Genomic DNA, 56,014 nt, shown 5'->3' on the forward strand with positions numbered 1-56,014 from the left:
GACCTGCATCAAGCTGGCGAACTCGCTTTGAGACAAGCCGATCTGCTCCCTCACGGCCCTGGCATCCGGTGGCGTGACTTCAAAGCGACGAGATGCCGGCGCCTCGCCCTTGGAAATGGCGCGAGCCTCCTTCAGGCTTTGCACCAGGTCATCGAACAGTGTGGTTTCCATGCTCATAGCTCCTTGACGAAATCGCGCAGGATGGCGGTTTCCTTGTCGGTCAGATCATCCTTCTTCGATTTCGGATAGATCACCAGCAGATAGATCAAATGGTCATCCTTGACCCAGTAGTAAATCACCCGGACCCCGCCACTCTTGCCGCGCCCTTGAACCCCGTGGCGCAGCTTGCGGATGCCGCCCCCGCCTTTGATCAAGTCGCCTTTGGCAGGGTCATCGACGAGTTCATTTTGCAATTCCATGTACTCATCATCGGAGAGAACGCCCGTAATTCTACATTAACAGATTCTAATGGCATTTTTGGGTGCTGGCGGCTGCCTTCGGTAGGCGCTGTCGCGGGCGCTTTGTCGCCGTGCATGACGCTCGGCGATGATTCGCACGAGGTCTTCGCGACCGTGAATCTTCACCGGGAGCTGCGCCACGAGCATGTCGACGACATCGGCACAGGACAGTAACTCGGCGTAGGGTGAGTGTTGCCGCCGCTCCTTGACGAGAAAGAGTAGTGCAACGCAGACGAGCGCCATGTGGTTGTACCAAGCCCGCCACTTGCGTACCTGGTAGTCGGCCATCCCACAGCAACCTTTCGCATTCTCGAAGGCGCGCTCGATGAAGTGGCGCTGTGCCTGCATGCGTGCCAGCTCGCGAAGTGGCGTGTCGGGCGCCGCGTTGGAGAGCATGAACTTCACCTCCTTGCCATCGCGGCGTGCCAGGAGATGCCATTGGCGGGCCTGTGCGCTGTTCGGATGACTGATCCACACGCGGGTATGGGCAAACATCGCGCGCACTTCACCCTTCTCCCCGTCGCGCAGGATCACCGGGTGCCACTCCTTTCGTTTCAGGCGCGCGGCCCATTCGCGGGCTTCCCAGGCCGGTACCCACGCCTTTCCCGGATCGGTAAAGTAAAACTGCTGGTCGCTGTGCACCTCGGTGGCGAATACCTCACCTGCATCGTCCCAATCAAACAGCAGCCAAGTCGCGTGGCCATAGAGGCCGTCGGCACCGATGAAGCCAAAGCGCACCCCGGCGGCTCGTGCCCGCTTGACCATCTCGGCAGCCATCTGCGGCTTAGTCCGAAAGACCCGTGCCGATTCCGGAATCCCCGCTTCCTGGCAACGCTTGGCGTCTTCAACCCAACGCTCTGGAAGGAACAATTCGAAGTCGATGATCGCCGCCTGCGACCCTCGTGCCAAGGCGGCATACACTCCAACCTGCGAGTTCTCGACCTTACCCAGGCGACCGTTGTACTGCCTGGCGACGCCCGCTGAATGGTCGCCCTTCTTTTGGACCCCAGACTCATCGAGCAACAGTCCCGTCTCTGGCCCACCGATCCACTCGTCCGCTTGTCGCGCCGTCTCCCGACGCACATTCTCAAAGTCCCATGCAGCATCGCTCAACAGGTGGTGGAGGCTGTAATACTCGGTCTCCGCCACCGTCTCGCTCATCTGTTCCAGGTTCGCACGAGGGCTTTGAAAAAGGCCCCGCAAGTACTGTTCAGCTTGCTCGGCCGTGCTTCGCGTTTTACTGCGGAAACACTCCCGGAACGACTGAAAATGGCTGGTCAGATTCTCGCAGCAGCTGGCCACCGCACGCCCGATCCCAAATAAATAAATTTGGCGATTTCATCGTCATACTCCTTATGTGGTAGAGCATTAGATATGTAGCTCAATAGCCTGTATTTCAACCATTTTAGAAATGTGGCAAAGTAGAAGTAAGCAGGCGGGTAAAGGTTGGTGTCTCGATGAATTCCATAGGCGAACACTATACGCCAATGGCGGATGTTTCAAGAGCTTTGTTGCCGACCGTGAGTGTGGCATTGTCACGTCATCACCAACCGACGAGGAACGACATGACGATCTGCTATCACCCGAAGCTCAACGATCACGGCCAGAAGGTCAAACTGAGTCACCCGCACGCCGATGGCCCGCCCGAGGCATGGCTGGACGCCGAACACGTTGCTACGGTGACGCCGGACGGCTGGATGCCGAAGGCCATCAACGGGATCCCGTTCTCGCCGTGGAAGGACGCGCCGACCACCACCGCCGGCTGGGCGAACGCACCAGGTCAAGACGACAACCTGATCGAGCCCGCCTTTCACGCCAGCACCGGGATGAAAGCCGCGGCCGGCGTGGTCATCGAAGAGACGGACGGGCGGATATGGGTCATCCATCCGTCGAACGCCTTCGGCGGCTACAAGGCCACGTTCCCGAAGGGCACCACCGAGGGCGGGCTGCCAATGCAGGCGGTCGCCATCAAGGAAGCGTTCGAGGAATCTGGCCTGCAGGTAGCCATCACAGGGTTCCTGATGGACGTGGAGCGCACCACGTCGGTCTGCCGGTACTACCGCGCTCGCCGTGTCGGTGGCACCCCTGCAGCTTGCGGCTGGGAGTCGCAGGCGGTCTCGTTGGTTCCGAAGGCGAAGCTGCTCGGCATCCTCAATCGCACCGTTGATCACCCGCTGGCGAAGATGGTCGGCGCCAAATAACTTGCAGAGGTAACAGCATGTGGATTTTCCTGGCCGATTCATTTCTGAGCGTCGTCGACAAGGGCGATCCGACCGGCAGCACGTTGCTGGTTCGCGCCCGCAGGCAGGGCGACATCGAGCGTGCATTCCCGGACGCCAAGGTCGTTGATGGCGCGGCTTTGAAGGGGCTTCGCGCCCCACAGACCATTGGCTCTTTCTTGATCCAATGGTATGCCGCACCCGCGGGGAACTCCTGGTTAAAACACGCTCTTTGGCGTGATTTTGAAAGTTGCACCCGCACGCGCCGGGAACTCCTACCCGTCCAGGAGAAATATCCTTGACGGTCGGATGGCGCTCACAGGCGCATGGAGCGCCGGCGGTCTGTGAGGCACACTCACGCGCGTTGATCTGGATTGCTCGAATCTGGCTACATGGTGGCTACATGAAGGCCAGAAAGCAAAGAGCCCGACCTTGTGAGCCGGGATAAGTGCTTGATTTTCTGGTGCCGCTGGACGGAATCGAACTGTCGACCTTCGCATTACGAATGCGCTGCTCTACCGACTGAGCTACAGCGGCAAGGGCATCGATGCCACCCCATGCAGCCGTAAAATTATAACAGCGGACTCGTTTCTTGAAAACACCCGTGCGAAATTTTATCTGAGTCATGCTTATAGCATTTGACGATCTTGCCCTTGGTATTGGCGATCGTGGTGGCGAACAGGCACGGGCGGTGCAGATGGAGCCAAGGATTGAAGGTTTCCTGGTAGAAGGTCTTTCCCTCAGGCTCATCCCTGGTTGGAAATACTCGCCTCGTTCAGGCTCATATGCTACGCCATATGCGTCGTGATGATCGCGATGTTCCACCTTGCGGTCGTGTCTGAAGAAGGAAACGTCATGGGTCGTGGGGTGGGGGTATTCATGGCAGAGGACGGGCAGGCGAGCGGACCGCAGCCGCACGAGAGGTCAGCCGCTCTTAGATCAGCCGAATCGGACTCATGCTGTAGGCGGCCACCTGGACGTCATTGGTAAGCAGAGTGATGCCTTCGACTGTCGCCTGGGCAATCAGAAGTCGGTCGAAAGGATCTTTGTGATGACCAGGCAAGTTTGCCACACCTGCGGTGTGCTCGCTGTTGATGGGGTGCGAACGAAAGTGTTGGACGGGGAGTCTCGGTTTTAAGCCGCTCTGCGTAGAGGCTCCGCCCAGCGCTTTTCCCAATAGGTTTCCCACAGCTGGTTATGTCGCATGACACGCAGGTTGATCATGGCTTGAGCCATGTCCGCACGCCACCAAGCCCCTGGGCGCTTGAGGCGGGCCTGCACGAGGTAGCGATGAGAACTCTCGACCTCGCCAGAGCCGACGGGCAGATTCAGCGCAAGTGCGCGGGGGTAGTCCAACTGGTCGAGTCGGTTGGAGAAATAGCGCCAGGCGACGCGCACCGGAGCCTGCGGGTCATCGACCGATGCAGGTTCGAGGTGCAGTTTCATCTCTGCAACCACCTCGCGGGCCTGTCCCAGCAGGAATCGCGCCTTCTGGGAGGCCACCCAATCCTGGGCAGAATCCGGCGCGCAGACCTTGCTGGCTGGGGTCAGATATTCGCAGACGTGGAACAAGTCGACCAGGAAGGTCCCCTGAGTACCGAACAGTTCCTCGATTTGGCTGCTTATCCAAGCCGCCCCGTCGCCAACACAGTGAACCTGGGTCTTGGGGCCAAATCCCAGCGCATCGACCAGCCGCTTCAGGATGGCCCCCGCTTCCCGGGGACCCTCCATCGTCACGCCGGCCTTGGGAACGGCCTCGCCCTGCCGCTGTGCGATACAGACCTTCGCTTCTCGCCAGTGCGTGCGCTTCCCCTTGCGGGCGTCCGCAGCGCCCTCCACGGTCTCGACAAGGGGCACCATTCCGCCGTCCGTCTCCACAATCAGCCTCTTCGCGGTGTTCGATGGGCCCGCCACCGGCAGGCAATCTGCCTCCGTTAATTCACAGGCCACCCGTTCGGTGAGCGTCCGGGGCGCACTGACCGCCAAGTCAACACCGTAGTGCTCCTTGATTTTTGCCGCAACCTGTCCAAAGGGAAGGTCGGCGCCCAAGTCCGTCACGGCGCGCTCCAGTGGCAGAGAATGGCTCCGGCAACGGACACCGGCAGCTTCTGAAAAAGGACGAAGCAGCCGGTTTGTTTCTTTGTGGAGAAAGCATTCCTCCTCCACCATGACCGAGCCGTATGTCGTATACCAGAGAACTTTTTTTTCGCGTGTACCACGACCGGCTCAGCGGCCCGCACCTCGGCTGTCACCGCCTCAGCAACCTGCTCGGCCCATCCCGTCAGAATCTCCTGGCCCGTCCCGCGGAGAATTTCTATCACGCGGCGCTCGGCTTCATCGGCCCGACGCAGATCCCCTTCGGCGTTCTCCACCAACTCCAGCATCTCTAGCACTTTCGCCAGTATCTTTGGATTAGCCTCCAAACGGGCCACCAAGTCTCTGGAATCGCAAGGTTCGATGTGGGAAATCTTAGGCATGGCTTCTCTCCGTGGATGGGTTCCCTACTCTATCGCAACTCTCCGCTAATTTCCTTACGTTTGCTCACGTCGCTGACAATTATCAGAGCGGGACTCGCCCAACACTTTCGTTCGCACCCCTGTTGATGAGCAGCTCGATATAGCCGTTGTCGAGGAGCGCGCGCCGGAACAGGTGCGGGTCAACACGAAAGTCGGCCCTGCCGAGCGCATTCTTGATGGCGACCTCCCAAACGCTGGCGGGGCTGAAATACAAGGCATTCGTCTCGTCCTTGATCAGTGCGGACACCTCCGTCGGCAGAGATCCGTTCGCCGTATCGTTTCCCGACACCCCGGTCCAAAGCAGCAGATGGGTATCGAGCAGGAGCTTCATTCCTCACCGCCGAACATCGCTACGATTTCTTCGCTCCCCAGCGCATTGAATACCCTGGCTTCCGGCACAGTGACCTGACCGGCCAAGAAGCCGATCCGTTTCATTTGAGAGGACTCTGGTGCATTGAGCGCCATCACCTTGACCATAGGCTTACCGGCTTTGGCGATCACGAATGACTCGCCCTTGGCGGCTTGTTCGACCAGGCGCGATAGCTGGGTCTTGGCATCGTGAATGTTGAACGTTTGCATGAACGGCTCCTGCTCCTGTAAATCTAGTCCGCTTAGTATCTGTCCAGAAATAAGTTGTACAAGTTCAAACCGATGGCCGGATGGTGTAGTTCCATTCACCATGAAACTCGGAGCGTTCTATGTGAACTTTATCGAGTTCATCATCAGTCACGTGTATGCCTTTCGCGTAGGTGTTGGTATCCATCTCCGCCTCAATTTTTAGGCCTGCTTGTGTGGTGGTGGCAGCAATCAAATTGACGATGACCTCATGGCTGACCAGAGGCTTTCCTCGCCAATTCATACTGATGTAGCTGAACATCCGATGTTCGATCTTATTCCATTTGCTAGTTCCCGGTGGAAAATGGCAGATCGAGATGCATAGGCCGGTTTGGTCGGCCAGACGCTGTAAAGCGACCTTCCATAACCGTACTCTCGCCCCATTGCTGCCACCACCATCCGCAGTCACCAACAGTTCGGTAGCCCCGGGATAACGAATTCGTCCCATCTTTTCCCACCACCGTCGTAACGTTTCCACCGCAAACTCGGCGGTGTCATGATCGACCCCAACGCTAACCCAACCGGTGTTTGCCGTTGGATCATAGACGCCATAGGGATTCACTTTGCCTAGGGTCTTGTCGATAAAGTCATGAACGCGAACCGGTTCGGGGTTTCCTTTGGGGCGCCACTCTCGGCCTCCATTTTTGAAGTCCCCGACGAGTTCCTTTTTCTTGGTATCGACTGAAACCACAGGCTGTCCCCGTCGTTGGAAATCCTCGACTCGACCGTGAATGTAACGGAATTGAGCATCCCGGTCCGGATGGACGGTGCCTTCCTTGGTCTTTTGATTTCCCTGAAGGCTATAGCCCAACTTATCCAGCAAAACCGCTACGGTCTGACGACCAATCCGGTGGCCTTGTTGTTCAAGGGCCGCCGCCAGTTGACGGGTACTCAGACAGGTCCACCGTAAAGGATTCTCAGGGTCTCCCCGGGTGGTCGGTTCCACCAATCTTTCCAGCGCCGAGAGCAATGTCGGCTCGTGCTCGATCAGCTTCTTGCGTCCACCCCCTGCTTTTCGGACGTGTCTACGAGAACCCGCCGGGTCGTCCTGGGCATGACCGCATTTTTCCGAATACAGCGTCATTCGCGATAGCCCCGTGGCTTTAGCGACGATGCTTTGTCCGCCGTAACCGAGCGCCTCGGCTTCCGCCAACGCCCACACACGACGCCCCCGCTCATCCAAAACCGTGGACACGCGCTCGAACTTCTTACGGATCGTTTCAACTAGCTCGTCATTACTCATGACGAGATCGTCGCCTACTCGTATAAGTTGTACAAGTTATTTCTGGACAGATACTTAGTTTAGTTCATAAATAAAATTATGAGTAGCCGATTCCCGATACCGACGCCCGCTATCGGGGTGCCGACAGTCGGCAGTTGCTGCGCGCGACGCTTGCGCTGCTGGCGCAGGCCGGCTGGCAAATCGGCAATGTCGACGCGACGATCATCACAGAGCAGCCGAAGATGGCGCCAGACCTGCCGCAGATGGCCGCCCACATCGCTGCCTACCTGCAGGTGCCCGCAAGCTGCGGCAAGGCCAAGACCGTCGAACGGCTGGGCTTTGTCAGCCGTGGCGAGGGCATCGCCACCGAGGCGGTGGTGCTGATCTGTCAGGAAGCTGCCAGCTCGCAGGACCGGTGTCGGAAATTTTTACAGTGCTGTGCGATGGTCCTTCAGTCGAAACCGAATTTTTTTCTTTAAACCATAGCAGAAGAAAAGTTGGCACGATTTCTGCTTCAGGATGCGCGGCTGCCGCTCAACTGGTCGGTAGTAAAGGTCCTAATAATGATCAACTTTGCCAAGAGGAGTCTCCCCATGCGTTCTCTACTCTCTATCGCTGTTCTGATGTCTGCTGCCATGCCGGCTTTTGCCCGTGATCTACCCGAACCCACCAGCATTACGCTGATGGGTATTGGCGCCTTGGGGTTGCTTGTGGCGCTTCGCAAGCGGAAGTAATAAGGAAGTGAAGAAACCACCCAGCACACGTTTACAGCATGTGCTGGGTGCGCCGTTGTTGGAGGCTTAAGGTCGCTCAAGTCCAGTAGAAGTCCTGATAAGCTTTTCCCTGCATTTGTTTCCGTACTCTGATTCGAGGCAGTTCAGCAGCCTCGACTACTGCTTGTATTTTCCTTTCGGAATCAATGACCGGCAACGGCTTATGCAAGTGCAAACGCACTCGTTTGTTCTTGATTCTTGGTGAGTGTTTACAAGCCGACTCCTTGCTTAACACATACTGAATCATCTATATTTTGGAGACCAAGCCATGCCCCAGCCTACCATCACGATTAGTTCGCTCTGGAGTTATTGGAGAGAAAGCGCCCAGCAACGGCTCGATCACCTTCCGGCGAGCTATCTGGACTTGACCCTGTCCGGCAATTCTTATTACCAAGGGCTGGGATGGCTGGATGGCTGGTGTCTTAATCCAGACCTCAATATCACCGGCGACGGCTCCTCCTATGCGGCAACCATCTATTCCAGTTATGAGTTGAACTTGCTGCCAGGTGGCCTCGTCCTGACAAAGGGAAATCTGGATCTCGTCAATTGGGTGCTCAATCAGGATTACACGTCCGGCTCAACGTTCAATTACGGTGAGGTCCAGTCGGCAATCTGGGTACTGATGGGATTTCCCAAGTATATCACTGGCCAAGATATCGTGGCTGATGGGCCGGTAAGCTCCGCTGACGTTGACGCGATCGTCCTCGCGGCCAACAGTCACGATGGATTTGTTCCAGACAATAATCAGTATATTGGTGTCGTTCTGGATCTGGGAAGTGCTCGCCAACCAATCATCACGAAAGTTCATCCGGCCAGTCTGGGTGATTATGTCTGGGAAGACAAGAACACCAATGGCATTCAGGATGACGGTAACACCGGCATTAATGGGGTGACAGTCAATCTTTGGCGCGACCTCAATAGCAATGGCATCTTTGATGGTGGAAACGAGTTGCTCGCGACGACCAGCACGCATCAAAATGGCGGTGTTGATGGTTACTACGAATTCAAGGGCCTGACCCCGGGACTCGATTATCAAGTACAGTTCACCGCCCCTGCTGGCATGCTCTTCACCAGTCAGAACGTCGGCGACGACACGCAGGATTCCGACGTCAGCCCGACGGGCCTGAGCCAGATCGTCACGCTGACCGCGGGCGAGCACAACCCGACCATCGATGCCGGCGTCGTCCTGCAGTCCGCCAGCCTGGGCGACCGGCTGTGGGTGGATAGCAACGCCAACGGCCAGCAGGACGACGGCACGACCGGGATCAGCGGCAAGACCGTGACCCTGATCGGCGGCGGTACCGACGGCAAGATCGACGGCGTGGGCGACACCACGGCGACCACCACCACCGGCGCCGACGGTTTCTATCAATTCAAGGGCCTGACGCCGGGCGTCGAATATCAGGTGCAGTTCAGCGACCTGCCGGCCGGCTACCTGTTCACCAGCCAGAACGTCGGCAACGACGCTTCCGACTCCGACGCCGACACCACGACGGGCAAGACGCAGATCGTCACGCTAGCGCCGGGTGAGTACAACCCGACCCTCGATGCGGGCGTGGTGATTCCTCTCGCCAGCCTGGGCGACCGGCTGTGGGTGGATAGCAACGCCAACGGCCAGCAGGACGACGGCACGACCGGGATCAGCGGCAAGACCGTGACCCTGATCGGCGGCGGTACCGACGGCAAGATCGACGGCGTGGGCGACACCACGGCGACCACCACCACCGGCGCCGACGGTTTCTATCAATTCAAGGGCCTGACGCCGGGCGTCGAATATCAGGTGCAGTTCAGCGACCTGCCGGCCGGCTACCTGTTCACCAGCCAGAACGTCGGCAACGACGCTTCCGACTCCGACGCCGACACCACGACGGGCAAGACGCAGATCGTCACGCTAGCGCCGGGTGAGTACAACCCGACCCTCGATGCGGGCGTGGTGATTCCTCTCGCCAGCCTGGGCGACCGGCTGTGGGTGGATAGCAACGCCAACGGCCAGCAGGACGACGGCACGACCGGGATCAGCGGCAAGACCGTGACCCTGATCGGCGGCGGTACCGACGGCAAGATCGACGGCGTGGGCGACACCACGGCGACCACCACCACCGGCGCCGACGGTTTCTATCAATTCAAGGGCCTGACGCCGGGCGTCGAATATCAGGTGCAGTTCAGCGACCTGCCGGCCGGCTACCTGTTCACCAGCCAGAACGTCGGCAACGACGCTTCCGACTCCGACGCCGACACCACGACGGGCAAGACGCAGATCGTCACGCTAGCGCCGGGTGAGTACAACCCGACCCTCGATGCGGGCGTGGTGATCCCCCCCGCCAGCCTGGGCGACCGGCTGTGGGTGGATAGCAACGCCAACGGCCAGCAGGACGACGGCACGACCGGGATCAGCGGCAAGACCGTGACCCTGATCGGCGGCGGTACCGACGGCAAGATCGACGGCGTGGGCGACACCACGGCGACCACCACCACCGGCGCCGACGGTTTCTATCAATTCAAGGGCCTGACGCCGGGCGTCGAATATCAGGTGCAGTTCAGCGACCTGCCGGCCGGCTACCTGTTCACCAGCCAGAACGTCGGCAACGACGCTTCCGACTCCGACGCCGACACCACGACGGGCAAGACGCAGATCGTCACGCTAGCGCCGGGTGAGTACAACCCGACCCTCGATGCGGGCGTGGTGATTCCTCTCGCCAGCCTGGGCGACCGGCTGTGGGTGGATAGCAACGCCAACGGCCAGCAGGACGACGGCACGACCGGGATCAGCGGCAAGACCGTGACCCTGATCGGCGGCGGTACCGACGGCAAGATCGACGGCGTGGGCGACACCACGGCGACCACCACCACCGGCGCCGACGGTTTCTATCAATTCAAGGGCCTGACGCCGGGCGTCGAATATCAGGTGCAGTTCAGCGACCTGCCGGCCGGCTACCTGTTCACCAGCCAGAACGTCGGCAACGACGCTTCCGACTCCGACGCCGACACCACGACGGGCAAGACGCAGATCGTCACGCTAGCGCCGGGTGAGTACAACCCGACCCTCGATGCGGGCGTGGTGATCCCCCCCGCCAGCCTGGGCGACCGGCTGTGGGTGGATAGCAACGCCAACGGCCAGCAGGACGACGGCACGACCGGGATCAGCGGCAAGACCGTGACCCTGATCGGCGGCGGTACCGACGGCAAGATCGACGGCGTGGGCGACACCACGGCGACCACCACCACCGGCGCCGACGGTTTCTATCAATTCAAGGGCCTGACGCCGGGCGTCGAATATCAGGTGCAGTTCAGCGACCTGCCGGCCGGCTACCTGTTCACCAGCCAGAACGTCGGCAACGACGCTTCCGACTCCGACGCCGACACCACGACGGGCAAGACGCAGATCGTCACGCTAGCGCCGGGTGAGTACAACCCGACCCTCGATGCGGGCGTGGTGATCCCCCCCGCCAGCCTGGGCGACCGGCTGTGGGTGGATAGCAACGCCAACGGCCAGCAGGACGACGGCACGACCGGGATCAGCGGCAAGACCGTGACCCTGATCGGCGGCGGTACCGACGGCAAGATCGACGGCGTGGGCGACACCACGGCGACCACCACCACCGGCACGGACGGTTTCTATCAATTCAAGGGCCTGACGCCGGGCGTCGAATATCAGGTGCAGTTCAGCGACCTGCCGGCCGGCTACCTGTTCACCAGCCAGAACGTCGGCAACGACGCTTCCGACTCCGACGCCGACACCACGACGGGCAAGACGCAGATCGTCACGCTAGCGCCGGGTGAGTACAACCCGACCCTCGATGCGGGCGTGGTGATTCCTCTCGCCAGCCTGGGCGACCGGCTGTGGGTGGATAGCAACGGCGATGGCCAGCAGAATGACGGCGCGACCGGCATCACGGGGCAGACCATCACCCTGATCGGCGGCGGTACCGACGGCAAGATCGACGGCGTGGGCGACACCACGGCGACCACCACCACCGGCGCCGACGGTTTCTATCAATTCAAGGGCCTGACGCCGGGCGTCGAATATCAGGTGCAGTTCAGCGACCTGCCGGCCGGCTACCTGTTCACCAGCCAGAACGTCGGCAACGACGCTTCCGACTCCGACGCCGACACCACGACGGGCAAGACGCAGATCGTCACGCTAGCGCCGGGTGAGTACAACCCGACCCTCGATGCGGGCGTGGTGATTCCTCTCGCCAGCCTGGGCGACCGGCTGTGGGTGGATAGCAACGGCGATGGCCAGCAGAATGACGGCGCGACCGGCATCACGGGGCAGACCATCACCCTGATCGGCGGCGGTGCCGACGGCAAGATCGCCACGAGCGGCGACAACACCACGGCGACCACCACCACCGGCGCCGACGGTTTCTACAAATTCACGGGGCTGACCCCGGGCGTCGAATACCAGGTGCAGTTCAGCAAGCCCGCGGGGTACAACTACACCGGCCAGGATCTGGGCGGCGACGACACGAAGGACTCCGACGTCAGCCCGACGGGCCTGAGCCAGATCGTCACGCTGACCGCGGGCGAGCACAACCCGACCATCGATGCGGGTCTGGTAACGCCCAAGATCGACATCGAGAAGACCACCAATGGGCCGAGCAACAGCAATTCGACTGTGCCCGACTACGACAACGAGGACGCGGCCAACGGCGCCGGGGTTCCGATCCTGACACCAGGTACGAACGTCACCTGGACCTACCAGGTGACCAATACGGGCAGCGCAACATTTGAGAAAAACGCTGTGGCGATCGTCGACGACAATGGAACGACCAATACCGCGGACGACCTCTCGGTGGCCAACGGCAAGATTACGTTCCAGAGCGTACAGACCGGTGATGCCGATACTCTCCTGGAGCCTGGCGAGGTGTGGCTATACCAGGCGACCGGTACCGTCCAGAACCTGACGACTGCGGGCGCCGCGACCACCTTCGACTTCTCGGGCAGCAGCGCTACGGACGGGAGCGACGGCAACGTTCGCACCTTCACCTCCGGCGCACTGTCGGTCAAGACCAGCGCCTTCAGCCGCGATCAAAGCACCGGAGCCTGGGCGCAAGCCTACCTCGGCAGCTACGGCGGCGGACTCGGCGTGACCGACAGCAGCGAGAGCGGCAGTGGCGACACGCATACAGTGGACAATATGGGCGGCCGGGACAACTACGTGCTGTTCGAGTTCAATCAGAACGTGGTCGTCGACTCGGCCTTCCTGGGCTATGTCGTCGGCGACAGCGACCTGTCGGTGTGGATCGGCACGCGCAGCGACCCGTTCAACAACCATGACACCCTGCTCAGCGACGCCGATCTCACCGCGCTGGGGTTCACCGAGGTCAATCTGACCGACCTCAGTACGACCCGGCTGGCCGACCTGAACGCCGGTAACTTGTCCGGTAACGTGCTGGTGATTGCCGGCTGGACGGGCGATACCACGCCGGAGGATCGGTTCAAGATCGAGAAACTGACGGTCCAGCCGGTCTCGGGGGTCTATGAGAACAAGGCGACGGTGACGGCTCCGGGTGCACCTTCCGACTCCGACCTCAGCCACTACAAGAACCCCGTAGCGCCGACCCCGACGCCGAAGATCGACATCGAGAAGACCACCAACGGACCGAGCAACAGCAATTCGACTGCGCCGAACTACGACAACGAGGATGCGGCCAACGGCGCCGGGGTGCCGATCCTGACACCCGGTTCGAGCGTCACCTGGACCTACCAGGTGAGCAATACGGGCAACGTGGCCTTTGCGAAAAGCGCTGTGGCGATCGTCGACGACAACGGCACGACCGCAAGTACCGCGGACGACCTCTCGGTGGCCAATGGCAAGATCACCTACCAGTCGGGCGACAGCAACGCCAACAATCAGTTGGACCCGAACGAGGTTTGGCTGTACAAGGCCACCGGCATCGTCCAGGACCTGACGACTGCGGGCGCCGCGACCACCTTCGACTTCTCGGGCAGCAGCGCTACGGACGGGAGCGACGGCAACGTTCGCACCTTCACCTCCGGCGCACTGTCGGTCAAGACCAGCGCCTTCAGCCGCGATCAAAGCACCGGAGCCTGGGCGCAAGCCTACCTCGGCAGCTACGGCGGCGGACTCGGCGTGACCGACAGCAGCGAGAGCGGCAGTGGCGACACGCATACAGTGGACAATATGGGCGGCCGGGACAACTACGTGCTGTTCGAGTTCAATCAGAACGTGGTCGTCGACTCGGCCTTCCTGGGCTATGTCGTCGGCGACAGCGACATGTCGGTGTGGATCGGCACGCGTAACGACCCGTTCAACAACCATGACACGATGCTCAGCGACGCTGAACTCACCGCGCTGGGGTTCACCGAGGTCAATCTGACCGACCTCAGTACGACCCGGCTGGCCGACCTGAACGCCGGTAACTTGTCCGGCAACGTGCTGGTGATTGCCGGCTGGACGGGCGATACCACGCCGGAGGATCGGTTCAAGATCGAGAAACTGACGGTCAGGCAGTCCTCCTCGGGCGTTTATGAGAACAAGGCGACAGTGACGGTTCCGGGTGCCTCTTCCGACTCCGACCTCAGCCATTACAAGAATCCGGCTGCGCAACCCGTTCTCGCATCGCTCGGCGACCGCGTCTGGGAAGACCTCAATGCCAACGGGGTTCAGGATACGGGTGAGAAAGGGATCAGTGGAGTGACCGTCAAGTTGCTCAACTCGTCGGATGGCACCGTCGCTACCACCACCACCGATGCCAACGGCAATTACCTCTTCAGCAATCTCACTCCGGGTGACTACAAGGTGCAGGTGGTGGCGCCTACGGGTTACTACGTTTCGCCGAAGGATCAGAGTGGAAACGATGCGACCGACTCCGACATCGATCCGGCAACCGGGAAGACCGTTCTCACGACGCTGATCAACGGTGAAAACGACCTGAGCTGGGATGCGGGCCTCTACCGCAAGGCTTCGGTCGGCGACAAGGTCTGGGAAGACAAGAACCACAATTTCATCCAGGATAGCGGTGAACCCGGCATCGGCGGGATCAAGGTCAAGTTGATTGGCGCTGGAGCGGATGGGGTTTTCGGCAACGGCGACGACCCGGCGGTGCGCACCACCACCACGAATAGCAGCGGCAACTACAGCTTTACCAATCTCGATCCAGGTAAGTACAAGCTCGAGTTCGACAAGGGCAATATCATGTACAACGGTGTCAACATGAACACCTGGTATTGGGCCGGCAAGGATCAGGGCACGAACGACGCGATCGATAGCGATATTGGCACGTCGGGGGTGAGAACTTTGGTCAACATCAGCCAAACGGACGCCTTTTCGCTGGTTTCAAACCAGTACGACCCGACCCGCGACGCCGGCATCACGCCGATCGTCATCGACCTCGATGGCAACGGCATCCAGACCGTCAGCCGCGCCGCTTCCGGTGGCAGTTTCGACCTCTTCGGCAACGGCAGCGCAGTGGCTTCGGGCTGGATCTCGGGCGGCGATGGTTTCCTGGCGGTCGACAAGAACGGCAACGGCAAGGTCGACAGCATCAGCGAACTGTTCGGCGGCACGGCCAAGGGTGCGGGTTTTGCGCAACTGACCGAATATGACAGCAATGGCGATGGCCTGGTCAATGCTGGCGACACAGCCTTTGCCGATCTGAGGATCTGGCGGGACATCAACGGTAATCACCAGACCGACGACGGCGAACTGATGACACTTGCCGAGGCCGGCGTGAGTCAGTTGGTCACGGCTTACACCGAGTTGCCGTTCCTGGACCGTCAGGGTAACGTGCATCTCGAGCGCAGCAGCGCGACGATGTCCGACGGGCAGACGGTGGACATGACCGACGTGTACTTCAACGTGTCGGCTGAGGACGCTGCTGCTGCTGGCGTCACGCTGACCGGGATCGCCGAATTGCTGAACGCCGCCGGTAGTCAAACGTCGGTCGACGCTGGGTGGCTGTTCGCGTAAGCGGTTCCTGCATCAGTTGCCGGCGCGTACCCATCGCGCTGGCCGGCTGCTGCCTTCAAGCGGACACAAGCGCGGGAGAACACCGCGGGCGTTTTTCCTTCGGCTGAAGTCGATGGGTTGCAAGGGGGACACTGCAAGGTGTCCCCATTTTTTTAGCCGGCCTGGCTCTTGAGCACGTACACCTGCGGCTTGCCTTCGCAGATCTCTCCGATCACCGTGGCGTGGTCGAATCCTTCCTGCAGAAAAATCGCCAGGACTTCGGTGACCACTTCGGGGGCACAGGCGACCAGCAGGCCACCGCTGGTCTGCGGGTCGGTCAGCAGCGCTTGTTCGGGGTCGCCGAATTGTTTCTTCTGGAGACTGACGTGCTCGCCATAACTCGCCCAGTTGCGCCCGGAAGCGCCGGTGATACAGCCTTTTGCTGCGTAATCGAGCGCATTCGGCAGCAAGGGCAGGGCCGTGTAATCGATCTTTGCCGAAACGCCCGAGGCCTTGCAGATTTCAACCAGGTGGCCGAGCAGACCAAAACCGGTGACGTCGGTCATCGCGTGTACGCCGGACAGGCAGGCGAGCGCGCGGCCCGGCGTGTTGAGCTGCGTCGTTGCGGCGATCATCGCTGTGTAGCATGCGTGCGACAACAGCCCTTTCTTCAGCGCCGCGCTGAAGAAACCCACCCCGAGTGCCTTGCCGAGAATCAGCTGGTCGCCGGGGCGGGCGCCGGAATTGCGTTTGAGGTTGTCCGGATGCACCAGGCCGATGGCGACGAGGCCGTAGATCGGCTCGACCGAGTCGATGGTATGTCCGCCGGCAATCGGAATGCCTGCCCTGGTGCAGATGGACTCGCCGCCTTCGAGAATCCGTTTGATGGTGGCCAGCGGCAGCTTGTTGACCGGCATGCCGACGATCGCCAGGGCCAACAGCGGCACGCCTCCCATGGCATAGACATCGGAGAGCGCGTTGGTCGCGGCGATGCAGCCAAAGTCGAAAGGATCATCGACGATCGGCATGAAAAAATCGGTGGTCGCCACCAGCGCCTGCTCGGCGTTGAGTTGATAGACGGCAGCGTCATCGCTGGTCTCGATACCGACCAGCAGTTGTCGAGGCACGATCGCTGACGAGGTCTTGGCGAGGATCTGTTCGAGTACGCCGGGAGCGATCTTGCATCCGCAACCGCCGCCGTGCGAGAACTGCGTCAGTCTGATCGCTGCGGTCGAGGGGGCTTGCGGTGCAACAGCTTCGTTGGTTCCGGTTTTTTTTCTGGACATTTTTCTTGACCAAGCAGGGCGGGTGTGCGGTGTGTGACAGGTGATGGCGAAGATCGCTACGCGGAAACATTCGTGAGTCGCTGACGCGACTTGCACATTAACTGGCGTCGAATCCCGCTTCTTCGACCACCTGCCGCAACTCGGCGGCACTCACCAGTGCTGGGTCACAGGCGACGCTGGCCTGCCCAGAAGCGAGGGATACCTCCACCTGCTCGACACCGGGCAGCGCCCGGAGGGCGGCGGTGACACTCTGCACGCAGCCCTGGCAACTCATCCCGGCTACCGCAATCACGATTCTTTCCATCAGACCTTCCCATCAGAGAGTCTGGCGCCTGGCCTTACTTGCCACCGGCGCGCCAGCGTTTGAGGAGCAGCGAGTTGGACACCACCGAGACCGAACTCATTGCCATTGCGGCGCCTGCGATCACCGGATTGAGCATTCCCAGCGCCGCCAAGGGAATGCCGAGCACATTGTAGATGAACGCGCAGAACAGATTCTGCCTGATTTTCCGTAGCGTCGCACGCGAAAGCAGGATGGCATCGGCGATTCCGTTGAGATCGCCGCGCACCAGCGTCACGTCGGCTGCCGCAATGGCGGCATCGGATCCGGCCCCGATGGCGAAGCTGACGTCGGCGGCCGCCAGTGCCGGCGCATCGTTGATTCCGTCACCGACCATCGCCACCACCGCCTTGCCGGTCTTCAGCGCATTGACCGCCGCCGCCTTGTCCGCGGGCAGGATGCCGGCGTGGAAATCATCGATACCGGTCTCCTGGGCAATCGCCGTGGCGGTTTCGAGATGGTCACCGGTCAGCATCACGACGCGGATTCCCATGCCCTTGAGACGAGCCACGGCGGCACGCGAGGTTTCGCGCAGTGGGTCGGCGATGGCCAGGAGCGCCAGTGCAAGGAAGCCATCGTCTCCGGCAGATGGGGTGATGCGCTTCTCCATCAGGACCACGACGGTCTTGCCGGCGCGCTGCAGGGTATTGACCAACTCCTCCGGCAAGGCCAGGCCGTGGCAGCCGTCCAGCGCGGCCAGCCGCAGCCGGCGCCCGGCGACCCGGCCTTCGACGCCGCGACCGGGAATCGCCTGAAACTCGTCAAGTTCCGGCAAGACCGTCCCGGCGGCCTGTGCGTGCTGCAGGATGGCCCGCCCCAGCGGATGTTCCGATCCCTGTTCCAGGCCAGCAGCCAGCGCCAGCGCTTCCTCGGCCGACGCCGCCAAAGGGACAAGATCGGTGACGAGCGGTTCGCCGCGCGTCAGGGTGCCGGTCTTGTCGATCGCCAGTATGCTGACCTTCTCGGCGCGCTCGAGCGCTTCGGCATTCCTGACCAGGATGCCGGCTGCGGCGCCCTGACCGCTGGCGACCATGATCGCCGTCGGCGTGGCCAGCCCGAGGGCGCAGGGACAGGCAATCACCAGCACCGCCACGGCATTGACCAGCGCGCTGCTGAAAACGCCGGAAAAAGCCCACCAGGCGATCAAGGTAAGCAGGGCGATGGCGCAGACGACCGGTACAAATATTGCCGAAACCCGGTCAGCGAGTCTCTGCACCGGCGCTTTCGACCCCTGCGCTTCGGCCACCATGCAAATGATTCCGGCGAGCAGGGTGTGCTCGCCAACGCTGCTGGCCCGGCAACGCAGCATTCCCTCCCCGTTGGCGGTGGCGGCAAAGACGCGGTCGCCGCGGCGCTTGGCCAGCGGCATGCTTTCACCGGTGAGCATGGCTTCATTGACGTTCGACGAACCGTCGATCACCTCGCCGTCGACCGGCAGGCTTTCGCCGGGACGGACAATGAAGATGTCCCCTGGCACCAGCAGAGCGGCGTCGATGTCGAGCAGTCGTCCGTCGCGTTCGACACGGGCCGTTTTCGGTTGCAGGCGGATCAGCGCCTCGATGGCCTCGCTGGTCTTTGCCTTGGCGCGTGCCTCGAGCAGCTTGCCGAGCAGCACCAGCGTGATCACTGCCGCCGAGGCCTCGAAATAGACATGCAGGTCGGCAGCATGCGACAGGGTGACGACCAGGCTGAAGCCGTAAGCCATGCTGGTACCGAGCGCGACCAGCACGTCCATATTGGCACCGCCAGCGCGCAAGGCTTTCCAGGCGCCATCGTAAAAACGCCAGCCGATCCAGAATTGTACCGGTGTCGCCAGCAGCAGTTGCAGCCAGCGAGGCAGGAAATCCTGGTGAGCGTGAACGTCGGCATCGAACATGCTCAGCATTTGCGCGGTCAGCGGCAGCGTCAGCGCGGCCGAGATCCAGAAACGACGCAATTCGGCCCGCTCGCTGGCGCGTTTTCTTGCCTTTTCGTCCGCCTGAGAACGATCATCGGCCAAACGGCCAGTGAAGCCGGCGCGCTCGACGGTGGCGATCAGTAGCGCTGGCGCGACGACGCCGGGAAGGTAACGAACCGTCGCTCGCTCGGTCGCCAGATTGACTACCGCGTCTACCCCAGGCAGACGGTTGAGCATTTTTTCCAGCCGTGCCGAGCAGGCCGCGCAGCTCATGCCGGCGATGGCCAGCTCAAGAGTCTGCGGCGGCAGGTCGCTGGGCAGCCGAGAATCGGGGCCTGATTCGCTCATCCGCTGCGGAGCACCTGTGGCGCCAGTCCCAGCACCCCGAGCAGTCCCCAGATGCCAAAACCGAGAATCAGCAGGCCGCAAGCCAGCCGGACCCCTGGTTTCATGGCATAGGCCTGGAGGCGGGCGGCGAGCAGACCGGCGAGCAGCAGATTGGGCAGGGTGCCGACGCCGAAGGCCAGCATCAGGCCGGCCCCATGCACCGTAGAACCGCTGGTGAGGGCGGTTGCCAGGGCACTATAGACCAGCCCGCAGGGCAGCCAACCCCACAGCAGACCGAGCGGAAAGGCCTGCGCCACGGTGCGTGCAGGCAGATAGCGGCGGCTCAGCGGTTGCAGATGCCGCCACAGCTTCTGGCCGCAGCGCTCGCTGAATGCCAGCGCCCGGGTGACGCCCATCAGGTAGAGACCCAGCGCGATCAACATCGCGTTGGCGAGCAGGTAAAGGACGGTGCGAACCGGCCATTGACCGGACAGGGCCATGCCGGCTTCTCCGAGCGCACCGGCCATGGCGCCGGCGGTGGCATAGCTGACGATGCGGCCGCTGTTGTACGCCAGATGCAGGGCGATGCTTGCAGGGGCACCCATCGACAGCGCGCCGACGATGCCGCCGCACATCCCGACGCAGTGCGTACCCCCCAGCAGACCGATCAACAACAGGGCAAGATAGCTGGATTCAGGCATCAGTGTGAAAGTCGCGTCAGCGACTCATGACTTTCATGATCGGGGGTGCCCAAATAGGTCATGACCGTTCGTGGCAAGTGGTAGCGCCGGGCAGGCAGTACGCCGATTCTACTCCTTCCGGCTGATCGCCCGTTGTTCGGGTCATCGTTACGAGACTCGGCAGCGGTTCTGCCTGCCGCGTTCAGATCACCTTCGAGTAGCGGGTACGCTGTCGGTCGGCGCGCAGATAGCGGTCGAAGACCATCGAGATCGCTCTGACCAGCATACGGCCGCGCGGCAGCACGCTGATCCATTTGTCGTCGACACGAACCAGGCCGGCGTCGACCATTTCGTGGAGGTCGCCGAGTTCGGTGGCGAAATAGGTCTTGAAGTCGATCAGGTGGGCAATTTCGATCGACTCGATCGACAGTTCGAAATGGCACATCAGCGATTGAATGATCGAACGCCGCAGCAGGTCATCCGCGTTCAGCTCGATGCCGCGGTAGACCGGCAGGGTGCCGCTGTCCAGCCGGTCGTAGTATTCGTCGAGGGTCTTCACGTTCTGACTGTACGTGGGTCCGACCTTGCTGATCGACGAGATGCCGAAGGCCAGCAGATCGCAGTCCGAATGCGTCGAATATCCCTGGAAGTTGCGGTGCAGTCTGCCCTGCCGCTGCGCGACCGCGAGTTCATCGTCGGGTTTCGCGAAGTGGTCCATGCCGATGTAGACATAGCCCGCATCGGTCATCCTGCGAATCGCCAGGGCAAGAATCTGCAGACGCGCGTCGGCGGAGGGCATGTCCGACTCCAGGATGCGGCGTTGCGGCTTGAACAGGCTGGGCAGGTGGGCATAGTTATAGATCGAGACGCGATCCGGACCAAGTTCGATCACGCGCTCGAGGGTGCGGCCGAAGCCCATCACCGTCTGCTTCGGCAGGCCGTAGATCAGGTCGACGCTGATCGACTTGAAGCCGGTGGCGCGTGCTGCGTCGATGACGGCGCAGGTTTCTTCCTCGCTCTGCACACGGTTCACGGCCAACTGGACGCTCGCATCGAAATCCTGCACGCCGACGCTCATGCGATTGAAACCCAGGTCGCCGAGCAGTTCGACGGTGGCGCGATCCACCTTGCGCGGATCGACTTCGATCGAGTACTCGCCACCCTCGATCAGTCTGAAGTGCCTGCGTGTCGCGGCCATCAACTGACGCATCTCGTCGTGTGACAAAAAGGTCGGCGTACCGCCTCCCCAGTGCAACTGTGCCACTTCCTGATCGCCGCCTTCGAGATAGCTGCTCTGCAGTGCCAGTTCGCGTGCCAGGTATTTCAGGTATTTGGCGGAACGGCCGTGGTCCTTGGTGATGATCTTGTTACACGCGCAGTAATAGCAGATGGTGTTGCAGAAGGGAATGTGGAAGTACAATGACAGCTGCCGGCTGATGGCGCCAATATTGCGCTTGCCGAGCCAGAGTCTGGAGGCCTCCGCGCCAAAGGCTTCAACGAAGCGGTCTGCGGTCGGATACGACGTGTAGCGCGGACCGTTGATGTCGAAACGGCGGATGATCTGAGGATCAAAAACCAGGTTGCCTGCGGCAGAGTTCATGTTCCCACGACACTAATTGTTGTCTGCATTATCGGGCCGAGGCGATGCCGTCGGGTTGACGTGGATCAAACGCAGGGTTAATGTGAAAGTCGCGTATGCGACTCACGAAGAGAAAAAAGATCAGATGTCCAAAGATGCCGCGACTGCGAGGCTGGCCTTTGAAATCGTGAAAACCGCCTGTTCGAACTGTAACCTCCGCGAGCTGTGCCTCCCCATCGGCCTCGCTCCGGAGGAACTGAAAAAGCTCGACGAACTGGTTTCCGCGCGCCGGCGACTGAAACGAGGCGATTATCTCTATCGCGCCGGGCAGGTCTTCGAATCGATCTACGCGGTGCGCAGCGGTTTTTTCAAGACCGACGTGCTGATCGAGGATGGCCGTGATCAGGTCACAGGTTTTCAGATGACCGGCGAGTTGCTCGGCCTTGACGGCATCAGCAGCGAAATTCATACCTGTAATGCCATTGCCCTCGAAGACAGTGAAGTCTGCGCGATTCCCTTCTCGCATCTCGAAGGGCTGTCGAGACAAATCCACACCCTGCAGCATCACTTCCACAAGGTGATGAGCCGCGAGATCGTTCGCGACCACGGGGTGATGATGTTGCTCGGGACAATGCGCGCCGAGGAACGTCTGGCGGCATTTCTCCTCAATCTCTCGCAACGTTTCAAGGCCCGCGGCTACTCGCCTGCCGAATTCAATCTGCGCATGTCGCGCGACGAAATCGGCAGCTACCTCGGCCTCAAACTGGAAACCGTCAGTCGCACCTTTTCGCATTTCCAGGAAGAAGGGCTGCTCGCCGTGCATCAAAGAAAAATCCGGATTCTCCATACCGAAGGCCTGAAAAAACTGATGACTCACCAGCGTACTTAGGCAGTAGTCGCTTCAGGCCAGCTAGGCCATGAAGCCATAGGGGCTGCGCGTCAAGGCCACGGCAACGATGTAGGCAAATGCAGTGACTGCGGCGACCAGAAAGACGGCTCTCTGCGCCTTGCTGCGCGCGCGTTTGAGTGCCATCGTCCCACAGCCGATGTAGATCAGCAGACCGGCCAGCTTGGCGGTCAACCAGGCGGCGGCGAAGGGATATTGACCGCTGAGCACGGCCAGGGCGATCGCGCTGGTCAGCAGGACGGTGTCCACCAGATGAGGCAATACCCGTATTCCTGGTCGCTGCAGCCAGGAGGAGTCCGCCAGCATCCACAAACCACGCAGGAGGAAGCCGGCACCGCTGAGCACGACACAGCCAATGTGTAGATGTTTCAGGAACAGGTAGCTCATCGAGGGCCTTGCTCGGCGGGCGTGGACGCAGCTCGGATGGCGATCTTCAAGCGCTGCTGCCGATAACACGCACGGGCGGTCAGCAGGTTGCGCAGCAGCCAGGCGTTGGCGAGCAGCAGCGCGAGTCCGGCCGGATAACTGAAGTACCCGGGCCAGAACGCGGTGGCCAGCAGCAAGGCCAGCGCCAGGAAGTGGGCGTACATCTGCCGGTCGATCTGACGCGCGGCGATCACCTTGTTCATGTTCGGTGCCAGCACCCGTCCACCGCCCAGATTCTGCAGGTGCAACCAGACCAGAAAAGGAACGATCTTGTAGAGCATGCCGATCATCACCGACAGGCCACCGCCAAACAGTGCCAGCACACCGCAGAGCAGCGACCATTCCTGCTCCTCGGCGAGTACCGGCAGATGGTTTGCCGCCAGCGACAGCACGCAGCTGGCCAGCGTGCACCGCATCGCCAGTCGCCAGTAATGCTGGGTCGCGTCGAAGCGGGTGCGCTTGCTGCGGCTCTGGAGTTGCAGCGTCAGCACCGCCAGTGCGGCAACTGTCAGCAGCACTGCGTCTGCCAGCAGCGCTGCCGGCCATTCCCAGCCAGCGCCCGCAGCGATACTCCACAGGCACAACAGCGCCAGCAGGGAGCCGGCGAAGCGGCCCGTGAACCAGGCCGGATAGGGCGGCGTGATCTGGAACATCGGTACGACCACGAAGGCGACGCTCGCCAGCAAGAGGACGCTCCAGCCGACGAAGCCCCAGGCAAGGTGAATCGACGTCAATTGCAGCAGCGGCACGGTCAACGATCCGGCGAGCGCCATTGCCAGCAGCATTCCGAGGCCGACGGTCATGCCCAGACCGGGTAATGCCATTTTCATGCCGCGAATGGTGGGATTGCTCGATGCCACCCCGTACAGAGCATGGCCAGCGGCGCCAAGGAAGAGTGCCACGCCGCTGCCCAGCAGCAGCGCCGCCAGGCGGAATGCAAGTGGCTCGGAAGTCAGAAAGCCTGCGGCCAGCAGCAGCGCACCCGAGGTGAGCGCGACATGCACCAGGGTCGCCAGCAGCAGCGGTTGCGCGATGTTCGCTCCGGCCACTACCGGCAGAATCTGGATCATCGCCCCGAGCATCACCTGCAGCATGAATCCGGCGCTGATCAGATGCGTCAGTGCCAGCGCTGCGGGTGTCCAGCGCGAGGCCCACAGTTCCGGCCCGCTCCACAACAGAAGCATGCCGGCGAGCAGGGCGAACAGCGGAGCAGTGAGAAAAAAGCGGAACGGTGCGGCAAACGGCGGCGCCTGGTCAAACGACAGCAGCGCCTGCATTGAATATTTATGGTTTATGCTGGATCAGGACTTCCACCGTGCCGTCAGGCCGGTACGCCGTCTGCCAGGAGAAGCCATTGATCTCGAGCGCCCGGTAGAGCGGGTAAGGTTCGCGGGGGAGCAGCACCAGGAGTTTCTGGGTGGTGCCCAGTTGATCGAGCGCTTCCATGCTGCGCAGCATCGGCTCGGGCGGTTCGAGGCCGCGCGCGTCGATGACGATGTCGGCATCGATCCTGGTCATGTCGGGACTTTTTCGGATCCGGTGAGCTGCTTCTGCAGTTCCGGCAGCAAGGCTTCGACCTGATCGGCCAGATGTTGATCACACATCGGATAAAGCACGTTCTCTTCCTTGAGGTTATGTTGCTGCATCATGATCAACAGCGTTTCGGCAGTGCCAGTATAATCGTCTGCGTCCTGCTCGGCCAGCGCCGCTGCGGCGGCGGCGAGCAATTGTCGCATCTGCGCATGCTCGCCGCGCATCACCTGCGTAGGCCCCCGGTACATGCCGGTGCTCTGTTCAAAGAGCGGAAAGAGGAGCGATTCTTCGGCCGCGAAATGATCCTGCATCGCCTCCTGAAAACGACCGAATCCGGTCCTCGCCAGTTCCCAGTCGCCGCTGGCGACAGCCTGCTCGACCGCGACCATCAGATGGTCACAAGAGCGATGATCGTTGGCCATGAAATTCGTGATCGTGTGCATGCAGAAACCTCGCTGAATTAACACTATCATTGTCTGGCGGATGCTTGCCGCCAACCATGACCAATATCAACTAAAATGAATTCTCTGTGGAGGAAATGCCATGTTCAAACACATCCTTGTCCCTACCGACGGCTCCGAGCTTTCCCAAGACACTGCCCGTCGGGCAATTTCCTTCGCCAAGGAGACTGGCGCGCGCATTACGGCGTTCTTCGCCAAACCGGAATACCCGGTCACTTATTATGGTGAAGGGGCGCTGATCGACCCGACGACGCCCGAGAAGTTTGCCGAACTTGCTGAGCAACAAGCCCAGCAGACGCTGGATTTCGTCGTCGAACTCGGCGCGGCCGAGGGTGTCCAGGTCGCCAAGCTGTCGCTGACCAGTGACGTTCCCTATCAGGCGATCATCGACGCTGCGACCGAAGCCGGCTGCGACCTGATTTTCATGGCCTCGCATGGTCGTCGCGGTATCACCGCCCTGTTGCTCGGCAGCGAAACCAACAAGGTGCTGACGCACTCGAAGATTCCGGTGCTCGTTTACCGCTGATTCCGCCAGGCTTGCCTGCAGAGTACGTTATGGTCGAGCACTGCATTCGCCGGGGTGGCCGCTGGCGTTGCGGCTGGACGGCGATTCGGCAGATACTCTGCCTGTCATTGTGCACGCTCTACTGGCCTGCACTGGCGGCTGACGTCGGGCTGGCCGGTGTCTTTCCAGGAAAGGCTTTGCTGACCATCAATGGTGGGGCGCCGCGAACCGTGGCCGTCGGCGCGAAAACCGACGAAGGCGTCAAGGTGCTTTCGGTCGATAATGACACCGCCACTATCGAGATCGACGGAAAGAAGCGTATCCTGCGGGTTGGGCAGAACGTCGCGTCGCAACCCTCGGGCGATGGGGGTGGCAAGGCGGTCTTGACGGCTGACGGCAGTGGCCACTTTCTGACCACGGGAAACATCAACGGAACGACCATTCGCTTTCTTGTGGATACCGGTGCCACAATGATCTCGCTCGGTGCCGGCGATGCGCGGCGCATCGGGATTGACGCCAGCAAAGGACAGCGGGGGATCACCAATACGGCCAATGGCCCGGCGTCGGTGATTCATGTCAAGCTGGATACGGTACGGGTTGGCGAGATTGTCCTGAATAATGTCGATGCCCTGGTGCATCAGCAGGATCTGCCGTTTGCCCTGCTGGGCATGAGTTTCCTGAACCGGATGGAAATGCAGCGCGATGGTCAGACCATGACTCTCAGGAAGCGCTACTAGGAGAAGTCGAATATGCCTCACCGCGACGAAAAAGTATCGATGTTGGGCCACGAACTCGAACTCTTGATGGGCGAGCGGCAGAGGCTACTGCAGGTCGTCGGTGCAACTGCCGCACTGGTCGCCTCTCTGGACAGCAGTCTGCTGCCGCAGGGAGCCATCAAGTCCGCGAATCTGGTTTCGAGCTCGCTCAATGCCCTGCCCGAAGAAACCTTGCGCGACGCGCTGGCCGCGGTGCGTGCCGAGATCGAGAAGGAAGTGCGTGTCCGTACCTGAGGCCCTGCTCGAGCCTGCGATCGGGTCAGCGTTCGGGTCAACAGCCGGCAGCGGCGTCGTGGACCTCGACCGAGTACGCCAGGTTCTGCACCGCGAGCCTGCGCTGGCGACGATGGTGCTCGAAGACGGTGTCGGTGATGAGGAATTGCTGCCGGCCGCCGTGCTCTTCCCGATCGTTCGACGCATCGCTGGGCCGACGGTATTGCTGACGCAGCGCACCGCGCATCTGAAGGATCATCCCGGGCAGATCAGTTTCCCGGGCGGGCGGCGCGAGCCGACGGACACTTCGCCGGCGCATACGGCCTTGCGCGAGGCAGCCGAGGAGATCGGTCTGGCCGCCGAGCATGTCGAAGTCGCCGGCTACCTGCCGGAATACCTCACCAGTACCGGCTTTCGGGTCACCCCGGTGGTGGCTCTGGTGAACCCGCCCTTCGAGTTGCAGCTCGACGCGTTCGAGGTGGCCGAGGCATTCGAGGTGCCGCTGGCTTTTCTGCTGGATTCCGCCAACCACCAGCAGCATTCGCTCCACTACCGCGGCAGGCTTCGTCACTACACCGCGATACCATACCGAGAGTACTTCATCTGGGGAGCGACAGCAGGGATCATTCTGTCCCTCTGGAGGGCACTTGCCAAGGGGTGATCAATCGAGCACCAGCGCGAGTTTCACCAGAAACTGCTTCGCCTTGTTCTGGTCGGGTGCAGCGCGCAGCGCTGCACGGAGTTTTCCGACCTTCTTGCGGAGATCGTCGGCGGTCTCTGCCTGCTCGATCTCGGCGATCAGTGTGCCTGCCTGCGAACCCAGCAATTCCTGCAAAGATCGGACGGTGTAGCTTTTGGCGAGGCTGATGTCCTCGTCGGCTGGTGGTGGTGGTCGCCGAACGGCTGCTTTGCTCCCCAGCGCCTGTACCTGCACGAACCCGCCATCCAGCAGGGCAGCCAGTTGCTGTGCGCCCTCGGTGACGGAGGCGCCAAAGGCCAGCAACTGGTTTCCGGTACGCTGCCCATCGACCATGATCAACATGGCGCGCATGCGAAAAGGGAGGTGGCTCGCGCGGGTAGAGATCTCCTCGATGCCTTTGGGAGTTTTGCTGAAGACTGACGACAGATCCATTTCCGCCATTATACTGACATTCGGCTGGCGCTTCGCATGCGCGGAGCGACGCGGGAGTGATTTCCGAAGAGGGCAATTTCAGAAGCTTTGCACGGCGAACCTTTGCTATCATTGACTGGCTGCCGGCGCGGCTTGCTGCTGCGGATTTCGTGATGTCTGGCGTGCGCTGCTGCGGTGCTTGTTTTTGATGAGGCTTGCCAGTCTGGTAGGCGGTTGATCGATTATTTACAGGAGTTTCTTCATGAGCAGAGAAGTAGTTGTACTAAGCGCGGTCCGTTCAGCCATTGGCACCTTCGGTGGTTCGCTCGCCAATATGGAGCCGCATGAGCTGGCCGGCACCGTGATGAAGGAGTCGATCGCCCGTTCCGGTGTCGATCCGCAGCAAATCACTTACGTGACGGTCGGCAATTGCATTCCGACCGATTCGCGCTTTGCCTATGTGGCCCGCGTCGCCTCGATCCAGGCTGGTTTGTCGATGGATTCGGTGGCCATGGCCGTCAACCGTCTGTGCGCATCGGGCCTGCAGGGCATCGTGACGACTGCCCAGAACATCATGCTCGGCGACGCCGACTATGGTATCGGCGGTGGTGTCGAAGTCATGTCACGTGGTTCCTACATGTTGACGGCGATGCGCAGTGGTGCCCGCATGGGCGACACCAAGGCCATCGACATGATGGTCGCCACGCTCAACGACCCGTTCGGTGCGGGTCACATGGGCGTCACTGCAGAGAATCTCGCCAGCAAGTGGCATATCAGCCGTGAAGAGCAGGACGCCTTGTCCGCCGAGTCGCATCGCCGTGCTGCCGCTGCCATCGCCGAGGGCCGCTTCAAGTCGCAGATCGTTCCGATCGTCATGAAAACCCGCAAGGGCGATGTCGTGTTCGATACCGATGAACATGTCAAACCGGCGACGACGATCGAAACCCTGGCCAAGATGAAACCCGCTTTCAGCAAGGACGGGACAGTGACCGCCGGCAATGCCTCCGGAATCAATGACGGTGCCGCCTTTATGGTGCTCACCGCTGCCGACGTCGCCGCCAGTGCTGGTCAGAAGCCGATTGCCCGTCTCGTTGCCTACGCCGTTGCCGGTGTGCCGAACGAACTCATGGGCGAAGGTCCGATCCCGGCGACAAAAGCGGTGCTCAAGAAGGCCGGCCTGACGCTCGATCAGATGGACGTCATCGAGTCCAACGAAGCCTTTGCCGCGCAAGCCATTGCGGTCAACAAGGGGCTCGGCCTCGACCCGGTGAAAACCAATCCGAATGGTGGGGCAATCGCCCTCGGCCACCCGGTCGGCTGCTCGGGCGCTTTCATCGCGACGAAAGCGATCTACGAATTGCAACGTATCGGCGGCAAGTATGCGCTGGTCACCATGTGCATCGGTGGCGGGCAGGGCATTGCGGTGATTTTCGAACGCACCTGATCTTCGCTTTCTGAGTAGGTCGGGTTACGCTGCGCTAACCCGACCTACGTGCCCGGTCTTTAATGTGAAAGTCGCGTCAGCAACTCACGAAACTCCCCTCTCCACTTGCGGGGGAGGGGTCGGGGGAGAGGGAAACGGTCATGATTTTCATGATCGGGGGTGCCTGGAAAAGTCATGACCGTTAGACCGGCGATGGCGGCAAAGGCAGTCCCATAGCCGGTAACCGCAGACTGCGCGCGGCTTCTGCGGGTGTCGTGCCATGTGCGACGACGCCGAGCAGCGGCGCTGCCAGCCGTTGTTGCAGTGCCGCCAGGTTCTCGCTGAAATGGGACATCGCCGGATCGATGCGGTTGGCCACCCAGCCAGCCAGCGGCAGAGCGCAGGCAGCGATCGCCTGCTGGGTCAGCAGCGCATGGTTGATGCACCCGAGGCGCATGCCGACGACGAGAATCACCGGCAAGCGAAGCATGACCGCCAGATCGGCGGTGTCGCAGTCGGTGCCGAGCGGCACACGGAAACCGCCGACCCCCTCGACGAGAACCACGTCGGCGAGGGTCTGCAGCTTAGCAAAAGACGCGGCGATGTGCGGCAGCTCGATGCAACGGCCTTCCTCTGCGGCGGCGATGTGCGGCGCGATCGCAGCGCCGAATCCGTAGGGATTGACCAGCGAACGTGCGGGCTCGATCGACGAAGCCGCGAGCAGGCGTTCGACGTCCTCGTTGCGACCCTGCTCATCGAGACCGGCGGCGACCGGCTTCATCGCCACTGCGCTCAGCCCGGCCTGACGGCAGGCGTGCAGCAGCGCGCAGGCGACAAAAGTCTTGCCGATCTCGGTATCGGTGCCGGTGATGAACCAGCCGCGTGGGTCTGTCATTTTCTGGCGTAGGCAAGAATCACGTCGTAACGTGCCGGCAGACCGGCCGCCGTGCGGTGCGCTTCGTAGGCGGTCTGTACCCGCTGCCAGGCGGCACGCCCGAGCAGGCCGCTGCGCGCACCTTCGCCGACCGAGTTGGCGCCGATGTCCTTGACCGCACGCAACAGGGTTTTCAGGTCGGGGTAGTGCAGGCTGATGGTCTCGCGGTGCAGGCGGATTTCGCAGAAGCCGGCACCCGCCAGCGCTGCTTCGATCGTCGCTGGTTCGCTGAAAGTAAGGGTGTGGCGGTGGCGGTCGATGCCGCTGAAGGCCACGCGCAGTTCGTCGAAGGTGCCGGGACCGAGCGTACTCAGCGCCAGTTGTCCACCTGGGCGAAGGACGCGCCGCGCTTCCCGGAAAACGGGGCCGACAGCGCACCACTGCACGGTCAGGTTCGACCACCAGGTCGTATAACAGTCCGCCTGGCAGGGCAGGGCCTCGATGTCGGCAGCAAGGCAAAGGTCGGCGTCCTGGCGTGCCCGGGCCAGCATCGCTGGCGCGAAGTCTACCGCGGTAATCGTCGCATCTGGCCAGCGGTTGCGCAACAGGCGGGCGCCGTAGCCGGTACCGCAGCCGGCGTCGAGGATGCTGGTCGGTTCCGGAGTCGGTGTAAAACCTGCCAGCAGCGATTCGCAGACCTGTCGCTGCAGCACTGCAGCATCGTCATAGGAGGCTGCGGCGCGATCGAAGGATTCGCGGACACGCTGCCTAGGAGGCGGTTCGGGCATGGCAGAAATCGTCCAGCAGGGCTACGAAGCGATCGGGATCGGCAAGGAAGGGTGCGTGTGCGGCGCCGGCGAACACCTCCAGGCGGGCGTTCGGCATCGCTTTCGCCATGGACTTCGCCGCCGCGAGCGGGTTGAGCGTGTCCTGGTCACCATGGATGAGCAGGCTCGGTGTCGCAATCTTCGGCAGTAGCAAACGCAGGTCGAGGTCCCGAAGCCAGTCGAGGCCGCGGCGCAGCGTTTCCGGGTCAGGCAGTCGGCCGGCGCGCAGGCCGGCGCGCAGCGTGCGGCCAAGCGCCCGCGCCTGCTCGTCGCCCTGGTTCAGCAGCCCGACGAAACGCTGCAGGGTCTGTTCCGGTTGCTGCCGGATATTCTCCGAGAAGCTGTCGAGCAATTCCGGTGCCTGCGCCTGCTGCCAGTTGCCGCGCTGGACGAAACTGGCGCTGGCGCCGACCAGCACCAGGCCGGCGACGCGTTGCGGTGCGAGCAGGGCGGCGCGCATGGCCAGCATGGCACCGAGTGACCAGCCACAGAGGATCACCGAATCAGGGAGCGCATCGATCAGGCTCCGTGCCGTCTCGGTGAAATCTGCATCGCTGGCCGGTGACTGGCCGTAGCCGGGGAGATCGACGGGGTGCACCCGGCAGGATCGCGACAAGGACACGAGCAGCGGCTGCCAGACGGCGCTGCCGAGCCCCCAGCCGTGCACCAGCGCGAGTTCGGGATCCTTGCCGATGAGCACGCTCATGCCAGCGCTCGCAAGGCGTCGACCAGGCGGGCCAGATCGGCTTCGCTGTGGGCCGCGGTCAGCGACACGCGTAGACGCGCGCTTCCCCTGGGCACCGTCGGCGGCCGGATCGCCGGTACCCACAGGGCTCGCTCGAAAAGCGCGCTGGCGACCCGCAGGGCATCATGGTTGTCGCCGATGATCACCGGCTGGATCGCCGTCGGTGAAGGCAGTAGCTGCCAGCGCGTGTCTGCGAGTCCAGCGCGCAACTGCGCGACGAGTTGCCACAGATGCTGACGACGGGCATCGCCGGCAGCGATCAGGTCGAGACTGGCGGTCAGCGCGCAGGCGATGATCGGGCTGGCGGCGGTGGTAAAAATGTAGCTTCGCGCCCGCTGCTCCAGCCATTCGATCACCGTCGCGTCACCGGCGACGAAAGCACCGGCAGCGCCCGCTGCCTTGCCGAGGGTGCCCATATAGACGAGGCGCCTGGCCGCAGGAAGGTTGAAATGATCAAGGCTGCCGCGTCCCTGCCGACCGAGAACGCCGAAACCATGCGCGTCGTCGACCACCAGCCAGGCATCGAAGCGCTCGGCGAGCGCCAGCAGGCCGGGCAGGGGAGCGAGATCGCCGTCCATGCTGAACACCGCGTCGCTGAGGATCAGCTTGCGTCTGGCCGGGCTCGCGGCGAGCAGACGTTCGAGTACCGTCAGATCGCCGTGCGGGTAGCGCTGGCTGTCGGCGCGCGAGAGCTGCACGGCGTCGATCAGGGAGGCATGGTTGAGCCGGTCGGAGAACACCGCGTCGTGACGCCCGACCAGCGCCGGAACGATCCCCAGGTTGGCCAGGTAGCCAGTCGAGAAGAGCAGGGCGCGTGCAAAACCGGTGAACGCGGCGAGCTTCTCCTCGAGCACTGCGTGTGCGCCGAGATGGCCGCTGACCAGATGCGAAGCGCCGCTGCCGACGCCCCAGGCCCTGGCACCGGCGCAGGCGGCTTCGACCAGCGCCGGGTCATTGGCCAGGCCGAGGTAATCGTTGCTGCAGAAGCTGAGCAGTGAGCGGCCGTCAAGCCGGGCTAGCGGTCCGCAAGGGCATTCGAGAGTCCGGCGGTGGCGTTTGAGACCGTCACGCTGCAGAGTATCGAGTTCGCTTTGCAGTTCTTCCCAGATCATCTGCCGAGCGCCGCCTCGAGTGCAGCGCGGGCGCGATCCACGAGGAACGCGCATTGATCGCGGCTGATCACGTAGGGCGGCATGAAATAGACGGTATTGCCGATCGGTCGCAGCAGGATTTCGTTGGCCAGGGCCTGCCGGTAGAAACGTTGCGAGAACTCCGGATCGTCGGTGTGCACGTCGAACGCAGCGATCATGCCACGCTGGCGGAGGTGGCGCACCTGCGGGTGACCGGCCAGCGGTGCCAGGCAGTTGCCGAGATGCTCGGCGAGGCTGCGATTGGCGTCGATCACCTGCTCGTCGGCGAAGAGGTCGAGGGTTGCCAGGGCCGCCCGGCAGGCCAGCGCGTTGCCGGTGTAGGAGTGCGAGTGGAGAAAGCCGCGGCTGATCTGATCGTCATAAAAATCGGCGTAGACCGCATCGCTGGTCATGACGATCGACAGCGGCAGGTAGCCGCCGGAGATGCCTTTCGACAGGCAGAGGAAGTCCGGCTGGATCGCCGCCTGCTGATGGGCAAAGAAGGTGCCGGTACGCCCACAACCGACGGCGATCTCGTCACAGATCAGATGCACCTGGTAGCGGTCGCAGAGGGCACGCGCCAGGCGCAGGTATTCCGGATCGTACATCGCCATGCCGCTGGCACACTGGATCAGCGGCTCGACGATCAGCGCGGCAATGCGCGGATGGTGTCGTTCGAGATGGCTCTCGAGTGCGGCGGCCGCGCGGCGGGCGACCTCGACCGGGGTTTCCCCCGCCTCGGCGAGGCGTGCATCGGGCGTCGGCACGGTGCTGGCCGGGCGGATCAGCGGCGCGTAGGCGTCCTTGAACAAGGCGACGTCGGTGACCGCGAGCGCACCGATGGTCTCGCCGTGATAGCTGCCGGTCAGGCACAGGAATTCCTGCTTGTCCTGGCGACCGCGGTTCTGCCAGGAGTGGAAAGACATCTTGAGCGCGATTTCGGTTGCCGAAGCGCCGTCGGAAGCATAGAAACAATGGCCGAGCATGCCGCCGGCGAGTACCGACAGCCGCTCGGAAAGCTCGACCACCGGCCGGTGCGTGCAGCCGGCGAGGATGACATGTTCGAGTTCATCGAGCTGCTCGCGCAGCGCCGCATTGATGCGCGGATGGCAGTGGCCGAAGAGGTTGACCCACCACGAGCTGATGCCGTCGAGGTAGCGCCGGCCGTCGAAGTCATACAGCCAGACCCCCTTGCCGCTGGCGATCGGAAGCAGCGGCAGGGCCTCGGACGCGGCCGCATGCTGCTTCATCTGGGTGCACGGATGCCAGACGGCGTCGAGGCTGCGTTGCAGCAGATCGCGATTGCCCATCATCGGTTCAATGCAGGGTCTGTGATGGTGCGTTGTTCTGCTCCGGCATCTCGGCGTGTACGGTATCGCCGTCGATATTCGGATAGAGCGGCGCACCACAATCGTCACAGAACTCGTAGGGAAACTGCTGGTCGAGCGCGACCACGTCCCTGAGGCCGGATTTGCGCAAAGCGGTTTCGATCTCGCCGGCGACATCGGTGGTTTCATCCTCGATGCCCAGCAAGGGCCAGACGACGCCATGAAAAACCACGTCGCTGTCCTTCGGGCCGAAACCGATCCGGTATTCCTCGAGCCGCTTGTCGTGGAAGCCACCGATGACTGCCCGCAGGCTTTCGGCGGGCTGCCCGAGGGTGGCTTGCAGAAACGCCACCGAAGCGTTCAGCGAGTACGGGCGCGAGGCACTGTCGGCCGCCCGGCAGGCGGCGTGGTAGGCGTCAGCCAGCAAGGGCTCATAGGCACAGCCGGTGAGCAGAGCCTCGAAGCACGGTCCGCCCTGTTTCAGCCACTCCCTGAGGGAACTCTCGCGAGTGCTCTTGTCGGCCTCGTTCCAGCGAAAGAGTGGCTGCCCACGGCGAACCGCCAGCGCACCGACGAGGTAACGGGTATCGGAAAGAAAGCGATTGGTTTCGGGCATGCTCGACGCGTCGATACTGATGTCGCTGCCGGCCATCGCGGCGATCCCCAGTTGTTGCATCAGTTGCCAGGTATCGACGAAGCTGTGCGGCAGTTGATCCGGGCTATACAGATAATCGGCCAGCGCCAGCCGGGCACCCGCAGCAAAGACATGCGCGCCGAGGTGCACCTTCAGCGTCTGCAGGGTGCTCTTCGGGATCGCCACGGTGGGAATCGAAAATCGCGACCAGGCCAAGAGCGGTGCGGCAAAGAGCAGAATGTCGAACTCCTGCCCGAGATGCGACAGCACACACGACTCGGCGTGCGCCTCGATGGTGTCTGCAAGATCGTCATGCGCCATGGCATGCGTGTCGAACAGGCGGTCCAGCGAGCCGGTGAAGTCATCCTCGGCGCCGTCATGGAACAGCTTGTCGACGAGTTCGCCGAGACGGTTTTGCCAGAACAGGTCCTCAAGCTTGCTGCCGGATTCGGCAAGACCTATGGCCAGACGGCTCAACTCGGTGGCATCAGCCGAAATGCGCTTGCGGGAGGTAAAGCGGTTGCGTTTCATGGTCGGGAGCCTGCGGGACGGTCAATTCATCATTGTACCAAGCTGGCGGGCTTGACGTTGGCGTGCATGCATCTTGTTGGCGACGCGGCCGCATGCTGGAACTCTATTGCACGAAAGAGAGATACAGGAATGCCTCTTCAAGACATCAGGATTGTGGCATCCATGCAGGTCAGGAAACTCCAGCCGGTTGCGCAAGCGTGCCTGCCGGCTGGATAAGTGGATAAGTGGATAAGTGCTTCAGGCGATTCGCAGTTCTGCCAGCGAAGCGAGCGCGTGCTCGTTGCCGATATCCGGCGTAATGATCAACTCAAGCACCGTCACTCCGGAGAGATCGACCCGATGTTCCTCGGTTTGAGTCACTGAACCTTCCGGGCTGAAATTCCACTGTTGACGCACGATTTCGCGGAACGATTGCCCGGCGTCGCCAGACCAGCGCAGCAGATACTCCTGCGTACGCTGCATGGCGGTCTCGACAAAGCGGACGCGGATTCGGCGAAGCTGCTGCGGTTGTGCAAAAAGCAGGCGGATGGTCTGCTTGCCGGGAACGGCGGCACGCCAACCGCTGCCTGCTCCAGCCAAGAGTGCCGATTCGATCGGATGCCGGGCATCCTCCGAACTGATTTCGACCTCTGCCAGTTCGTCGAGCTTGAGCCAGTCTGCCGCAGCAGTGAGCTGCGGGTTTTCGTCAATCAGTCGCTTGTGCATGGTTTGGTCCCGACGTTAGTAGCATGCATTGCTGGAACTGCTGGAGAGGGTTGCGAGGCGTTCACGCTTCGCCAAGCTGTGCGGCAATTTCCCCTTCGGCCTGCGCCCAGTAATCGGTGTCAGCTCCCCGGAAACCGTCCCTCTCGGCAATGAAGTACGCCGCCGACTGGACCATGCGATAGCGGTCCTCGGGGCTTGGCTTCACCGGCATTGCAACGGGCGCCGCGCACTCGGTGGGTGCAGACTGCAGACTCTCGATTTCGGCAGCAATGGCCGTAGCGGCCGGCTTTGGCGAGGCCATCTTCTGCGGGGCAGGAGCAGCGGCGGTAGGTGCAGGTGCAGGTGCAGCGGTAGGTGCAGGAGCGGCAGGCGCAGGTGCAGCGGTAGGTGCAGGAGCGGCAGGTGCAGGTGCAGCGACGGCAGCCGGTTTCTTTACCGCCGCCGCCTTGACGGCCGGCGTTTTCCCTGCAGTACTGGCGGTTGCCGTCGCGGTCGTCGTCTTCCTGGCGGCGGGTGCTCTCTTGGTCGTGCTCTTTTCTTCAGTCATGATCATTCCTTGCTGTTGAGGTCGGTGGAGTGGGGTGAGTGGGGGCTGCAGGCGCGGATCAACCGTTCCTTGAGTACTCTCGCAGGATAGGAAAATAGCGCTTGGCGGTCAAGGCGAATCGAGCACTCCGGGCTCTCGAACTGGCGATTGCCCGTTCGCCGGGGTCTGCCCGGCAGACGAAGCGGTCAGGCCGTCTTTATTGGCGGCATGAAGAAATCCCTGGGTTGTCGACGCAGATGCGAGACGACCGATCGCGCCAGGTTTTTCCACTGCGGATCGGAAACCTGTCGCGAACGCAGGGCGACATTGAGCGCCAGCGCAAAGCTGACCATGAGATTCATGAAACCGATCGTGGCAACGCCAAGCACCGCCCAGGCGAGCAGCCACAGATCCGGGAGAAGGTCGAGGCCGACAAAAGCGATGCCAATGAATGCCGACGAAAATGCGACATGGCGGATGTCGATCGGCAGCCCGACCAGCAGGCCGAAGAAGGTCGTTCCTCCGAGCAGAAAACCGAACAGCAGATTGCCGGCGAGCGCTCCGAGGTTGTCGCCGATGTAGGCCGCGCCACGGCGCATGCGCGCTTCGCCGAACAGGCGCTGCGGCCAGCCGAGTTGCAGGATACGTTCGGGGATGCGGTTGTAGGCGGCGTAATTGTCGTAATAGCCGCTGATCAGTCCGGAGATGAACAGGCAGACGCCGGCGATGGCGGCATAGAATACGGCCGCGCTATGCACCAGGCTCTGCTCTTCGAGCAGATGCAGCGATTTGTCGGGGCTGGTGAAATGCTCGCCGCTGCTGCTGAAGATGGCGAAGGCAATCAGCCCGGCGAGCGGAATGGCGATGCAGACATTGCCCAGAATGGCGATGATCTGACTGCGGCAGGTGCGCGCGATGAGGTCGGTCAGGGCCTCGATGTCGCGCAATTTTCCGCCGCCGTTACTGAGGCTTGCGGCAATCGCGTTGGCGGTCATTGCCGGTTGTTTGGTGGCGACGGTGCCATGCAGAATGTGGATCAGACAGAAACCGAGCCCGTAATTGAGGGAAAAGGCGAGGGCGCCAGTCAGGGGTGGCAAGGCCGCTTTGGCGAGCAGGATTTTCAGGCAGGCCATGCCGGCAATGACCACCCCGCCGATCATTGCCGAACGTGCCATCGACCAGTATTCCGCGCGCGTTTCGGTAATGTAGTGCTCGCCATGACGGCTGGCGTTGTCGGTCACCCGCAAGGCAATCAGTTCAGTGTTCTGGCGCCAGTGCCTGCCGAGATCGTTGCGCAGGCATTCGTCGCTCACCAGACGGGTGAACAGGCTGACGATTGGCGGGTAAGCCGACGCCTCGTCCAGATCGCCGTGCAGGCCGGCGAGAATGTCGAGCAGATGCTCGCTGCGCCGCAACAGTTGCCGCAGGCGCTGCAGTTGATAGGTCAGGTGGATGCTGGTTCCATTGCGGGCCGCATTCCTGCGTACCCGTTCGATGACCTCCTGGCATTGGCCGAACAGAACACGCAGGTGCAGATCGTCGCTGTCTGCTGCGATGGACTTGCCCCAGTGGTCCGGATAGGCCTCGATGTAGTCGGCCATCTCCAGGTTTTGCGCGACGAAGGGCGATTCGTGGGTCACCAGTGACGGTTCCAGCCGCAGCAGTTCCGGCTCCATGCCACAGGCGGCAATCCCGTACGAAAGCACGCGCAGCGAGCGAAGCAGTTCGAGTAGCGAGTGTGGAAAGGTCTCGCTGGTCGGCTCCTCGTCGAAATGCATGGCTTCGAGCAGTCGCAACCAGGCGTCGTCGCCGACGCCGACCACCCAATGCCGGTCACTTGGCCGGTCGAAGGTACTGCGCAGGACGCTGCGCAGCAAACCGGGGTCGAGCACCTCGGGCAGGAGCTTGTGGCCGATGCGGCGAAAACCTTCGGAGGCGAATCCGGTATTCGGCAGGATGCCGGTGGTGGTGTACAACTCGATGTGGCGATGCGTTCTGAGCAGCGTGTTGAAGGCGGCGCGCAAAGCCGATCGTAACTCGGGGTGGATGCTGAGAAGGTAGCAGAGGGCCTGCAGATTTCGCCTGGCGGTCTCGAAGTCTTGCGCCTTTGCCGGCCGGATTTCGTCGACCAGGAGGGCGAGCAAGGAAGTCAGATCCGCATCCGGGAGCAGCAGGCGCTTGAGGAGTGGTTCCATGGTTTAAAGTCGCGCCGGAATCCGCGCCGGTCGATCGCTGTCGATTACAATGGCTGAATCTTAGCACGTGCCGGGAATCCTCCATCGCCTGGAACCAGCAGATGATCATTGTCCTTTCCCCCGCCAAGAGTCTCGATTTCCGGACGCCGCCGGCGCTTGCCGAGCATAGCCAGCCACTCTTTCTCGACGACTCACAGGAGTTGATCGACGAGTTGCGCGAGTTGTCGCCGGCGCAGCTCGCCAGCCTGATGAAGATCAGCGATCCACTGGCGGTGCTCAACGTCAACCGCCATGCCGAGTGGGCACGGCCGTTCACCCCGGATAACGCCAAACCGGCGGCCCTGGCTTTCAATGGCGATGTCTACGACGGGCTCGACGCGCCGTCGCTGGCTCTGGAAGCCTGGCAGTTCGCGCAGCGTCACCTGCGCATCCTCTCCGGTCTCTACGGGCTATTGCGCCCGCTCGACCTGATACAGCCGTATCGGCTGGAGATGGGAACCCGTCTGGCCAATCGACGCGGCAGGGACCTCTACGCCTTCTGGGGCGAGCGCATCACCGACGCGATCAATGCCGCGGTGCACGACGCGCACGCAACCGTCCTGGTCAATCTCGCCTCGGAGGAATACTTCAAGGCCGTCCGGCCGAAACAACTGTCGGTGCCGGTGATTCGACCGGTCTTCGAAGACTGGAGCGGCGGCAGGTTCCGGGTCGTCAGCTTCTACGCCAAGCGGGCACGCGGGCTGATGGCGCGTTATGCAATCGTCAATCGCCTGATGACGGCGGCCAGCCTGAAGGACTTTACCGGCGACGGCTACGTCTATATGCATGCAGAAGAATCCGCGAGCGACAGCGCCTGGGTGTTTCGGCGCCGCCTGGCCGCCTGACTTCGGCAAGACTTTCAAGTCGCCCCGCTGGTGCGTGGCGCATCACAACCTGGGGAGAAAATGAATCATGGCCGTAGCGCCCGAAACCGCCATCATGGCGCTGTATTGTGACTTCGAGAATGTCGCCCTTGGCGTTCGCGATGCCAAATACGACAAGTTCGACATCAAGCCGGTCCTGGAACGCTTGTTGCTCAAGGGCAGTATCGTCGTCAAGAAGGCTTACTGTGACTGGGAACGCTACAAGGGTTTCAAGTCCACCATGCACGAGGCCAGCTTCGAGCTGATCGAGATCCCGCACCTGCGCCAATCGGGCAAGAATTCAGCCGACATCCGGCTGGTCGTCGATGCACTGGATCTGTGCTACACCAAGTCGCATGTCGATACCTTCGTGATCATCAGCGGTGATTCGGACTTTTCGCCTCTGGTTTCCAAGTTGCGGGAGAACGCCAAGTACGTGATCGGTGTCGGTGTCAAGCAATCGACCTCGGATCTGCTGATCGGCAACTGCGACGAGTTCATTTTCTATGACGACCTCGTGCGCGAGATGCAGCGCTCGGCGAGACGGGATTCAAAGGAAGCACAGCCGGTGGTCAGGCGCTCGCCGGAGGAGGATGCGCAACGCAGGCAGGAACTCGAGGGACGCCGCAGCAAGGCCATCGAACTGGCCGTTGCCACTTTTGAGGCACTGGTCACCGAGCGTGGCGACAGCAGCAAGATCTGGGCGTCGATGCTCAAGGAAGCGATCAAACGGCGCAAACCCGATTTCAGCGAATCGTATTACGGCTTTCGGGCTTTCGGCAACCTGCTCGAGGAAGCCCAGGCGCGTGGCCTGCTCGAGATTGGTCGCGATGAAAAATCCGGCACCTACGTCTTTCGCAGCAACGGTATGGTGGCTCGACCGGAAGCAAGCGCCGAGGTGCCTGCCGAGCCCTTGCCGGTCGTTCCGCTCGAACCCGAGAGCGCAGTGGGTGAAGAAGCAAGCGAGCCGGCGGCTGTGCGTCGCAAGGGGGAGGGCCGGCGCAAGGCAACCGAGAAAGGCATCAAGCGGGTCAGGGAGCCGCGGCTGGCCAGGCAGGAAAGCGTGCCGGTCGAAGAACCCGTACAGGAAGTGAACGAACTCGTTGCGTCCGTCGAAGCGGCGCCAGCAGAACCGGTCGAACTCGTCCTGGAGGTCACGGCAGCGCAGACTGGCGCCGAATTACCATCGGCTGTGTCGTCGCTTGAGGAGGCAGGCCACGAAGTCATCCCGGTTGCTGAGCCGGGTGTACCTGCAGAAGTGCAGGCCGTCCCGGTGGCGGATGAAGAAGAAGCCAGTGCCGTCAAAAAGCCGGCTACTCGCAGTCGTCGTCCACGCAAACCGAAAGTGCTGCCGGAAACGGCCTGATCAGCCGGCGCTGCCCTGCCCTTAATGTGAAAGTCGCGGAGCGACAAAAAAGCCGCGATCGGTGTCGCGGCTTTGTCGGTGCGGAGCTGGTGTTGCGCTCAGGCGGCGGCTTGCGTCGGGATCTTGCCGGCGATCCGCACGATCCGGTTCTGCGTATCGACGTAGATCAGTTGCGGCGCATATTTGGCCAGTTCGATCTCGGTGTACGTCGCGAAGCTGGCGATGATCAGGATGTCACCCGGCGCGGCGCGGCGCGCGGCTGAACCATTCACCGAGATGACGCCGGAGCCGCGCTCGGCGCGCAGCGCATAGGTCGTGAAGCGCTCGCCGTTGTTTACGTTCCAGATGTCGATCTGTTCGTACTCACGGATATTCGAGGCCTCGAGAAGGTCTTCGTCGATCGCGCATGACCCTTCGTAGTGAAGCTCGGCGTGGGTCGCGCTGACGCGGTGCAGCTTCGACTTCAGCATGGTTCTCTGCATGGAATTTCACCGGTTGAGAGTTGTTTGGGGAAGCGAATTGTAGCGGCTCATGGCTACCTGTCAATGGCTGCTCGCCAGCTCGATTTCGACATTGTCGATCAGTCGCGCAGCGCCCAGGCGGCTGGCTGCGAGCACCACCAGCGCCTGCTCGTCGGGGCCTTGCGGGAGCTGCAGATCGGACTGTCGACGCACGGCCACATAGTCCGTTTTCCAGCCATTCTGATCGAGCTCGCCGGCCGCTTCGCGTTCGAGTTTGGCGAAGTCGCGTTCGCCGGCATGCACCGCCGCAGCGAGGCAGCTCAGGAGGCGATGCAGGCGTGGCGCCTCGGCACGTTCGCTGGTCGACAGGTAAGCGTTACGCGAAGACAGCGCCAGGCCGTCTTCGGCCCGCACGGTCTCGCTGCCGACGATCTCGATCGGCAAAGCCAGTTGCTGTGTCATATTGCGCAGAACCATCAGTTGCTGGTAATCCTTCTTGCCGAATAGCGCCGCCTGTGGCTGGATAATGTTGAACAGCTTGAGAACGACGGTGGCGACGCCCCGGAAATGGCCAGGACGGAATTCCCCGTCGAGTTGATGCTGGATCGCGGGTGGTTCGACATGGTACTGCTGCGGCTCGGGGTAGAGCACCGCCTCGGTCGGCGCGAACAGCATCTCGACACCGGCCGCAGCGAGCTTCTCGCAGTCGGCCTGCAAGGTGCGTGGATAGCTATCGAAGTCGTCGTTTGGCCCGAACTGCAGGCGATTGACAAAAATGCTGGCGACCACGCAATCACCGTGGTTACGCGCCTCGTTCATCAGTGCCATGTGTCCGGCATGCAGGTTGCCCATGGTCGGGACAAAAGCGATGCGGCCACGCGTTTGCAGCGCTGCGCGCAGTTCGGGGATCGACGAGTGAATCTGCATGGCTATTGCTGAACCTCTTTCAAACTGGAATGACAAGCTGCCTGAGGAATGGCTGCGGCTATCCGTATCCGTGCCGTGCCGTGCCGGGGACCGACGATATCCTGGCGGCTCAGTAACAGTGTTCGGGACCCGGAAAGGTGCCCTCCTTTACGGCGGCAACATAGGCTGCGATCGCCGCAGCGATCGACGGCTGGCCGGTCATGAAGTTCCTGACGAAGCGGGCCTTTCTGCCCGCCGAGATATCGAGCATGTCGTGCAGGACGAGCACCTGGCCGGAGCATTCCCGGCTGGCACCGATGCCGATCGTCGGAATCGTGAGCTTGCCGGTGGTTTCGGCCGCCAGCGCTTGCGGGATGGCTTCGAGAACGATCAGGCTGGCGCCGGCTTCCTGCTGCGCGAGCGCGTCGGCAATCAATCGAGCTGCACCGGAGTCATCGCGGCCCTGTACCCGGTAGCCGCCGAGCTGGTGCACCGATTGTGGCGTCAGGCCGACGTGCGCGCAGACCGGAATGCCGCGCGTGCAGAGGAAGCGGGTCGTCTCGGCCATGTCGACACCGCCCTCCATTTTCACCATCTGCGCGCCGGCGGCCATCAGCGCCACCGCATTGCGCAGTGCCCGCCGCGGGCTTTCCTGGAAGCTGCCAAAAGGCATGTCGGCGATCACCAGCGGTCGCTGGCTGCCACGCGCGACGCTGGCGGTGTGGTAGGCGATGTCGGCCAGCGTCACCGGCAGTGTCGAGTCGTGGCCCTGCAATACCATGCCGAGCGAGTCGCCGATGAGCAGTGCGTCGACGCCGCTGTGATCGCACAACTGTGCAAAACTCGCGTCGTAACAGGTCAGGACGGCGATCTTTTCGCCATTGGCGCGCATTCTGGCGAGGTCGATGTGCGTCAGACGGCGCGTGGCTACGTGGGTGGACATGGGCCTACTCTCCCCGGTTGAAATAATCGCGGTGTCCGCGCACGCCTTCGATGCGCTTGACCAGCAGTTGAATCATTGCTTTTCCTCTCTGGCACCTGGCTGTTCGGACTGGCTTCGCGAAAGCCCACTATGGGCAAAGCGCGCCTAGGATACACAGTGCTGCTTGCAGATGGGCAAGTTTCAGCGGGTCGGTGATACAAAAAGACTACGAACCAATCGGTAGCTGGCGCGTTACAGGGTTATGGTGCATTGGAGACCCCTCATGAAAACGATTGTCCTCGCGCTTCTCGTCACTGTCGCCACGGCTGGCTGCGTAGTTGCCCCTGCTCAACCAGGGTATTACGGGCCGCCACGCGCATACCTTAACCCACCCGTGGTCGTGGTCGAACCACCACGGGTATACGGCTATCCCCCGCCGGTGGTGGTGCCATGGAGGCCATATTATGGAAATGGTTATTGGCATCGGCGATACCGTGGCGACTACTAACGGTCATGGCTGTTGCAGGCACCCCCGATCATGAAAGCCATGATTACTCTGCAAGTCTCTGGATTGCTTGCCCACGGACTGCCGGCAGCCAGGCGGCGGCGGTACCGCGGCCGGGAATGCGGCAGAGCGGCGCAATCTCCAGCAAGGGGGCGAGCACGAAAGCGCGCAGGTGCATGCGCGGGTGCGGCACGCTCAGTCGCGGGCTATCGACCACCCGTTGATCGTAGAGCAGCAGGTCGAGGTCGAGGGTGCGCGGCGCATGGTGGAACTCGCGGCGGCGACCGAAGCGACGTTCGACGACGAACAAGGCGTCGAGCAACTGCTGCGGGTCAAGCACGGTCTCGATGGCAGCAACTGCGTTGATGAAATCGGGCTGGCCGCGGATCCCCACCGGCGCCGTGCGATACAGCGAAGAGAGCTGCAGCAGTCGCGATTCGGGCAGTTCGGCGAGCGCCGCTGCGGCTGCGCGCAGCTGTGCCAGCGGATCGGCGAGGTTGGCTCCAAGCGCGACGAAAGCCAGGTGCGAGACGTCAGACACGATCGACTTCTGCCTGCCGCCATGCGGCGATCCTGAATCAGAGCACGGGCTATCCGTCAAGCGTTCTGCGTCCTCTGTGCTGGCGCCATGCCGGGGAGGCTGCGCCGCTGGCTGCACATCATTCCGGGGGCTTGGCATCCTGGCTGGCATCGGCAGGTGGGCGACGCCGCCGGCGACGCTTTTTCGGTTCGCCGGGCGCTGCCGGCAGCAGCATGGCGGCGCGCGCCTCGTTGCTGGCATCGAGAAAAGCGGTCCACCATTCGCCGACGGCTGGATCGATTTCGCCCGACTCGACCCGCAGCAGCAGGAAGTCGTAACCCGCCTTGAAGCGCGGCTGCTGCAGGACGCCGTAGGGGCGTTTGCCGGAACGCTGCTCGAAACGCGGTTGCAGGGCCCAGATATCCTTGATGTCACCGGCAATCCGGCGGGTGATCGCGAGCTTTTCTGCCTGCACATCGAGGACTTCGTCCATCGCCAGAAAGAGGGACGGGATTGCCGGTTCGCCGCGCGCCTTGAGTGGTTCCCAATTGGCCAGCACCTGATGCCAGAGCAGGGTGGCAAAAAGGAAGCCGGGCGAGATCGGTCTGCCTTCGCGGACGCGGCAATCGGTGTTTTCGAGGGCCAGCATGACGAAGCGTTCGCCGAGCGCCTGGTCGAGAATCACGTCGAGCAGCGGCAGCAGACCGTGGTGCAGTCCCTCCTCGCGGAGCTGTGTGACGCAGCGCACGGCGTGCCCGGAGGTGAGCAGCTTGAGCATCTCGTCGAACAGGCGTGAGGGCGGGACATTCTCGATCAGGCTGCCCATCTCGCGGATCGGCCGCCGCGCCTCGGGATCGATCGACAGGCCCAGCTTCGCCGCCAGGCGCACGGCGCGCAGCATGCGCACCGGATCCTCGCGGTAGCGGGTTTTCGGGTCACCGATCATGCGCAGGGTTTTCTGGCGCAGGTCGGCAACGCCGTGGTGGTAATCGACGATGGTTTCGGAAGTCGGGTCGTAATACAGGGCGTTGACCGTGAAATCGCGGCGCGCAGCGTCTTCCAGCTGGCTACCGAAGACATTGTCGCGCAGCACCCGACCCTGCTCGTCGGTGAGCGCCTGGTTGCTGCCCTCTTCTCCATGGTGGCCGCGGAAAGTGGTCACTTCGATGGTTTCTGCGCCCATGCTGACATGCACGATCTGGAAACGACGGCCGATGATGCGGGAGCGGCGGAAGCAGTGACGGACCTGTTCCGGCGTCGCATTGGTGGCGACATCGAAGTCCTTCGGCGTCAGGCCGATCAGCAGGTCGCGCACGGCGCCGCCGACGATGTACGCCTGGTAGCCATTTTCCTGCAGGGTCTCGACGGTGCGTCGGCAACCCCGACTGATGTCCTCACGCTGCAGGCCATGCTGGGCGACGGCGATGATTGCCGGTTCGCCATGCTTGCCGGGGTTTTTGCGTCCGAGGACGCGGGAGATGAACTTGCGGATCATTGCGAGTGGCTTCTGCTCGGTGCTATGGCGCAGCGCATGATAACGGATATTGCCACAGCCGGTGGCCGACGTTTTCCCGATAGGCTCACCCGAGGAGGCTCATGATCGGCCAGGCCGCGGCTTCGGCGTGCGCGCGCAACGTCGGATCGGGGTCAACCACCACCGGGTTGCTGACCCTGGACAGCAAGGGCAGGTCGTTCTGCGAGTCGCTGTAGAACCAGCTCCGCTCGAAGCTGCTCCACCATAGTCCGAGTGCTTCGAGCCAGGCCTCGACGCGGATGATCTTGCCTTCCCGAAACGATGGCAGGCCGCGCGGCCGACCGGTGAACTGGCCGTTTTCCTGTGCCGGAATGGTGGCGATCAGATGCGCGATTCCGAACTCGCGGACGATCGGACCGGTGACGAAGCTGTTGGTGGCCGTGACGATGGCGCACAGGGCGCCACTGTCGAGATGCCCGCGAACCAGCCGCCGTGCCTGCTCACTGACCAGTGGCAGGATGTTTCGGGAAAGGAACTCGCGCTGCCAGGATTCGAGCAAGGCACGGGGATGGGCCGCCAGCGGCCGGAGCTGGAAATCGAGAAAGACGTCGATGTCGAGGGTTCCGGCCTTGTACTGTTCGTAGAATTCAATGTTTTTGGCTTCATACAGGGCACGGTCGAGAATCCCCTTGCCAATCAGGAACTGCGCCCATTCAAAGTCGCTGTCACCGGCGATCAGGGTATTGTCGAGGTCGAAGAGGGCCAGATCCATTCTTTGCTTTCGGGCGGGTCAGCCAGTCACCGAGGTCTGCAGAACCTCGCGCAACAATGGCAGGGTGATTGGGCGCTTTTGTTCCAGAGAGTAACGGTCGATCGCCACCAGTAAAGCCGCCAGGCTGCGCATGTCGCGCGGTGCTCGCGCAAACAGGTAGCTGAACGCCTCGGGCGGCAGCACCAGGCCGCGCACTCTCGCCTGTTCGGCGAGCGCCGCCAGTTTTTCGGCATCGCTCAGCGGCTGCAGGCGATAGAGCAGGCCACTCCCCAGCCGTGTGCGCAGGTCTTCGCGCAGGGCGAGGTGCAGCGGCGGCATGTCGGCGGCGGCAAGCAGGCGGCCGCCGCTGGCGCGCAGGCGATTGATCAGGTTGAAAAGGACGATCTGGCCCCCTTCGCCGAGCGCCTCGACGTGGTCGACGGCGTAGAACTCGCCCGCCGGGGCAATTCCTGACAGCTCCGGGTCTGTGCGCGCATCGCTGTACGCCGCCTGGCAGGCCTGCAGCAAATGCGATTTGCCAGCGCCCGCTTCTCCCCAGAAGAGGAACACCGATTCGCGGTTCGCCGGCGCCAGCCAGGCGGCCAGACCAGTCAGCGCTTCGGCATTGCTGCCGGCGACAAAATTGTCGAAGCTGGGCGGCGCGTCGGGCAGCAGTTCAAGAATCAACTGGCGCATCGGACGGGGTTCAAGCGGGGGCGGAGGCACTGCGATCGGCACGCGGGAGAGCCATTTCGGATAAGATTGAGTTTCAGGCGATCGTAAATCGTGCATTCTACCACTGCACAGCATTCGCCAGCCTTGCTCGGGGATCCCCTAACACATGACTCAAGAATCTCTCTCCTATCGCGATGCCGGTGTCGACATCGACGCCGGCGATCAACTCGTCGAACGGATCAAACCCTTCGCCAGAAAAACCCTGCGCGAGGGCGTACTCGGCGGTATCGGCGGTTTTGGTGCGCTCTTCGAGGTTCCCAGACGCTACCGCGAGCCGGTACTGGTCTCCGGCACCGATGGCGTCGGCACCAAGCTCAAGCTCGCTTTCGAACTACAGCGGCACGACAGCATCGGCATCGATCTGGTGGCGATGAGCGTCAACGACATCCTCGTCCAGGGCGCCGAGCCGCTCTTTTTTCTCGACTATTTCGCCTGTGGCAAGCTCGACGTCGATACCGCTGCCGACGTCGTCAAGGGCATCGCCAGAGGCTGCGAACTTGCCGGTTGCGCGCTGATCGGCGGTGAAACGGCTGAAATGCCGGGCATGTACCCGGCAGGCGAATATGATCTCGCCGGTTTTGCCGTCGGCATCGTCGAGAAAGCGGCGATCATCGACGGCTCGACGATCATTCCGGGGGATGTGCTGCTCGGCCTGCCGTCATCGGGCGCGCATTCCAACGGCTATTCGCTGCTGAGGAAGATCATCCATCGCGCGCAGCCGGACCTGACGCAGGCCTTCGACGGCGAAACGACGCTCGCCGAAGCGATCCTGGCGCCCACGCGGATCTATGTGAAAGCCTTGCTGGCGCTGCTGCAGGCGCTGCCGGTCAAGGGCATGGCGCACATCACCGGTGGCGGCCTCACCGGCAACGTGCCGCGCATCCTGCCGCCTGCAGTCAAGGCCGAGATCGCGCAGGCGGCGTGGCCGCGTCCGAAGCTTTTCGACTGGCTGCAGCGCGAAGGCGGCGTCGCCGACAGCGAAATGCACCGCGTCTTCAACTGCGGTATCGGCATGGTCGTCGTCGTCGCCCGCGAGGACGTGCGGCAGGCCTTGCAGATCCTGCATGCGGCCGGCGAAGCCGCAGTGGTCATCGGGGCGATCAAGGTGAGGGGCGAGGGGGAAGCGGGGACGATCGTGGTTTCCGGGTAGGGCTCTGGGAGGCAGGTGGGTGAATGGTCGGGCGCTTCCGTCTCTGATACGTGGACGGGGAAGAAATGGTAATATACTTGTCATTGGCTTGATCGTCGCCTCGAAGGAGAGAAAATGCGCAACCGTCTGATGCGGATCGTGACCTTGGTCGTTGGCACCGTACTCCTCAATACCGGGTGCATCCTGTCGCAAGCCGTAGACCGCAACTACCTTGGCGTGAACGTCCCAGCGGCGAACACGGACCGGAAATTGACCGGCCTTTTTCTGCTGCCCTTTGCCACTGTTCTGGATGTATTGACATTGCCGGTGCAGGCGGGGGCGGTTCTGACCTATGGCGACGACTTTCCTTACCGGTATCAGGGCCAGGAAGAGGGTACCCTGACTCCGTATCGGGGCAATGCGGTGCAGTCTGCCCCACAGGCTCCGCGTTACTGACCGACCACGAATTCCCCCACCGTCACCACTTCGCTCTGCCCCTTGAGCCGCAGGGTCAGCCACTCTTCCTTCTGGGCGGCGGTGCCGAAAGCGGTATACAGGCGCAGACTGAGCGTCGTCGCTCCCGCGACCACTTGCTGACGGTGTCCGTAGAACTGCGCCTGCACGAGGTAGCGGCCGGGCTTGGCCTTTTTCAGGGAAAACTCCTCGGGACCGTAACCCCCGGTGAAATCGCGTGACATGGCGCCGCCCTGATAGCTCAGACGGTTGCCGTAGTAGGCCTTTTCCCCGTTGGGGTCGGTGACCCAGAGGTCGATGTCGGTATTGTCTGCGTCCCAGGCCAGGAGCACGCGCAGGTCGAGCGGCAGATTGCGGAGGAGGCGCGGGTCGATCGCCGAGGTATCGATTCCTGATGGCGCAGTGGCGATCAGCGCATTCATTTCCGCCAGGGCCACCAGTTCGATATCCGGGAAACGGTTATGCCAGGGACGCGTCACCACCTGGTAGAGCGACTCCACGGCCTGCTGCCGGTCGCCGGTTTCCGCCTGTGCCAGTCCGAGGTCACGCCAGGACTGCGGTTCGTTGGGCGCCAGCTCGAGGACGCGTTGCAGTACCGGCACGGCAAGGTCGGCGCGTCTGGCCTGCAGCAGGCGGTAGCCGAGGATGCGCAGGATTTGACGGTTTTCTAGATCCATCTCGGCCAGATTGGAGAGAATGCGCAGCGCCAGTTCCGGGCGGCCACGCTCGAAGAATAGGTCGGCCACGTCGAGGAAGAACGCCGTACTGTTCAGGTAAGCGGGTCGCTCGTCGAGATAGACGCGATACAGCTGCTCGGCTTCGGTCTTGCGCAGGCGCTCGGCATAGGGCGCGTCGGGAAGCCATTTCTTGAGCTGAATCCTGGCGACGGGCGCCTCGTCAGCCATTTTCGCCTTGCTCGCCGGAGCGGCTGCATCCATCCGCGACATCGGCGCAGCGGCCGGCGCCGGTGGTGCTGCCGAAGCGGGCTGGCTTCGTTCCATCATGCCGGGCGCGGCTCCTGCGGCTCCTGCGGCCGCTGCCACTTTGGCTTCCTGCCTGACCTGCGGGCGCTCTCCCTTGGGGAATTCGCGTTCCCACCAGGCCTGTTTTTCCTTGAAGCGACGCACGATGTCTTCCAGGTGGCTGACGCGGTCGCGTTCGACCTGTTGCCTACGGCTTGCCGCGAGCCGCTCATAGTCGGCACGCAGCTCGGCCGGGGGCGGGATTTCATGGCGCACATAGTCTTCGACGCGATCCAGGACGATCAGCGAGGTGCCCGGAGTGACCAGACCGAAGGACTTGCCGAGGCGGGCGATGGCTGCCCGATGGATGGCCCGCTCCGGCAACAACTGCTGCAGCCGCAGGCGTGCCCAGGCCTGCGCCGCAATACTGGCCGGCAGCGTGTTCGTGCCGCCGACCCGGACTTGCTGGCGTTCGATCCCGCCGCCGGGTTTGCGCCATTCCAGATCGATGACTGCCGTCGGCTCGGTCAGGACGCCGGCCACCGCCAGGCGCCCCGATTCCTGATCGGGCGGCGCCGCCACCAGCTCGCGTGCGCCGTTGGAACGTAGGCTGGCCAGGCCTGGGCCGATGCTGCGCAGCGCCGTCACCGCCACCGCCGGCGAAGTCGCGAGCAGATCGACAAAGGCGCCGCCGCTCCTGGTCGCCGCCTGGCGCAAACGCTCGCCATCAGCCGCTGCGGCAGCGCTGACGGCAAACAGCGGCAGGTCGAAATCGGGCATGGCCTGGGCCGAAAAATTGCCCAGGCCGTCGGAGAACAACAGCACGGCGTCCGCCGCTGCTTGCGGGCGAAAAGCCGCCATGTTGGTAGCGCCGTCGTAGCTCACCTGCTCCAGTCGCGCGCGCAGAGCTGACCAGTCGCCTCCCTTGACGACAAAACTGCCGCCGTCCTCGGCGCTGTCGCGCGCCAGCGTCAGCCGCACCCGGCAATTGCCGAGAGCCTTGAAATAGGCATCGAGCAGGGCAAATTCGCGCCCGTGCTCGCGATTGGCACCGGAACCTGAAGCGTCCCAGACCAGAGCCAATTGCCCTGGTTTCGGTCGTGCGGCACGGCTCATCCCAGGCCCTGGCAGTTCGGCGTAGAAGTACCGTTTACCATCGAATTCTTCCACGGTCAGCAGCGGGCCGGTATGTGGCGAGAGGCTCACTTCGGCCAGCCGCTCCGGCGAATAGTCGCGGCGATGCACTTCCAGCGTTGCGCCGCCTGCGCGGTTTTCCCAGCGGGCAGCGCTCAGGCCGCGCAGCACCCTGGCGGCATCGGCCTGGAGTCCGGGCGCCTGAATACGCAGATCGAAGCTTCTCAGTCGTTCGCCGAAAGCCAAAGGCAGGCGCAGCAATGCCGTGCCATCACGCCTTTCCGGTAGATGTTCGCTGATCGTCAGTGACACCTTGCGATCGCCTTGCGCAGGAATCGGGTAGATGCGCAACTTGTAGTTGTTGCCCTGGGTGGCCTCCAGCAGAGCCGGATCGACTCTCGTCCGCGTCACCTCCTCGAAAACTTCCTGACCGCGAGCCTTGTCGACGGGTACCGCCGGCCGCCACTTGCCGTCGAAATCGAGGGCGAAGCCACTGACCTCCTGACCATCGAGCAGGGGGAACTGCAGTTCGCCTTCGAGCAGACGGGCGTTGGGATTGTGGAAGGTCATTTCGACCGTGCTCTTCGCCAGACGGCCAACGACCAGCACATCGATGCTGACGCGAGCCAGCCGCAGCGGCTGTGCCGCTGCCGGCGCGCGCAGAATGATGGGGGGCACCACCACCGGCGATGGATCGCTGATCAGCAGACCCTGGGTGCTCGCTGCCTGCGCAGCGAAGAACAGTGCCGTCAATGCAAGAGCTTTCGATATTTTCATGATTTGGCCCATCTCCAAATGAAACGCAATGAGCAGGTAAACGGCGAGTTGCGGTCAACGGGGTCAAAGAGGGGCAAAATCGATTGCCTGCCGCGTCGGCTTCGGCTTACACCAGCCCGCGTGCTGTCGCCAGCAGGTAGCCGATGATGCACGAAGTGCCGACACCGATCAGGCCAGGCGCAATGAAACTGTGGTTGATCAGGTACTTGCCGATGTGGGTGGTGCCTGAACGATCGAACTGGATGGCCGCCAGGTCGCTCGGGTAGGTCGGCAGGATGTAGTAGCCGTAGCTGGCCGCAGCAAAAGCGACGACGAAGCCCGGCGGGACGCCGATCGACAGCGCCACCGGTACCATCGACCAGAATGAGGAGCAATTCGAGAGTCAGTAGCATGGTGATGAACCCTTTTCGCGTAGTTGCCAGCCTGGAGGACAGCATTCGCTGTTGTGGTGGCGACGCGATGTCGCTTACAGCCGCCACTGACCGGCAATGCTACAAGATCCCGCCGGGAAGGCGTTATATTTTGGATCAGCAACTCTGCCAGCGAAGCAGATTCCGCGCTGCCTCCGTATAAGCTCATAAGCAAAGATTCGTTGGCTGTCGTGCAGCGCTCTCCTAGACTCCGTCCCACCCATTGATTGAACGGAGTTCTCATGAAGTTGAAACGTCTTCTTGCCGGCCTGCTGACCAGCGCACTGATTATCGGCAGTGCGGTCGCTGCCGACATCTCTCTTTTGAACGTCTCCTACGACCCCACCCGCGAGTTGTACCAGGACTTCAACGCCGCTTTTGCCAAACACTGGCAGGGCAAGACCGGTGATACGCTCAAAGTGAACGCTTCGCATGGCGGTTCCGGCAAACAGGCGCGCTCGGTGATCGACGGCATCGATGCCGACGTGGTCACCCTGGCGCTGGCCTATGACATCGACGCCATCGCCGACAAGGGCATCGTGCCGCTCGACTGGCAGAAGCGGCTGCCCAACAACGCCGCGCCCTACACCTCGACGATCGTCTTCCTGGTCCGCAAGGGCAACCCCAAAGCCATCAAGGACTGGAACGATCTGGTCAAGCCCGGCGTCTCGATCGTCACCCCCAACCCCAAGACTTCTGGCGGCGCGCGCTGGAATTACCTCGCTGCCTGGGCCTATGCGCTGAAGCAAGCCGGCGGCAACGAAGCCCGGGCCAAAGAGTTCGTTGGCCAGATCTACGGCAACGTCAAGGTGCTCGATTCCGGAGCACGCGGTTCGACGACCACCTTCGTCGAGCGCGGCATCGGCGACGTGCTGCTTGCCTGGGAGAACGAAGCCTACCTGGCGATCAAGGAACTCGGGCCGGACAAGTTCGAGATCGTCACGCCGTCCTTGTCGATTCTTGCCGAGCCACCGGTTTCCGTGGTTGACAAAGTGGTCGACAAGCGGGGGACGCGCAAGGTCGCGCAGGCCTACCTCGAATACCTGTACTCGCCCGAAGGCCAGGAAATCGCTGCCAAACACTATTACCGGCCGCGCGACGCCAAGGTTGCCGCCAGGTACGCCAAGCAGTTCGGCAAGGTCAACCTGGTCACCATCGACGATATTTTCGGTGGTTGGCGGAATGCCCAGAAGCTGCATTTCTCGGACGGCGGCATCTTCGACCAGATCTACGTTCCCGGCGGAAGACGTTGAATCTCGTTTGAAACCTCGCTTGAAACTCCGACTGAATCGTCGGAGGAATCCACTGCAGCAGAAAGAGAAAATGAACAAGTTCTTGTCTTTGTCGAGGCCGGCATGGCCAGCCTGAAGCGCTTCAGTCCCTTGCCGGGCTTTGGCCTGGCGATGGGCTACACGCTGGTCTATCTGACCCTGATCGTGCTGATTCCGCTCACAGCAGTCGGTGCCAAGACGCTGACCCTCGGCTGGGATGCTTTCTGGTCTGCGGTCAGTAGTCCGCGCGTGCTCGCTTCGTATCAGCTCAGCTTTGGCGCCTCGCTGCTGGCGGCCGGCATCAATGTCATTTTCGGCCTGATCTTTGCCTGGGTGCTGGTACGCTACCGCTTTCCCGGCAAGGGCCTGGTCGATGCTCTGGTGGACCTGCCTTTTGCCCTGCCGACGGCGGTGGCCGGCATCGCCTTGGCAACCATCTACGCGGAGAATGGCCCGGTCGGCGAACTGCTCAAGAGGTTCGGAATCGAGATCGCGTACACGCCTTACGGGGTGTTGCTGGCACTGGTCTTCATCGGCCTGCCGTTTGTCGTGCGTACGGTACAACCGGTGCTCGCCGACCTCGAAAAGGAAGTCGAGGAAGCCGCCGCCGGCCTCGGGGCCTCGCGCTGGCAGACCTTCGTCAAGGTCATCCTGCCGCACATCACCCCGGCACTGCTGACCGGTTTCGCGATGGCCTTCGCCCGCGCCGTCGGCGAATACGGATCGGTGATCTTCATCGCCGGCAATGTACCGATGGTCTCCGAGATCACGCCACTGTTGATCATCACCAAGCTCGAACAGTACGACTACGCCGGCGCCACCGCGGTTGCTTCGGTGATGCTGGTCATCTCCTTCATCCTGCTGCTGATCATCAATGCGCTGCAGGGCTGGATGCAGCAACGATACACGGCAGAGGCCTGAGATGAGTGGAACGATTGCCTTGAAACCCGGCAGCCTGGCGCGTCATGAGACACTCAGCACGCACGAGCCAGCCTGGGTGAAGGGGGTGCTGATCGGCATCGCGCTGACCTTCTTCGCCGTATTTTTGCTGCTGCCGCTGGCGACGGTTTTTGCCGAAGCCTTGCGCAAGGGTTGGGGGGCTTACGCAGCGGCGCTGGTCCACCCGGATGCCCGCTCGGCGATTACGCTGACGGTGCTGGTCGCTCTGGTCGCGGTTCCGCTGAACCTGGTGTTCGGGGTCGCCGCCTCATGGGCGATCGCCAAGTTCGAGTTCTCCGGCAAGCGCCTGCTGATCACCCTGATCGACCTGCCTTTTTCCGTGTCGCCGGTGATCTCGGGCCTGATCTACGTGTTGATGTTCGGCGCGCAGGGCTGGTTCGGCCCCTGGCTGCAGGCACACGACATCAAGATCATCTTCGCCCTGCCCGGGATCGTGCTGGCGACGATCTTCGTCACTTTCCCTTTCGTCGCCCGTGAGCTGATTCCGCTGATGGAAGCGCAGGGCTCGGAAGAAGAGGAAGCGGCGGTCGTCCTCGGCGCTTCCGGTTGGCAGATGTTCTGGTACACCACGCTGCCCAGCATCAAATGGGGCCTGCTGTACGGGGTGATTCTGTGCAACGCGCGTGCGATGGGCGAGTTCGGCGCGGTGTCGGTGGTCTCCGGGCATATTCGCGGGATGACCAATACCCTGCCGCTGCACGTCGAGATTCTCTACAACGAATACAACTACGCCGCAGCCTTTGCCGTGGCCTCGCTGCTGGCTCTGCTGGCGATCGTCACGCTCGGGCTGAAAACGCTGGTCGAGCGGCAGACGCATCGGCAGCAGCAAGAGAAAAATGAACTTTCCGGAGAATGAGCCATGAGCATCGCCATCCGCAACATCAGCAAGCAGTTCGGCGCTTTCAAGGCGCTCGACGACGTCTCGATCGAAATTCCTTCCGGTGAACTGGTCGCCCTGCTGGGACCGTCGGGTTGCGGCAAGACGACATTGCTGCGCATCATCGCCGGCCTCGAATACGCCGATCAGGGCCAGATCCTGCTCGCAGGCGACGATACCTCGGCTCGCCACGCCCGTGATCGCCAGGTCGGTTTCGTCTTCCAGCACTATGCGCTGTTTCGCCACATGAGCGTTTTCGATAACGTCGCTTTCGGCCTGCGCGTCAAGCCGCGGCGCTACCGTCCCGCCGAAGCGGAGATCAGGCGCAGGGTGAAGCGTCTGCTCGAGTTGGTGCAACTCGACTGGCTGGCCGACCGCTACCCGACCCAGCTTTCAGGCGGTCAGCGCCAACGCATTGCACTGGCGCGTGCACTGGCAGTGGAGCCGAAGGTGTTGCTGCTCGACGAACCTTTCGGCGCCCTTGATGCCAAGGTGCGCAAGGAATTGCGGCGCTGGTTGCGGCAGTTGCACGACGAAATCCACGTCACCAGCGTTTTCGTCACCCACGACCAGGAAGAAGCGCTCGAGGTCTCGGACCGGGTAGTCTTGATCAACAAGGGAAAGGTCGAGCAGATTGGTACGCCCGAGTCCGTATATGACCATCCGGCGACACCTTTCGTCGCCAACTTTCTCGGCTCGGTCAATCTGTTTCATGGCCGGGTCGAGGACGGACAGCTGCACCTGGGCGAGCACCAGGTCGGTGCCGCCGACGGCAACGACGGCAAGGCGGTGGCCTTCGTG

The 56,014-nt window shown here is 62.2% G+C and carries 54 protein-coding genes, 1 tRNA gene and 1 pseudogene (2 of these 56 running past the window's edge); 19 read left to right on the top strand and 37 right to left on the bottom strand.

Features of this window, described 5'->3' with window-relative positions; genetic code table 11:
* The 3 genes in view from nadS to V5B59_RS24025 are tightly spaced (at most 36 nt apart) and all read right to left on the bottom strand, a layout consistent with a single transcriptional unit that may run on beyond the window.
* Positions 1 to 171, bottom strand: partial view of a NadS family protein gene (gene nadS / locus V5B59_RS24015; protein WP_034908978.1) — the 5' portion only. The gene continues 120 nt to the left of window position 1, outside the view; the window shows 171 of its 291 coding nt (coding positions 1-171); the start codon lies at positions 169 to 171; its stop codon lies off the left edge, out of view.
* 2 nt (positions 172 to 173) lie between these two features.
* Positions 174 to 419 carry a type II toxin-antitoxin system RelE/ParE family toxin gene (locus V5B59_RS24020; protein ID WP_332352431.1) on the bottom strand — a complete coding sequence of 82 codons (246 nt, stop codon included), beginning with the start codon at positions 417 to 419 and terminating at the stop codon, positions 174 to 176.
* 36 nt (positions 420 to 455) lie between these two features.
* Entirely contained in the window at positions 456 to 1,760 is a 1,305-nt protein-coding gene (locus V5B59_RS24025; RefSeq protein ID WP_246149239.1) for an IS701 family transposase, read from the bottom strand.
* A 263-nt stretch (positions 1,761 to 2,023) separates the two neighbouring features.
* Here V5B59_RS24025 and V5B59_RS24030 point away from each other — a divergent pair, with 263 nt between their 5' ends.
* Together V5B59_RS24030 and V5B59_RS24035 are read left to right on the top strand one after the other, a co-directional pair.
* Positions 2,024 to 2,659, top strand: coding sequence for an NUDIX hydrolase (locus V5B59_RS24030; protein WP_034908975.1), 636 nt, complete (start codon positions 2,024 to 2,026; stop codon positions 2,657 to 2,659).
* Positions 2,660 to 2,676: 17 nt separating this feature from the next.
* Complete coding sequence (locus V5B59_RS24035; protein ID WP_034908973.1) at positions 2,677 to 2,979, top strand: hypothetical protein; 303 nt, start codon at positions 2,677 to 2,679, stop codon at positions 2,977 to 2,979.
* Positions 2,980 to 3,138: 159 nt separating this feature from the next.
* Here the strand turns inward: V5B59_RS24035 and V5B59_RS24040 are convergent.
* The 6 genes from V5B59_RS24040 to V5B59_RS24070 all read right to left on the bottom strand — a co-directional run bounded on the left by V5B59_RS24040 (position 3,139) and on the right by V5B59_RS24070 (position 7,051).
* Positions 3,139 to 3,214: transfer RNA gene (locus tag V5B59_RS24040), tRNA-Thr, on the bottom strand.
* Between the two features lie 597 nt (positions 3,215 to 3,811).
* Positions 3,812 to 4,735: a hypothetical protein gene (locus V5B59_RS24050; RefSeq protein WP_332351391.1), complete on the bottom strand. Its 924-nt coding sequence runs from the start codon at positions 4,733 to 4,735 to the stop codon at positions 3,812 to 3,814.
* Positions 4,732 to 5,154, bottom strand: a complete 423-nt coding sequence (locus V5B59_RS24055) for a hypothetical protein (protein ID WP_034931510.1) — start codon at positions 5,152 to 5,154, stop codon at positions 4,732 to 4,734. Before V5B59_RS24055 ends, V5B59_RS24050 begins: the two co-directional genes overlap by 4 nt.
* Positions 5,155 to 5,236: 82 nt before the next feature.
* Positions 5,237 to 5,524, bottom strand: a complete 288-nt coding sequence (locus V5B59_RS24060) for a PIN domain nuclease (RefSeq protein WP_332352432.1) — start codon at positions 5,522 to 5,524, stop codon at positions 5,237 to 5,239.
* Entirely contained in the window at positions 5,521 to 5,772 is a 252-nt protein-coding gene (locus V5B59_RS24065; RefSeq protein WP_034908969.1) for a type II toxin-antitoxin system Phd/YefM family antitoxin, read from the bottom strand. Before V5B59_RS24065 ends, V5B59_RS24060 begins: the two co-directional genes overlap by 4 nt.
* A gap of 64 nt (positions 5,773 to 5,836) precedes the next feature.
* Complete coding sequence (locus V5B59_RS24070) at positions 5,837 to 7,051, bottom strand: ISAzo13 family transposase (protein ID WP_332351424.1); 1,215 nt, start codon at positions 7,049 to 7,051, stop codon at positions 5,837 to 5,839.
* Between the two features lie 89 nt (positions 7,052 to 7,140).
* On the opposite strand from V5B59_RS24070, the gene V5B59_RS24075 reads away from it, so the two are divergent.
* The 3 genes from V5B59_RS24075 (at position 7,141) to V5B59_RS24085 (ending at position 15,739) form a co-directional block, all read left to right on the top strand.
* Entirely contained in the window at positions 7,141 to 7,509 is a 369-nt protein-coding gene (locus V5B59_RS24075) for a 2-C-methyl-D-erythritol 2,4-cyclodiphosphate synthase (protein WP_332352485.1), read from the top strand.
* A 114-nt stretch (positions 7,510 to 7,623) separates the two neighbouring features.
* Entirely contained in the window at positions 7,624 to 7,764 is a 141-nt protein-coding gene (locus tag V5B59_RS24080) for a PEP-CTERM sorting domain-containing protein (protein ID WP_287648335.1), read from the top strand.
* A 403-nt stretch (positions 7,765 to 8,167) separates the two neighbouring features.
* Positions 8,168 to 15,739: an SdrD B-like domain-containing protein gene (locus tag V5B59_RS24085; RefSeq protein ID WP_332352433.1), complete on the top strand. Its 7,572-nt coding sequence runs from the start codon at positions 8,168 to 8,170 to the stop codon at positions 15,737 to 15,739.
* A gap of 152 nt (positions 15,740 to 15,891) precedes the next feature.
* On the opposite strand, the gene selD is transcribed toward V5B59_RS24085, so the two are convergent.
* From selD to hemN, 5 genes are all read right to left on the bottom strand, one after another.
* A complete protein-coding gene (gene selD / locus V5B59_RS24090; protein ID WP_169071410.1) occupies positions 15,892 to 17,004 on the bottom strand; it encodes a selenide, water dikinase SelD in 1,113 nt (370 codons plus the stop codon).
* Between the two features lie 97 nt (positions 17,005 to 17,101).
* A complete protein-coding gene (locus V5B59_RS24095) occupies positions 17,102 to 17,308 on the bottom strand; it encodes a heavy-metal-associated domain-containing protein (RefSeq protein ID WP_034911155.1) in 207 nt (68 codons plus the stop codon).
* A 34-nt stretch (positions 17,309 to 17,342) separates the two neighbouring features.
* Positions 17,343 to 19,589, bottom strand: a complete 2,247-nt coding sequence (locus V5B59_RS24100) for a heavy metal translocating P-type ATPase (RefSeq protein ID WP_169071409.1) — start codon at positions 19,587 to 19,589, stop codon at positions 17,343 to 17,345.
* On the bottom strand, positions 19,586 to 20,269 hold the full coding sequence (locus V5B59_RS24105) for a sulfite exporter TauE/SafE family protein (protein ID WP_169071408.1): 684 nt from the start codon (positions 20,267 to 20,269) through the stop codon (positions 19,586 to 19,588). The genes V5B59_RS24100 and V5B59_RS24105 overlap by 4 nt, the downstream gene beginning before the upstream one ends.
* Before the next feature lie 181 nt (positions 20,270 to 20,450).
* Positions 20,451 to 21,848 (bottom strand): oxygen-independent coproporphyrinogen III oxidase, encoded by a 1,398-nt coding sequence (gene hemN / locus V5B59_RS24110; protein WP_169071407.1) that lies wholly within the window; start codon positions 21,846 to 21,848, stop codon positions 20,451 to 20,453.
* 124 nt (positions 21,849 to 21,972) lie between these two features.
* On the opposite strand from hemN, the gene fnr reads away from it, so the two are divergent.
* The gene (fnr, locus tag V5B59_RS24115; RefSeq protein WP_034913074.1) at positions 21,973 to 22,716 is read left to right on the top strand and encodes a fumarate/nitrate reduction transcriptional regulator Fnr; all 744 of its coding nucleotides are present in this window, start codon (positions 21,973 to 21,975) and stop codon (positions 22,714 to 22,716) included.
* Positions 22,717 to 22,737: 21 nt separating this feature from the next.
* On the opposite strand, the gene V5B59_RS24120 is transcribed toward fnr, so the two are convergent.
* The 4 genes from V5B59_RS24120 to V5B59_RS24135 are packed head-to-tail and all read right to left on the bottom strand — an operon-like array spanning position 22,738 to position 25,136.
* Positions 22,738 to 23,121, bottom strand: a complete 384-nt coding sequence (locus V5B59_RS24120) for a SirB2 family protein (protein ID WP_169071406.1) — start codon at positions 23,119 to 23,121, stop codon at positions 22,738 to 22,740.
* Entirely contained in the window at positions 23,118 to 24,437 is a 1,320-nt protein-coding gene (locus V5B59_RS24125) for a hypothetical protein (RefSeq protein WP_169071405.1), read from the bottom strand. Before V5B59_RS24125 ends, V5B59_RS24120 begins: the two co-directional genes overlap by 4 nt.
* A 7-nt stretch (positions 24,438 to 24,444) precedes the next feature.
* The gene (locus V5B59_RS24130) at positions 24,445 to 24,678 is read right to left on the bottom strand and encodes a DUF2249 domain-containing protein (protein WP_034913056.1); all 234 of its coding nucleotides are present in this window, start codon (positions 24,676 to 24,678) and stop codon (positions 24,445 to 24,447) included.
* Positions 24,675 to 25,136 carry a hemerythrin domain-containing protein gene (locus V5B59_RS24135; protein ID WP_034913053.1) on the bottom strand — a complete coding sequence of 154 codons (462 nt, stop codon included), beginning with the start codon at positions 25,134 to 25,136 and terminating at the stop codon, positions 24,675 to 24,677. The genes V5B59_RS24130 and V5B59_RS24135 overlap by 4 nt, the downstream gene beginning before the upstream one ends.
* A gap of 100 nt (positions 25,137 to 25,236) precedes the next feature.
* Here V5B59_RS24135 and V5B59_RS24140 point away from each other — a divergent pair, with 100 nt between their 5' ends.
* The 4 genes from V5B59_RS24140 to V5B59_RS24155 all read left to right on the top strand — a co-directional run bounded on the left by V5B59_RS24140 (position 25,237) and on the right by V5B59_RS24155 (position 27,309).
* On the top strand, positions 25,237 to 25,680 hold the full coding sequence (locus tag V5B59_RS24140) for a universal stress protein (protein ID WP_034913051.1): 444 nt from the start codon (positions 25,237 to 25,239) through the stop codon (positions 25,678 to 25,680).
* Positions 25,681 to 25,709: 29 nt separating this feature from the next.
* Complete coding sequence (locus tag V5B59_RS24145) at positions 25,710 to 26,396, top strand: retropepsin-like aspartic protease family protein (RefSeq protein ID WP_169071404.1); 687 nt, start codon at positions 25,710 to 25,712, stop codon at positions 26,394 to 26,396.
* Between the two features lie 12 nt (positions 26,397 to 26,408).
* Positions 26,409 to 26,669, top strand: a complete 261-nt coding sequence (locus V5B59_RS24150; protein WP_034913048.1) for a hypothetical protein — start codon at positions 26,409 to 26,411, stop codon at positions 26,667 to 26,669.
* A gap of 112 nt (positions 26,670 to 26,781) precedes the next feature.
* The gene (locus V5B59_RS24155) at positions 26,782 to 27,309 is read left to right on the top strand and encodes a CoA pyrophosphatase (RefSeq protein ID WP_248594992.1); all 528 of its coding nucleotides are present in this window, start codon (positions 26,782 to 26,784) and stop codon (positions 27,307 to 27,309) included.
* On the opposite strand, the gene V5B59_RS24160 is transcribed toward V5B59_RS24155, so the two are convergent.
* A complete protein-coding gene (locus tag V5B59_RS24160) occupies positions 27,310 to 27,780 on the bottom strand; it encodes a hypothetical protein (RefSeq protein ID WP_169071402.1) in 471 nt (156 codons plus the stop codon).
* A gap of 241 nt (positions 27,781 to 28,021) precedes the next feature.
* Here V5B59_RS24160 and V5B59_RS24165 point away from each other — a divergent pair, with 241 nt between their 5' ends.
* On the top strand, positions 28,022 to 29,203 hold the full coding sequence (locus V5B59_RS24165; RefSeq protein WP_169071401.1) for an acetyl-CoA C-acyltransferase family protein: 1,182 nt from the start codon (positions 28,022 to 28,024) through the stop codon (positions 29,201 to 29,203).
* Between the two features lie 181 nt (positions 29,204 to 29,384).
* Here the strand turns inward: V5B59_RS24165 and bioD are convergent, their stop codons facing one another.
* From bioD to V5B59_RS24210, 9 genes are all read right to left on the bottom strand, one after another.
* Positions 29,385 to 30,077 (bottom strand): dethiobiotin synthase, encoded by a 693-nt coding sequence (gene bioD / locus V5B59_RS24170; protein ID WP_034913311.1) that lies wholly within the window; start codon positions 30,075 to 30,077, stop codon positions 29,385 to 29,387.
* On the bottom strand, positions 30,074 to 30,844 hold the full coding sequence (gene bioC, locus V5B59_RS24175; protein ID WP_169071400.1) for a malonyl-ACP O-methyltransferase BioC: 771 nt from the start codon (positions 30,842 to 30,844) through the stop codon (positions 30,074 to 30,076). Before bioC ends, bioD begins: the two co-directional genes overlap by 4 nt.
* The gene (locus V5B59_RS24180; RefSeq protein WP_034913306.1) at positions 30,825 to 31,589 is read right to left on the bottom strand and encodes an alpha/beta fold hydrolase; all 765 of its coding nucleotides are present in this window, start codon (positions 31,587 to 31,589) and stop codon (positions 30,825 to 30,827) included. Before V5B59_RS24180 ends, bioC begins: the two co-directional genes overlap by 20 nt.
* Positions 31,586 to 32,740 carry an 8-amino-7-oxononanoate synthase gene (bioF, locus tag V5B59_RS24185; protein ID WP_169071399.1) on the bottom strand — a complete coding sequence of 385 codons (1,155 nt, stop codon included), beginning with the start codon at positions 32,738 to 32,740 and terminating at the stop codon, positions 31,586 to 31,588. Before bioF ends, V5B59_RS24180 begins: the two co-directional genes overlap by 4 nt.
* The gene (bioA, locus tag V5B59_RS24190) at positions 32,737 to 34,068 is read right to left on the bottom strand and encodes an adenosylmethionine--8-amino-7-oxononanoate transaminase (protein ID WP_169071412.1); all 1,332 of its coding nucleotides are present in this window, start codon (positions 34,066 to 34,068) and stop codon (positions 32,737 to 32,739) included. Before bioA ends, bioF begins: the two co-directional genes overlap by 4 nt.
* Before the next feature lie 7 nt (positions 34,069 to 34,075).
* Positions 34,076 to 35,251 carry a DUF2863 family protein gene (locus V5B59_RS24195; RefSeq protein WP_034913296.1) on the bottom strand — a complete coding sequence of 392 codons (1,176 nt, stop codon included), beginning with the start codon at positions 35,249 to 35,251 and terminating at the stop codon, positions 34,076 to 34,078.
* A 237-nt stretch (positions 35,252 to 35,488) separates the two neighbouring features.
* Positions 35,489 to 35,956 (bottom strand): carbohydrate-binding protein, encoded by a 468-nt coding sequence (locus V5B59_RS24200; protein WP_034913293.1) that lies wholly within the window; start codon positions 35,954 to 35,956, stop codon positions 35,489 to 35,491.
* Positions 35,957 to 36,017: 61 nt separating this feature from the next.
* The gene (locus tag V5B59_RS24205) at positions 36,018 to 36,503 is read right to left on the bottom strand and encodes a DUF2934 domain-containing protein (RefSeq protein WP_169071398.1); all 486 of its coding nucleotides are present in this window, start codon (positions 36,501 to 36,503) and stop codon (positions 36,018 to 36,020) included.
* A 185-nt stretch (positions 36,504 to 36,688) separates the two neighbouring features.
* Positions 36,689 to 38,677 (bottom strand): site-specific recombinase, encoded by a 1,989-nt coding sequence (locus V5B59_RS24210; protein ID WP_169071397.1) that lies wholly within the window; start codon positions 38,675 to 38,677, stop codon positions 36,689 to 36,691.
* Positions 38,678 to 38,778: 101 nt separating this feature from the next.
* Here V5B59_RS24210 and yaaA point away from each other — a divergent pair, with 101 nt between their 5' ends.
* Complete coding sequence (gene yaaA, locus V5B59_RS24215) at positions 38,779 to 39,561, top strand: peroxide stress protein YaaA (RefSeq protein WP_034913288.1); 783 nt, start codon at positions 38,779 to 38,781, stop codon at positions 39,559 to 39,561.
* Positions 39,562 to 39,628: 67 nt separating this feature from the next.
* Positions 39,629 to 40,945, top strand: coding sequence for an NYN domain-containing protein (locus V5B59_RS24220; protein ID WP_169071396.1), 1,317 nt, complete (start codon positions 39,629 to 39,631; stop codon positions 40,943 to 40,945).
* Positions 40,946 to 41,043: 98 nt separating this feature from the next.
* Here V5B59_RS24220 and panD read toward each other — a convergent pair whose 3' ends face one another.
* The 7 genes from panD to hda all read right to left on the bottom strand — a co-directional run bounded on the left by panD (position 41,044) and on the right by hda (position 47,180).
* Positions 41,044 to 41,427 (bottom strand): aspartate 1-decarboxylase, encoded by a 384-nt coding sequence (panD, locus tag V5B59_RS24225; RefSeq protein ID WP_034915916.1) that lies wholly within the window; start codon positions 41,425 to 41,427, stop codon positions 41,044 to 41,046.
* Between the two features lie 60 nt (positions 41,428 to 41,487).
* On the bottom strand, positions 41,488 to 42,333 hold the full coding sequence (panC, locus tag V5B59_RS24230; protein WP_169071395.1) for a pantoate--beta-alanine ligase: 846 nt from the start codon (positions 42,331 to 42,333) through the stop codon (positions 41,488 to 41,490).
* A 109-nt stretch (positions 42,334 to 42,442) separates the two neighbouring features.
* Positions 42,443 to 43,255, bottom strand: coding sequence for a 3-methyl-2-oxobutanoate hydroxymethyltransferase (panB, locus tag V5B59_RS24235; RefSeq protein ID WP_169071394.1), 813 nt, complete (start codon positions 43,253 to 43,255; stop codon positions 42,443 to 42,445).
* 530 nt (positions 43,256 to 43,785) lie between these two features.
* Complete coding sequence (gene folK, locus V5B59_RS24240) at positions 43,786 to 44,280, bottom strand: 2-amino-4-hydroxy-6-hydroxymethyldihydropteridine diphosphokinase (RefSeq protein WP_034915922.1); 495 nt, start codon at positions 44,278 to 44,280, stop codon at positions 43,786 to 43,788.
* A gap of 118 nt (positions 44,281 to 44,398) precedes the next feature.
* Positions 44,399 to 45,754 (bottom strand): polynucleotide adenylyltransferase PcnB, encoded by a 1,356-nt coding sequence (pcnB, locus tag V5B59_RS24245; RefSeq protein WP_169071392.1) that lies wholly within the window; start codon positions 45,752 to 45,754, stop codon positions 44,399 to 44,401.
* 85 nt (positions 45,755 to 45,839) lie between these two features.
* Positions 45,840 to 46,505, bottom strand: a complete 666-nt coding sequence (locus tag V5B59_RS24250; RefSeq protein WP_169071391.1) for an HAD family hydrolase — start codon at positions 46,503 to 46,505, stop codon at positions 45,840 to 45,842.
* Positions 46,506 to 46,523: 18 nt separating this feature from the next.
* Complete coding sequence (gene hda / locus V5B59_RS24255; protein ID WP_169071390.1) at positions 46,524 to 47,180, bottom strand: DnaA regulatory inactivator Hda; 657 nt, start codon at positions 47,178 to 47,180, stop codon at positions 46,524 to 46,526.
* A gap of 145 nt (positions 47,181 to 47,325) precedes the next feature.
* On the opposite strand from hda, the gene purM reads away from it, so the two are divergent.
* Together purM and V5B59_RS24265 are read left to right on the top strand one after the other, a co-directional pair.
* Positions 47,326 to 48,369, top strand: coding sequence for a phosphoribosylformylglycinamidine cyclo-ligase (gene purM, locus V5B59_RS24260; RefSeq protein ID WP_288129813.1), 1,044 nt, complete (start codon positions 47,326 to 47,328; stop codon positions 48,367 to 48,369).
* Between the two features lie 114 nt (positions 48,370 to 48,483).
* Positions 48,484 to 48,804 (top strand): hypothetical protein, encoded by a 321-nt coding sequence (locus V5B59_RS24265; RefSeq protein ID WP_169071389.1) that lies wholly within the window; start codon positions 48,484 to 48,486, stop codon positions 48,802 to 48,804.
* On the opposite strand, the gene V5B59_RS24270 is transcribed toward V5B59_RS24265, so the two are convergent.
* Both V5B59_RS24270 and V5B59_RS24275 read right to left on the bottom strand, forming a co-directional pair.
* Complete coding sequence (locus tag V5B59_RS24270) at positions 48,798 to 51,695, bottom strand: VIT domain-containing protein (protein WP_169071388.1); 2,898 nt, start codon at positions 51,693 to 51,695, stop codon at positions 48,798 to 48,800. The two genes, V5B59_RS24265 and V5B59_RS24270, sit on opposite strands and share 7 nt — an antisense overlap.
* A gap of 106 nt (positions 51,696 to 51,801) precedes the next feature.
* A pseudogene (locus V5B59_RS24275) lies at positions 51,802 to 52,047 on the bottom strand (anaerobic C4-dicarboxylate transporter); the annotation flags it as partial.
* A 300-nt stretch (positions 52,048 to 52,347) separates the two neighbouring features.
* Between V5B59_RS24275 and V5B59_RS24280 the strand changes: the two are divergent.
* The 4 genes from V5B59_RS24280 to V5B59_RS24295 all read left to right on the top strand — a co-directional run.
* Positions 52,348 to 53,358, top strand: coding sequence for a sulfate ABC transporter substrate-binding protein (locus V5B59_RS24280; protein ID WP_288129819.1), 1,011 nt, complete (start codon positions 52,348 to 52,350; stop codon positions 53,356 to 53,358).
* 102 nt (positions 53,359 to 53,460) lie between these two features.
* The gene (gene cysT, locus V5B59_RS24285; RefSeq protein ID WP_169071387.1) at positions 53,461 to 54,297 is read left to right on the top strand and encodes a sulfate ABC transporter permease subunit CysT; all 837 of its coding nucleotides are present in this window, start codon (positions 53,461 to 53,463) and stop codon (positions 54,295 to 54,297) included.
* 1 nt (position 54,298) lies between these two features.
* Positions 54,299 to 55,192 (top strand): sulfate ABC transporter permease subunit CysW, encoded by an 894-nt coding sequence (cysW, locus tag V5B59_RS24290; RefSeq protein WP_169071386.1) that lies wholly within the window; start codon positions 54,299 to 54,301, stop codon positions 55,190 to 55,192.
* A 3-nt stretch (positions 55,193 to 55,195) separates the two neighbouring features.
* Positions 55,196 to 56,014, top strand: the 5' portion of a protein-coding gene (locus V5B59_RS24295; protein ID WP_169071385.1) for a sulfate/molybdate ABC transporter ATP-binding protein. Its footprint extends 243 nt past the window's final position; the window shows 819 of its 1,062 coding nt (coding positions 1-819); its start codon is at positions 55,196 to 55,198; its stop codon lies beyond the right edge, outside the window.

It is taken from the genome of Candidatus Accumulibacter contiguus, assembly GCF_036625285.1.
Taxonomy (GTDB): domain Bacteria; phylum Pseudomonadota; class Gammaproteobacteria; order Burkholderiales; family Rhodocyclaceae; genus Accumulibacter; species Accumulibacter contiguus.

Bases quoted from the DNA above. Each gene is read 5' to 3' on its own strand.
- V5B59_RS24065 (WP_034908969.1), bottom strand. From the start codon at position 5,772: ATGCAAACGTTCAACATTCACGATGCCAAGACCCAGCTATCGCGCCTG.
- hda (WP_169071390.1), bottom strand. From the start codon at position 47,180: ATGCGCCAGTTGATTCTTGAACTGCTGCCCGACGCGCCGCCCAGCTTC.
- V5B59_RS24060 (WP_332352432.1), bottom strand. From the start codon at position 5,524: ATGAAGCTCCTGCTCGATACCCATCTGCTGCTTTGGACCGGGGTGTCG.
- yaaA (WP_034913288.1), top strand. From the start codon at position 38,779: ATGATCATTGTCCTTTCCCCCGCCAAGAGTCTCGATTTCCGGACGCCG.
- panD (WP_034915916.1), bottom strand. From the start codon at position 41,427: ATGCAGAGAACCATGCTGAAGTCGAAGCTGCACCGCGTCAGCGCGACC.
- cysW (WP_169071386.1), top strand. From the start codon at position 54,299: ATGAGTGGAACGATTGCCTTGAAACCCGGCAGCCTGGCGCGTCATGAG.
- V5B59_RS24105 (WP_169071408.1), bottom strand. From the start codon at position 20,269: ATGCCTGAATCCAGCTATCTTGCCCTGTTGTTGATCGGTCTGCTGGGG.
- hemN (WP_169071407.1), bottom strand. From the start codon at position 21,848: ATGAACTCTGCCGCAGGCAACCTGGTTTTTGATCCTCAGATCATCCGC.
- V5B59_RS24135 (WP_034913053.1), bottom strand. From the start codon at position 25,136: ATGCACACGATCACGAATTTCATGGCCAACGATCATCGCTCTTGTGAC.
- V5B59_RS24200 (WP_034913293.1), bottom strand. From the start codon at position 35,956: ATGCACAAGCGACTGATTGACGAAAACCCGCAGCTCACTGCTGCGGCA.
- fnr (WP_034913074.1), top strand. From the start codon at position 21,973: ATGTCCAAAGATGCCGCGACTGCGAGGCTGGCCTTTGAAATCGTGAAA.
- V5B59_RS24280 (WP_288129819.1), top strand. From the start codon at position 52,348: ATGAAGTTGAAACGTCTTCTTGCCGGCCTGCTGACCAGCGCACTGATT.
- panB (WP_169071394.1), bottom strand. From the start codon at position 43,255: ATGTCCACCCACGTAGCCACGCGCCGTCTGACGCACATCGACCTCGCC.
- V5B59_RS24195 (WP_034913296.1), bottom strand. From the start codon at position 35,251: ATGAAACGCAACCGCTTTACCTCCCGCAAGCGCATTTCGGCTGATGCC.
- V5B59_RS24155 (WP_248594992.1), top strand. From the start codon at position 26,782: ATGGTGCTCGAAGACGGTGTCGGTGATGAGGAATTGCTGCCGGCCGCC.
- V5B59_RS24205 (WP_169071398.1), bottom strand. From the start codon at position 36,503: ATGACTGAAGAAAAGAGCACGACCAAGAGAGCACCCGCCGCCAGGAAG.
- V5B59_RS24265 (WP_169071389.1), top strand. From the start codon at position 48,484: ATGCGCAACCGTCTGATGCGGATCGTGACCTTGGTCGTTGGCACCGTA.
- V5B59_RS24140 (WP_034913051.1), top strand. From the start codon at position 25,237: ATGTTCAAACACATCCTTGTCCCTACCGACGGCTCCGAGCTTTCCCAA.
- V5B59_RS24220 (WP_169071396.1), top strand. From the start codon at position 39,629: ATGGCCGTAGCGCCCGAAACCGCCATCATGGCGCTGTATTGTGACTTC.
- V5B59_RS24180 (WP_034913306.1), bottom strand. From the start codon at position 31,589: ATGAGCGTGCTCATCGGCAAGGATCCCGAACTCGCGCTGGTGCACGGC.
- V5B59_RS24160 (WP_169071402.1), bottom strand. From the start codon at position 27,780: ATGGATCTGTCGTCAGTCTTCAGCAAAACTCCCAAAGGCATCGAGGAG.
- panC (WP_169071395.1), bottom strand. From the start codon at position 42,333: ATGCAGATTCACTCGTCGATCCCCGAACTGCGCGCAGCGCTGCAAACG.
- V5B59_RS24080 (WP_287648335.1), top strand. From the start codon at position 7,624: ATGCGTTCTCTACTCTCTATCGCTGTTCTGATGTCTGCTGCCATGCCG.
- V5B59_RS24270 (WP_169071388.1), bottom strand. From the start codon at position 51,695: ATGAAAATATCGAAAGCTCTTGCATTGACGGCACTGTTCTTCGCTGCG.
- V5B59_RS24020 (WP_332352431.1), bottom strand. From the start codon at position 419: ATGGAATTGCAAAATGAACTCGTCGATGACCCTGCCAAAGGCGACTTG.
- pcnB (WP_169071392.1), bottom strand. From the start codon at position 45,754: ATGATCCGCAAGTTCATCTCCCGCGTCCTCGGACGCAAAAACCCCGGC.
- V5B59_RS24210 (WP_169071397.1), bottom strand. From the start codon at position 38,677: ATGGAACCACTCCTCAAGCGCCTGCTGCTCCCGGATGCGGATCTGACT.
- bioF (WP_169071399.1), bottom strand. From the start codon at position 32,740: ATGATCTGGGAAGAACTGCAAAGCGAACTCGATACTCTGCAGCGTGAC.
- V5B59_RS24125 (WP_169071405.1), bottom strand. From the start codon at position 24,437: ATGCAGGCGCTGCTGTCGTTTGACCAGGCGCCGCCGTTTGCCGCACCG.
- V5B59_RS24030 (WP_034908975.1), top strand. From the start codon at position 2,024: ATGACGATCTGCTATCACCCGAAGCTCAACGATCACGGCCAGAAGGTC.
- V5B59_RS24100 (WP_169071409.1), bottom strand. From the start codon at position 19,589: ATGAGCGAATCAGGCCCCGATTCTCGGCTGCCCAGCGACCTGCCGCCG.
- V5B59_RS24150 (WP_034913048.1), top strand. From the start codon at position 26,409: ATGCCTCACCGCGACGAAAAAGTATCGATGTTGGGCCACGAACTCGAA.
- bioC (WP_169071400.1), bottom strand. From the start codon at position 30,844: ATGCCCGAACCGCCTCCTAGGCAGCGTGTCCGCGAATCCTTCGATCGC.
- selD (WP_169071410.1), bottom strand. From the start codon at position 17,004: ATGTCCAGAAAAAAAACCGGAACCAACGAAGCTGTTGCACCGCAAGCC.
- bioD (WP_034913311.1), bottom strand. From the start codon at position 30,077: ATGACAGACCCACGCGGCTGGTTCATCACCGGCACCGATACCGAGATC.
- V5B59_RS24145 (WP_169071404.1), top strand. From the start codon at position 25,710: ATGGTCGAGCACTGCATTCGCCGGGGTGGCCGCTGGCGTTGCGGCTGG.
- purM (WP_288129813.1), top strand. From the start codon at position 47,326: ATGACTCAAGAATCTCTCTCCTATCGCGATGCCGGTGTCGACATCGAC.
- V5B59_RS24095 (WP_034911155.1), bottom strand. From the start codon at position 17,308: ATGGAAAGAATCGTGATTGCGGTAGCCGGGATGAGTTGCCAGGGCTGC.
- V5B59_RS24165 (WP_169071401.1), top strand. From the start codon at position 28,022: ATGAGCAGAGAAGTAGTTGTACTAAGCGCGGTCCGTTCAGCCATTGGC.
- cysT (WP_169071387.1), top strand. From the start codon at position 53,461: ATGGCCAGCCTGAAGCGCTTCAGTCCCTTGCCGGGCTTTGGCCTGGCG.
- V5B59_RS24035 (WP_034908973.1), top strand. From the start codon at position 2,677: ATGTGGATTTTCCTGGCCGATTCATTTCTGAGCGTCGTCGACAAGGGC.
- bioA (WP_169071412.1), bottom strand. From the start codon at position 34,068: ATGGGCAATCGCGATCTGCTGCAACGCAGCCTCGACGCCGTCTGGCAT.
- V5B59_RS24120 (WP_169071406.1), bottom strand. From the start codon at position 23,121: ATGAGCTACCTGTTCCTGAAACATCTACACATTGGCTGTGTCGTGCTC.
- V5B59_RS24130 (WP_034913056.1), bottom strand. From the start codon at position 24,678: ATGACCAGGATCGATGCCGACATCGTCATCGACGCGCGCGGCCTCGAA.
- V5B59_RS24070 (WP_332351424.1), bottom strand. From the start codon at position 7,051: ATGAGTAATGACGAGCTAGTTGAAACGATCCGTAAGAAGTTCGAGCGC.
- V5B59_RS24250 (WP_169071391.1), bottom strand. From the start codon at position 46,505: ATGGATCTGGCCCTCTTCGACCTCGACAATACCCTGATCGCCGGTGAC.
- V5B59_RS24055 (WP_034931510.1), bottom strand. From the start codon at position 5,154: ATGCCTAAGATTTCCCACATCGAACCTTGCGATTCCAGAGACTTGGTG.